Annotated in this window: 55 protein-coding genes (2 of these 55 cut by a window edge); 13 read left to right on the forward strand and 42 right to left on the reverse strand. The window is 37.2% G+C overall.

Features of this window, described 5'->3' with window-relative positions:
• On the reverse strand, window positions 1-1,057 hold the 5' portion of the coding sequence (gene dhaK, locus BN3326_RS10185) for a dihydroxyacetone kinase subunit DhaK (protein ID WP_069999082.1). It extends 707 nt beyond the left edge of the window; only the first 1,057 of its 1,764 coding nucleotides appear in the window; its start codon is at window positions 1,055-1,057; its stop codon lies beyond the left edge, outside the window.
• Between the two features lie 2 nt (window positions 1,058-1,059).
• Window positions 1,060-2,196 carry a glycerol dehydrogenase gene (locus tag BN3326_RS10190; RefSeq protein WP_069999083.1) on the reverse strand — a complete coding sequence of 379 codons (1,137 nt, stop codon included), beginning with the start codon at window positions 2,194-2,196 and terminating at the stop codon, window positions 1,060-1,062.
• Window positions 2,197-2,482: 286 nt separating this feature from the next.
• On the opposite strand from BN3326_RS10190, the gene BN3326_RS10195 reads away from it, so the two are divergent.
• Window positions 2,483-3,511: a PocR ligand-binding domain-containing protein gene (locus BN3326_RS10195; protein WP_069999084.1), complete on the forward strand. Its 1,029-nt coding sequence runs from the start codon at window positions 2,483-2,485 to the stop codon at window positions 3,509-3,511.
• 120 nt (window positions 3,512-3,631) lie between these two features.
• Here BN3326_RS10195 and BN3326_RS10200 read toward each other — a convergent pair whose 3' ends face one another.
• The 15 genes from BN3326_RS10200 to BN3326_RS10270 form a co-directional block, all read right to left on the reverse strand.
• Window positions 3,632-4,606 carry an SPFH domain-containing protein gene (locus BN3326_RS10200; RefSeq protein ID WP_069999085.1) on the reverse strand — a complete coding sequence of 325 codons (975 nt, stop codon included), beginning with the start codon at window positions 4,604-4,606 and terminating at the stop codon, window positions 3,632-3,634.
• Window positions 4,607-4,628: 22 nt separating this feature from the next.
• Window positions 4,629-5,423 carry a TPM domain-containing protein gene (locus BN3326_RS10205; protein WP_207646332.1) on the reverse strand — a complete coding sequence of 265 codons (795 nt, stop codon included), beginning with the start codon at window positions 5,421-5,423 and terminating at the stop codon, window positions 4,629-4,631.
• Window positions 5,423-6,448, reverse strand: a complete 1,026-nt coding sequence (locus BN3326_RS10210; RefSeq protein ID WP_069999086.1) for a TFIIB-type zinc ribbon-containing protein — start codon at window positions 6,446-6,448, stop codon at window positions 5,423-5,425. The genes BN3326_RS10205 and BN3326_RS10210 overlap by 1 nt, the downstream gene beginning before the upstream one ends.
• Before the next feature lie 73 nt (window positions 6,449-6,521).
• Entirely contained in the window at window positions 6,522-7,196 is a 675-nt protein-coding gene (locus tag BN3326_RS10215) for a PspA/IM30 family protein (RefSeq protein ID WP_069999087.1), read from the reverse strand.
• Window positions 7,197-7,280: 84 nt separating this feature from the next.
• The gene (locus tag BN3326_RS10220) at window positions 7,281-8,681 is read right to left on the reverse strand and encodes a L,D-transpeptidase family protein (RefSeq protein ID WP_069999088.1); all 1,401 of its coding nucleotides are present in this window, start codon (window positions 8,679-8,681) and stop codon (window positions 7,281-7,283) included.
• 240 nt (window positions 8,682-8,921) lie between these two features.
• Window positions 8,922-9,731, reverse strand: a complete 810-nt coding sequence (locus tag BN3326_RS10225; RefSeq protein ID WP_069999089.1) for an SDR family NAD(P)-dependent oxidoreductase — start codon at window positions 9,729-9,731, stop codon at window positions 8,922-8,924.
• A 40-nt stretch (window positions 9,732-9,771) separates the two neighbouring features.
• A complete protein-coding gene (garR, locus tag BN3326_RS10230) occupies window positions 9,772-10,656 on the reverse strand; it encodes a 2-hydroxy-3-oxopropionate reductase (protein WP_069999399.1) in 885 nt (294 codons plus the stop codon).
• A 23-nt stretch (window positions 10,657-10,679) separates the two neighbouring features.
• Window positions 10,680-11,609, reverse strand: coding sequence for a transketolase family protein (locus tag BN3326_RS10235; RefSeq protein ID WP_069999090.1), 930 nt, complete (start codon window positions 11,607-11,609; stop codon window positions 10,680-10,682).
• Between the two features lie 17 nt (window positions 11,610-11,626).
• Window positions 11,627-12,451: a transketolase gene (locus BN3326_RS10240; protein WP_069999091.1), complete on the reverse strand. Its 825-nt coding sequence runs from the start codon at window positions 12,449-12,451 to the stop codon at window positions 11,627-11,629.
• Between the two features lie 27 nt (window positions 12,452-12,478).
• Complete coding sequence (locus tag BN3326_RS10245; RefSeq protein ID WP_069999092.1) at window positions 12,479-14,062, reverse strand: glycoside hydrolase family 43 protein; 1,584 nt, start codon at window positions 14,060-14,062, stop codon at window positions 12,479-12,481.
• Window positions 14,063-14,101: 39 nt separating this feature from the next.
• Window positions 14,102-14,950 carry a carbohydrate ABC transporter permease gene (locus tag BN3326_RS10250; protein ID WP_069999093.1) on the reverse strand — a complete coding sequence of 283 codons (849 nt, stop codon included), beginning with the start codon at window positions 14,948-14,950 and terminating at the stop codon, window positions 14,102-14,104.
• A gap of 42 nt (window positions 14,951-14,992) precedes the next feature.
• Window positions 14,993-15,880, reverse strand: coding sequence for a carbohydrate ABC transporter permease (locus tag BN3326_RS10255; protein WP_069999094.1), 888 nt, complete (start codon window positions 15,878-15,880; stop codon window positions 14,993-14,995).
• Between the two features lie 78 nt (window positions 15,881-15,958).
• Window positions 15,959-17,299: an ABC transporter substrate-binding protein gene (locus BN3326_RS10260; RefSeq protein WP_069999095.1), complete on the reverse strand. Its 1,341-nt coding sequence runs from the start codon at window positions 17,297-17,299 to the stop codon at window positions 15,959-15,961.
• A gap of 142 nt (window positions 17,300-17,441) precedes the next feature.
• Entirely contained in the window at window positions 17,442-19,244 is a 1,803-nt protein-coding gene (locus BN3326_RS10265) for a sensor histidine kinase (RefSeq protein ID WP_069999096.1), read from the reverse strand.
• Between the two features lie 3 nt (window positions 19,245-19,247).
• Window positions 19,248-19,985, reverse strand: a complete 738-nt coding sequence (locus BN3326_RS10270) for a response regulator transcription factor (protein ID WP_069999097.1) — start codon at window positions 19,983-19,985, stop codon at window positions 19,248-19,250.
• A gap of 393 nt (window positions 19,986-20,378) precedes the next feature.
• Between BN3326_RS10270 and BN3326_RS10275 the strand changes: the two genes are divergently transcribed.
• Complete coding sequence (locus BN3326_RS10275; protein ID WP_069999098.1) at window positions 20,379-21,359, forward strand: ABC transporter substrate-binding protein; 981 nt, start codon at window positions 20,379-20,381, stop codon at window positions 21,357-21,359.
• A gap of 142 nt (window positions 21,360-21,501) precedes the next feature.
• Here the strand turns inward: BN3326_RS10275 and BN3326_RS10280 are convergent, their stop codons facing one another.
• The 5 genes from BN3326_RS10280 to BN3326_RS10300 form a co-directional block, all read right to left on the reverse strand.
• Window positions 21,502-21,834, reverse strand: coding sequence for a cupin domain-containing protein (locus tag BN3326_RS10280; protein WP_069999099.1), 333 nt, complete (start codon window positions 21,832-21,834; stop codon window positions 21,502-21,504).
• Between the two features lie 29 nt (window positions 21,835-21,863).
• Window positions 21,864-23,354: a tripartite tricarboxylate transporter permease gene (locus tag BN3326_RS10285; RefSeq protein ID WP_069999100.1), complete on the reverse strand. Its 1,491-nt coding sequence runs from the start codon at window positions 23,352-23,354 to the stop codon at window positions 21,864-21,866.
• A 10-nt stretch (window positions 23,355-23,364) separates the two neighbouring features.
• Window positions 23,365-23,817, reverse strand: a complete 453-nt coding sequence (locus BN3326_RS10290; protein ID WP_171903813.1) for a tripartite tricarboxylate transporter TctB family protein — start codon at window positions 23,815-23,817, stop codon at window positions 23,365-23,367.
• A 43-nt stretch (window positions 23,818-23,860) separates the two neighbouring features.
• Window positions 23,861-24,949: a tripartite tricarboxylate transporter substrate binding protein gene (locus tag BN3326_RS10295; RefSeq protein WP_069999102.1), complete on the reverse strand. Its 1,089-nt coding sequence runs from the start codon at window positions 24,947-24,949 to the stop codon at window positions 23,861-23,863.
• A 64-nt stretch (window positions 24,950-25,013) separates the two neighbouring features.
• Window positions 25,014-26,150 (reverse strand): enolase C-terminal domain-like protein, encoded by a 1,137-nt coding sequence (locus tag BN3326_RS10300; RefSeq protein WP_069999103.1) that lies wholly within the window; start codon window positions 26,148-26,150, stop codon window positions 25,014-25,016.
• A 257-nt stretch (window positions 26,151-26,407) separates the two neighbouring features.
• Between BN3326_RS10300 and BN3326_RS10305 the strand changes: the two genes are divergently transcribed.
• From BN3326_RS10305 to BN3326_RS10325, 5 genes are all read left to right on the forward strand, one after another.
• Window positions 26,408-28,333: a sigma 54-interacting transcriptional regulator gene (locus BN3326_RS10305; protein WP_069999104.1), complete on the forward strand. Its 1,926-nt coding sequence runs from the start codon at window positions 26,408-26,410 to the stop codon at window positions 28,331-28,333.
• A gap of 117 nt (window positions 28,334-28,450) precedes the next feature.
• Window positions 28,451-28,888: a LytTR family DNA-binding domain-containing protein gene (locus BN3326_RS10310; RefSeq protein WP_069999105.1), complete on the forward strand. Its 438-nt coding sequence runs from the start codon at window positions 28,451-28,453 to the stop codon at window positions 28,886-28,888.
• An 11-nt stretch (window positions 28,889-28,899) separates the two neighbouring features.
• A complete protein-coding gene (locus tag BN3326_RS10315; protein ID WP_069999106.1) occupies window positions 28,900-29,313 on the forward strand; it encodes a DUF3021 family protein in 414 nt (137 codons plus the stop codon).
• Window positions 29,314-29,568: 255 nt separating this feature from the next.
• Window positions 29,569-30,477, forward strand: a complete 909-nt coding sequence (locus BN3326_RS10320; protein WP_069999107.1) for an ABC transporter ATP-binding protein — start codon at window positions 29,569-29,571, stop codon at window positions 30,475-30,477.
• Window positions 30,477-31,331 carry an ABC transporter permease gene (locus BN3326_RS10325; RefSeq protein ID WP_069999108.1) on the forward strand — a complete coding sequence of 285 codons (855 nt, stop codon included), beginning with the start codon at window positions 30,477-30,479 and terminating at the stop codon, window positions 31,329-31,331. Before BN3326_RS10320 ends, BN3326_RS10325 begins: the two co-directional genes overlap by 1 nt.
• A 154-nt stretch (window positions 31,332-31,485) precedes the next feature.
• On the opposite strand, the gene BN3326_RS10330 is transcribed toward BN3326_RS10325, so the two are convergent.
• The 5 genes from BN3326_RS10330 to BN3326_RS10350 form a co-directional block, all read right to left on the reverse strand.
• On the reverse strand, window positions 31,486-31,836 hold the full coding sequence (locus BN3326_RS10330) for a DUF2200 domain-containing protein (protein ID WP_069999109.1): 351 nt from the start codon (window positions 31,834-31,836) through the stop codon (window positions 31,486-31,488).
• A 54-nt stretch (window positions 31,837-31,890) separates the two neighbouring features.
• Window positions 31,891-33,822, reverse strand: coding sequence for a sensor histidine kinase (locus BN3326_RS10335; RefSeq protein ID WP_069999110.1), 1,932 nt, complete (start codon window positions 33,820-33,822; stop codon window positions 31,891-31,893).
• On the reverse strand, window positions 33,819-34,499 hold the full coding sequence (locus BN3326_RS10340) for a response regulator transcription factor (protein WP_069999111.1): 681 nt from the start codon (window positions 34,497-34,499) through the stop codon (window positions 33,819-33,821). The genes BN3326_RS10335 and BN3326_RS10340 overlap by 4 nt, the downstream gene beginning before the upstream one ends.
• Before the next feature lie 81 nt (window positions 34,500-34,580).
• Window positions 34,581-35,297 carry a hypothetical protein gene (locus BN3326_RS10345; protein ID WP_069999112.1) on the reverse strand — a complete coding sequence of 239 codons (717 nt, stop codon included), beginning with the start codon at window positions 35,295-35,297 and terminating at the stop codon, window positions 34,581-34,583.
• Window positions 35,298-35,464: 167 nt separating this feature from the next.
• Window positions 35,465-36,010 (reverse strand): TetR/AcrR family transcriptional regulator, encoded by a 546-nt coding sequence (locus tag BN3326_RS10350; RefSeq protein WP_069999113.1) that lies wholly within the window; start codon window positions 36,008-36,010, stop codon window positions 35,465-35,467.
• Window positions 36,011-36,152: 142 nt separating this feature from the next.
• Here BN3326_RS10350 and BN3326_RS10355 point away from each other — a divergent pair, with 142 nt between their 5' ends.
• The 4 genes from BN3326_RS10355 to BN3326_RS10370 all read left to right on the forward strand — a co-directional run bounded on the left by BN3326_RS10355 (window position 36,153) and on the right by BN3326_RS10370 (window position 39,107).
• Window positions 36,153-36,788, forward strand: coding sequence for a GNAT family N-acetyltransferase (locus BN3326_RS10355; protein ID WP_069999114.1), 636 nt, complete (start codon window positions 36,153-36,155; stop codon window positions 36,786-36,788).
• 87 nt (window positions 36,789-36,875) lie between these two features.
• Complete coding sequence (gene vanR, locus BN3326_RS10360) at window positions 36,876-37,580, forward strand: VanR-ABDEGLN family response regulator transcription factor (RefSeq protein ID WP_069999115.1); 705 nt, start codon at window positions 36,876-36,878, stop codon at window positions 37,578-37,580.
• Window positions 37,573-38,667, forward strand: coding sequence for a sensor histidine kinase (locus BN3326_RS10365; RefSeq protein ID WP_069999116.1), 1,095 nt, complete (start codon window positions 37,573-37,575; stop codon window positions 38,665-38,667). The genes vanR and BN3326_RS10365 overlap by 8 nt, the downstream gene beginning before the upstream one ends.
• Window positions 38,668-38,870: 203 nt before the next feature.
• The gene (locus BN3326_RS10370; protein WP_074463605.1) at window positions 38,871-39,107 is read left to right on the forward strand and encodes an alanine racemase C-terminal domain-containing protein; all 237 of its coding nucleotides are present in this window, start codon (window positions 38,871-38,873) and stop codon (window positions 39,105-39,107) included.
• Between the two features lie 82 nt (window positions 39,108-39,189).
• On the opposite strand, the gene BN3326_RS10375 is transcribed toward BN3326_RS10370, so the two are convergent.
• A complete protein-coding gene (locus tag BN3326_RS10375; RefSeq protein ID WP_069999118.1) occupies window positions 39,190-39,525 on the reverse strand; it encodes a winged helix-turn-helix transcriptional regulator in 336 nt (111 codons plus the stop codon).
• Window positions 39,526-39,694: 169 nt separating this feature from the next.
• Between BN3326_RS10375 and BN3326_RS10380 the strand changes: the two genes are divergently transcribed.
• The gene (locus tag BN3326_RS10380; protein WP_069999119.1) at window positions 39,695-40,567 is read left to right on the forward strand and encodes an SDR family oxidoreductase; all 873 of its coding nucleotides are present in this window, start codon (window positions 39,695-39,697) and stop codon (window positions 40,565-40,567) included.
• 184 nt (window positions 40,568-40,751) lie between these two features.
• Here the strand turns inward: BN3326_RS10380 and BN3326_RS10385 are convergent, their stop codons facing one another.
• The 5 genes from BN3326_RS10385 to BN3326_RS10405 all read right to left on the reverse strand — a co-directional run bounded on the left by BN3326_RS10385 (window position 40,752) and on the right by BN3326_RS10405 (window position 44,918).
• Window positions 40,752-42,128, reverse strand: coding sequence for an FtsW/RodA/SpoVE family cell cycle protein (locus BN3326_RS10385; protein ID WP_069999120.1), 1,377 nt, complete (start codon window positions 42,126-42,128; stop codon window positions 40,752-40,754).
• Complete coding sequence (locus BN3326_RS10390) at window positions 42,112-42,462, reverse strand: PadR family transcriptional regulator (RefSeq protein ID WP_069999121.1); 351 nt, start codon at window positions 42,460-42,462, stop codon at window positions 42,112-42,114. The genes BN3326_RS10385 and BN3326_RS10390 overlap by 17 nt, the downstream gene beginning before the upstream one ends.
• Window positions 42,463-42,588: 126 nt before the next feature.
• Complete coding sequence (locus BN3326_RS10395) at window positions 42,589-43,623, reverse strand: hypothetical protein (protein ID WP_069999122.1); 1,035 nt, start codon at window positions 43,621-43,623, stop codon at window positions 42,589-42,591.
• Window positions 43,624-43,633: 10 nt separating this feature from the next.
• On the reverse strand, window positions 43,634-44,521 hold the full coding sequence (locus BN3326_RS10400; protein WP_242875983.1) for a M56 family metallopeptidase: 888 nt from the start codon (window positions 44,519-44,521) through the stop codon (window positions 43,634-43,636).
• A 37-nt stretch (window positions 44,522-44,558) separates the two neighbouring features.
• The gene (locus BN3326_RS10405) at window positions 44,559-44,918 is read right to left on the reverse strand and encodes a BlaI/MecI/CopY family transcriptional regulator (protein WP_069999124.1); all 360 of its coding nucleotides are present in this window, start codon (window positions 44,916-44,918) and stop codon (window positions 44,559-44,561) included.
• 300 nt (window positions 44,919-45,218) lie between these two features.
• Between BN3326_RS10405 and BN3326_RS10410 the strand changes: the two genes are divergently transcribed.
• Window positions 45,219-46,166, forward strand: a complete 948-nt coding sequence (locus BN3326_RS10410) for a C39 family peptidase (RefSeq protein WP_083258633.1) — start codon at window positions 45,219-45,221, stop codon at window positions 46,164-46,166.
• 46 nt (window positions 46,167-46,212) lie between these two features.
• On the opposite strand, the gene BN3326_RS22380 is transcribed toward BN3326_RS10410, so the two are convergent.
• From BN3326_RS22380 to BN3326_RS10455, 9 genes are all read right to left on the reverse strand, one after another.
• Window positions 46,213-46,545 (reverse strand): DUF6897 domain-containing protein, encoded by a 333-nt coding sequence (locus tag BN3326_RS22380; RefSeq protein ID WP_242875984.1) that lies wholly within the window; start codon window positions 46,543-46,545, stop codon window positions 46,213-46,215.
• 49 nt (window positions 46,546-46,594) lie between these two features.
• A complete protein-coding gene (locus BN3326_RS10420) occupies window positions 46,595-48,388 on the reverse strand; it encodes a DUF4153 domain-containing protein (RefSeq protein ID WP_069999125.1) in 1,794 nt (597 codons plus the stop codon).
• 201 nt (window positions 48,389-48,589) lie between these two features.
• Complete coding sequence (locus BN3326_RS10425; RefSeq protein WP_069999126.1) at window positions 48,590-49,336, reverse strand: nitroreductase family protein; 747 nt, start codon at window positions 49,334-49,336, stop codon at window positions 48,590-48,592.
• Window positions 49,337-49,563: 227 nt separating this feature from the next.
• A complete protein-coding gene (locus tag BN3326_RS10430; protein WP_069999127.1) occupies window positions 49,564-50,124 on the reverse strand; it encodes an NUDIX hydrolase in 561 nt (186 codons plus the stop codon).
• A 255-nt stretch (window positions 50,125-50,379) separates the two neighbouring features.
• A complete protein-coding gene (locus tag BN3326_RS10435; protein WP_069999128.1) occupies window positions 50,380-51,786 on the reverse strand; it encodes an ABC transporter substrate-binding protein in 1,407 nt (468 codons plus the stop codon).
• Between the two features lie 40 nt (window positions 51,787-51,826).
• Window positions 51,827-52,648, reverse strand: a complete 822-nt coding sequence (locus BN3326_RS10440; protein WP_069999402.1) for a carbohydrate ABC transporter permease — start codon at window positions 52,646-52,648, stop codon at window positions 51,827-51,829.
• On the reverse strand, window positions 52,648-53,589 hold the full coding sequence (locus BN3326_RS10445; protein WP_083258634.1) for a carbohydrate ABC transporter permease: 942 nt from the start codon (window positions 53,587-53,589) through the stop codon (window positions 52,648-52,650). The genes BN3326_RS10440 and BN3326_RS10445 overlap by 1 nt, the downstream gene beginning before the upstream one ends.
• Before the next feature lie 233 nt (window positions 53,590-53,822).
• On the reverse strand, window positions 53,823-55,184 hold the full coding sequence (locus tag BN3326_RS10450; RefSeq protein WP_069999129.1) for a DUF4830 domain-containing protein: 1,362 nt from the start codon (window positions 55,182-55,184) through the stop codon (window positions 53,823-53,825).
• Between the two features lie 226 nt (window positions 55,185-55,410).
• A protein-coding gene (locus BN3326_RS10455) for an FtsX-like permease family protein (protein WP_069999130.1) crosses the window boundary here: on the reverse strand, window positions 55,411-57,671 show its 3' portion. It continues 355 nt past the right edge of the window; 2,261 of the gene's 2,616 nt are visible here — the last part of the coding sequence; the start codon falls outside the window, past its right edge — the gene reads right to left on this strand; the stop codon is at window positions 55,411-55,413.

Below are 57,671 nucleotides of genomic sequence, written 5' to 3' on the forward strand. Positions count from 1 at the left end.
AAATGGCTTTATTTTGTTCAGATTCCTTTGCAATGATAGAAAAATCTACTTCTTGATTACCCGACATTTTGAGTGCCGGCGTCTCAACTTCATCGGCCAGAAGTTGTTCGAGTTCTTCATCAAGCTTCATAATTGAGACCGATGCACCTGCCATATCGATACTTGTCATGTAGTTACCGACCATAACCTTGCCGACCTTCATCTTAAGATTTGCTAAAACCTTCATAACTGCATGATTTAGCAGATATAATTCCTGCAATGGCGTACCACCGAACCCGTTGATAAGAAGCGCAATTCTTTCCTCTTGGCTACTTTCTATTTTTAAATCCTTCAAGATCGCTTTGACCATACGGTCTGCAAGCACATCTGCTGTAGATACATCTTCTCTTTGTATACCCGGTTCCCCATGGATCCCTACACCGTATTCCATTTCACCCTCTTCGATTGTAAATGTCGGGCTGCCTTTAGCTGGTACGGTACAAGATGTCAGAGCAAACCCAATACTTCTTACATGATCTGCAGCTTTTTGCGCCAATCGTTTAACCTCATTAAGAGAATACCCTCTTTCTGCTGCGGCACCTGCAACCTTATGGACGAATACCGTACCTGCTACACCTCTTCTTCCGACAGTATATAAACTATCCTGTACAGCAATATCATCTTCAACTTTGATATAATCCACCTGCATCATATCTTCTTGCGCCAGATAAGCTGCATTTTTGAAATTCATCACATCACCACTGTAATTTTTGATGATTAGGAGTGTCCCTTTATTACTTTTTGTCTCTTTAATAGCCTGATAAACTTGAATTTGAGACGGCGATGCAAATACATCTCCACAAACTGCCGCATCGAGCATGCCCCTGCCCACAAAACCAGCATGTGCTGGTTCATGGCCGCTTCCGCCACCACTGATCAATGTTACCTTATCCGGGTTAATATCTACCTTTTTAATAATTTTATACTTGGATAAAAATTCAAGTTCTGGATGCGCCAGAGCTATACCACTGCACATTTCCATCACAACTGACTCCGGTTTATTAATGATTTTTTTCATCCCTAGGCCTCCATCTTTTTCTTATAACTGCTGCCCAACTGATCTGCCACTTTAATAGCAGCAGCAACAGCACTTACCGTTACTGGGAAAGGCATAGCATGAATCGATTCTTCTGGGATGCATGCTTTCTGCGCAACTGCTTTTAATTCTTCATCAGTAATGGTCTCAACTCCAATGTCTTTTAAACAAACCGGGAGTCCAACTTTTAGACAGAACTCCATAACTTCATACAAGGTTTCATTCGGTGCGTTTTCTAGAACAAGCTGTGCGAGCGTACCAAATGCAACTTTCTCACCATGGTAGTAATGGTGTGTCGCTTCGAGTATTGTCAGACCATCATGAATCGCATGTGCACCACCCAAGCCGCCACTTTCAAAACCGAGACCTGAAAGCAGAATATTAGCTTCAATTATATTTTCAAGTGCTGAAGTAATTTGATTCTGTTCATTGGCAACCTTCGCCTTTTCGCCATCCTTTAGCAGTGTTTCATAACAAAGTTTTGCAAGTGCTAAGGCTGTATTAGTGCCTTTCGCTTCAGAACATTGTCCTTCTCTGTATCCACAAGGCAGTCCTGCATTGACATTAGAATATGACTGCGAAGTAGCACGTGCTTCAAAATAGGTAGAGAGGGCATCACCCATCCCTGAAACTAAGAAACGTACTGGTGCTTTTGCAATAACAGATGTATCTACCAAAACAACATGGGGGTTCTGTTTGAAGTAAGCGTAGTCTTCGAAGGCACCTTCCTCTGTATAGATAACTGCCGAATGGCTGGTTGGTGCATCCGTTGCTGCAATGGTCGGCACAATAATCAGTGCTTCTCCTTCTGCGACGCATTTAGCTGTATCGATAGCTTTTCCGCCGCCAAGTCCGATTATGCAGGCACACCCTTTTTCAGATGCTAACGATTGCAGCCTTTTGATTTCAATCGTTGAACACTCACCTCTGAATCCACTCTCAACGAATTGAATCCCAAAACGCCCTGCAGTTGCATCTAATTGAACCTTGATACGCTTAACATCATCTGGATGCGCAATTAACAATGCAGAATCTCCGAAAGATCTGACAAAGTAACCAAGATTATAAAGCTCATCCTCACCTTGTACATATTTACCCGGGCTAATAAATGCTTTTCTCATATTGATACTTCCTCCCATTTATTTTTATTAGACTCCGTTCGAAGTCATTATTTAACTTACCTATTAATATCTTAAAACACATTCAGTCTATTTACATCGGAGCCAGAGTGCAAAATATTGCAATCACGAATCGTAATTTCTTGCATTATATTTGATATAATAGTATAATTTCACACAACAGCATGCCTTATCACTCATTATTTATTCATTTTGACACCATACCTGTAACCCCATTTCCTACTTATAGCTAATATCAACAAAATCGTATTGAAACGGAGGCCAATTCATGAAAAATGTACATTCTGCACTTCATCATGTTATTGATCTAAAAAAATGGCAAAGTTTACAAGATTCTCTTGCATTAGTCACCAAAATGAGCTTAATTACAATTGATTATAAAGGTACGCCTGTAACAGATCACAGCAGCTGCTGTGACTTCTGCAAGTATGTGCGTCATGACCCTTCTCTATTATCACTCTGTAAAAAGTGCGATTCCAGAGGAGGGCTAGAAGCCGTCCGTGCTAATAAACCGTATATTTATTACTGTCACTTTAACATCATTGATGTGGCTATCCCCATCATCATCAATGATACCTATGTCGGTGCTGTTATGGCCGGACAGGTAAAGCTTCCACCCCATAAAGAAGACACTTTAGAAAAACTATTGCATACCTCCAAAAGTGGGATCATCGAGGATACACTAGAAACCCTAGAGGCTGAATACGAGAGGATCCCCATTCTATCCCTCGAACGGATCAAGACAATTTCCGAGATGCTCTATCATCTATGTAATTACATTGTAGAAGAAGCTATCGATAAACAATTGAGCTTAGAAAGTTATACAGCTAGGCTCTATTCTGGCCAGACGCGTATTAAATCCGAGGAAATCAGCGGATTTAGTGTTGAACATATTAAGAAAGTAAAGAAGGAAGTTTCTAATACGCTCATTAATGCCTATGTCTCCGAAACACAGACTCATCCCCAAACAAGCCTTTCACCTTTATTACAGCCAGCTCTTGACTACATTTATCAACATAAAAGTGAAAATATTTCTCTTAAGAAGGCTGCCGAACTATGTCATATCAGTCCAAGCTATTTTAGTCGTATTTTTTGCAAAGCGACTGGCGAAAATTTTTCAACTTATCTCTCAAAGCTCAAAATACAGTGGTCAAAAGAATTACTTGAGACCTCAGATATGACCGTCAATCAGATTAGTGATACGCTAGGCTTCAACGATGCAGGTTACCTCATAAAAAAATTCAAAGCTCACATCGGTATAACACCTGCTGTTTACCGAAACAATTTACCAAGATAATTTAGATATAATAAAAAACCTAGAACGCATGCTAAAATACGTTCTAGGTTTGGTTAATACATATTCTGTTTCTCTACCTAATCGGTGTATTTGGAGACAGCTATTATGGGCATGGGGCTGTTACAATAGTTTTTCTCCGCAGTTTGAACAAAACTTCCCCTCTCCTGTTTTTGTACCGCAGTTAGGGCAAAAGTTATGTTTTTTTTGCACAGTCTCTTGCTCCCCGTGGTTTTGGTTTTGCCCTTGTTCCTTATTCATCTGCTTCATCATTTCACCAGCTATATTCATTCCCATCATCATGCCAGCCATATCAGATGCGGCGCCTCCACCTTTAACCTTACCCGAGGCAATCCCGTCTATCATTTCGACTTGTTGATATTTGCCTAAATCTCCAACCATACTGTGAGAAGCCGTTTTATTGATCATTTTCTGTATTTCTTCAGGGTAATTAAAACTGATAATATTAAATCCTGTAATCGTAAGCCCATCACCTAAAATACTCATATCTAAGTCTTCTCTGATACCTCTTGCAATATCAAAGGCATTAGCTTGAAGGTTAAACATATCTTTACCTTCTTTGCTAATCCATTTCATAAGGAGTTGATCTAGCTGAGAGATCACCCTTAATTTCACATCCTCTATAAAATAGGCTTCTTTTACACCTGCAATTTTATCTATTAAGGCCACATAATCATGAACTTTTACATTAAGCGTCCCATTGGCTCTAATAGGCATGCCTCCTGGAAGCTGAGGGTGTGGCATATGAATAGCATTTTTAGTACCCCACTTAACTGTAAATTCCTTTGTGTTAACAAAGAGTACTTCTGCACGCATGCCGCTGTTAAATCCGAACTTAAAGCCTTTAAGGGTAGATAAAAACGGAATAATCTGCGACTCAATGTCATAATCACCCTCGTCCTTAAATATCCCTTCAATACGTCCTGAATTTAAAAATATAGCATCTTGCCCTGGTCTAATGATTAATCTACTGCCTTTTTTGATCTCACGATTTCGCCATTTCCAGAAAATCATATCATCTCTAAACTCTTCCCATTCTACTACATTTGCAAATTGATTTTTAAAGATCATAGTCATAATCCCTCCATTTCATTGTATATTAAAAACCGCCTCGGCTTCCGCTATGAGAATGTCCGCCTCCTGATGTGCCGCCTCCCATACCGCCTCCGCCGCCTCCACTATTACTGGATGGCTTTTTATGTTTAGTAACATGGGTTCTTATATAAACATCCCTTCTGTCAGTGACCCCTGAATGACTGCTATCTAAATAGGTTGCACCTCCGGTAGTCATCCGCCCACCAGAACGATAGGCCATAACCCCAACGCTGATACCAGCCACACCAAGGGCAGCAAGCACTTGAAACCACCATTTAAATAAGATGTTCTCCGGATTTACTCCAGGCCTTATACCCATATACTTATAGGATAAGGTGATAAAGCTATCAAACGCTTCATAATAATTTCCTGCAGATAACTCTGGTGTTATTTTTCTACGAATAAGGTCACACCTGCTATTATCTAAATACTGCTCACCTTTATAAAAACCTGCAACATATACTTCTCTATGCTGCAAATCAATCGTTAAAATTGCAGTATCACCATGAGGCTTATCATAACCCAAGCCTTTTTCATCATAAAAATCCTCCATATAGCCTACAACATCTTTGCCTTTTGTATCTCTGGTGGTCAATATAATAATGTCTACTTGTCTTTTTTCACTATAGGTATTAGATAATGCTTCTAGCTTAGCTGCTTCCTCAGCTGTTAAAAGTTCTGCAAAATCATATACTTTTTGATTCACCTTTTGTGTGGCCATTACTGGATAAACACTAAGTACCATCAGCAGCATGATAAGCATCACTGAAAATTGTTTTAAATATCTCTTAACCTTCACTAGAATACACCTCCAATGAGCCATGCGATCAGTTTGATGACTATCCATGTAATACTTGCAATGCCCCCAAACCAAGCAGCTATTTTTTGATAACTAAGGGGCGGCTTACCTACAATTTTGCCAGTTTGCCCATTCATTGCAAAAGTATGCTCCGACTTCTTATAGTCATAGCATACCATCCATACAGGAAACAATGTATAATAAGCTTGTTTTTGCTTGGTATCAATGCGCTTATTTTTATAAGATGTAGTACTATAACCCGTGATCGTAGAACTGATGTAGGAATCTATATAGCTGTCTATTCTGTGCTTAACCCGTGGTAAGAGCTGCTGGGCATCATAATTATACTTTTCCGCAATGTAACCTGCTAAATACGGCGTATTAAAATCTTTGAGTTCACTATACTCATAGGGCTCTAGTTTATCCATGAGTTCATCGTTCATTTTTTCTGAGGCATCTGCTGGCACCTTGATATAATTAAGGTCTACACTGCGGTGGACATCATAATAGCTGGTTTCAGTAAAGATATACTCCCCTCTGCTATATGTCCTAACCCTTGTGCACGTTGCATCTACATAAGCCTTAGCATTTAAGTCATATAACCAGAAAGGTACATAGATGCCCGTTATACTTTTTACTCTGTCTGCACTCATAAACCCTTTAGGTGTTAAAAGTCCATTTTTGCACCAAGCTTTGAAAGCATCCATGGCCTTTTCTTTACTGATCTTAAAAGGAATAACTTTAGCAGGTGCCATATTGCCTGACAATCTATCTGCGAGCACAACCCCTGCCCCGCAAAAGCTGCAGGTAGTTGCTGTTGTATCTGCATCCGTCAGGACTTCCGCTCCACAGTTTTTACAATGGTATTCTACAGTTTCTCCCTCTGCAAATACATGAGATATAAAATCTTTAGGAAAGTCTTCTACATTATCTTTTCTCCCGCAACTTCCACAAGAGAGCTTGCCTGTTTCACTATCAAAAACCATATCTGCACCGCAGCTTGGACATTTATAATGGATAACCATTATTCTCCCCTCCTACATTAAACAGTATGAAAGCTGTAGATCTTTAATAACTACAGCTTTACTGGTATGCCATTTAATTCTTATTTAAACGCGCTTTTAATGCTTCTAATTCATTGTCTATATTTGTATCTTTCTCATATTTAGCCATTAAGTCCTCAATATCATCCTTTGGTGCTGCATTTAAAGCTGCCATAGCATTGGCTTTATCAAGGGCCTCATTGGCTTTCTGTTCCATTCTATCAAAAGCAGATATGGAATTATTCGCACTGCTTACAGAAGAACCGATTTTATTGATTCTTTCCTGGGTCTTTGCAACTGACAATTTGCTCTTAATCATGTTTTTACGAGATTCTAGTTCTCCTATATCGGCAACCAGCTTATCATGCATTTCTCTCATTTTTACAGCATTAGATGCCGCAAGTTTATATGCTTCATTTAAGCCTGATTCTTTTGCTGCCAAAAGAGCCTTTCTCTCCAAAAACTTTTTCGCATCTGTTTCATTATCGGCCTCTAGGGCTTTGATAGCATAATTTTGCATCTTGCTCATTTCTTCTGTTAGTTCATCTAGCGCTCTTTTAGAGCGTTGCTCTTCTGCCATAACAGCAGCTGTTTCAGATTTAACCTTACCTAAATCACTCCTAAGATTTCTTAAACATTGCTCTATCATCTTTTCTGGGTCTTCCACTTTATCCAAAAGCGCATTAATGTTACTTGCCATAATATCCTTAAATCTTGTTAAGACAGCCATGTCTTACCTCCCTTATTCTGGTATATTTTCCAAACTACCTTTATGAAAACAATATATCATAATCTAACCTTTTTTACAATTGTACTACTCCACTTCTTCATAACAAATAATAGGCGTTCCCTCTTCTATATTCTCATATATTTTTTTAGCTAAATAGACTGGTACATTTATGCATCCATGACTTCCACGCCGTTTATAGATATCGCCTCCAAAAGAATATCTCCAACTTGCATCATGGATGCCAATATTTCCGTTAAAAGGCATCCAATAAGTTACTTCAGCTTCATAATTTGGGCCTCTTAGTGTCGATCCTTTCTCCTTATAATTAAGCATATAGATCCCGGTCTTAGTAGGATTTCCTCTATTCGGGTTACCTGTTACTATGGTCCCTGCAGTAACGAGCTTGCCTTCTTTATAAAACCATAAATACTGTTTTGTTATATTAATTTCTACATAAGTATCGCCTATGTCATCTTCACCTCTCGCCAAAGCCTTTTGAATATAAATTGGTTCTTTTTCCATTACCTCACCAAGCCTTATATTTTCGAGCAACGCCTTTGCCTCAGCAGTCCAATTCATTTTCCATCCATAAAAACCACCCTTAACTTCTACTTTTTTTCCTGTAGATGTTTTAATATTTCTTACTATACCAACTGTATCATATTTTTTAGCCAGTCCTTGTATATATTCCCTAACTGCTTTTTCATTGACGTGGACATCTAAATTTTCATCCACACTGAGCCAGCCACTTATTATATTGGCATCTACTATTTCGCTTTGACTTCCAAATACATAGGTGATTTTTGCTGATACATACTTATTGAGTAGCTTCTGAGTTTCAACTGTTTTATCAGAGCTTAAGGTATACTTTGGATTGTAGTAACACAGATTTTTATCTAAATCTAATTTTGTTTTGCCTTCTAATATACTCTTTTCTATAGCTTTACTGAGTAGATCTCTATGTATTTTATTACCATACACTTCCGGTATTGTTTCATAGGCACCTTCCCTGTACTTAAAACTTACATTTCGCGGCTCTATAATCTCTTTATTTAAACAATTTAATGTATTTATTTTTTTTTCAAAATTATCTTTATTATAAAAAAATAAATCAGCAACGTAATACTTTTGATCTTTTAATAAGGAAGTTATCCATTTAAATGAACGCTGGACTTGATAAATCTTAGAAATACTATTTTTTTCATTATATAGCATACCTATATCTTGTCCTAATATCTCTTCTATTTCAAAATTTCGCTCAACTAATTGCAGCTTATAATCTTTAACATAACTTCTGATAATTCCACTTACCTTATGATGTGCTTTTAGCGAGACATCAATGCCATTTATTTCTGTATTAAAAAAATAATGATTTGTAAAATAGAGCGCAATAAGTAAATAGATGAGTACAATTGAAGCTGCAAAAATAGCAATATTTTCTAAACTTTTACTTTTGAAAATTCTTTTTATATTAATATTCCTCATATCTATTTACACCTTTCATCAAAAATACACTTATTTAAATAGCTTAACTAATCTATCATATGCTTGTATTTTCGATTTTAAAACTGAATATAACTAGTACTTTTTTATCCGTAGGCTACAATCAAAATGTACGTCACATAACTAACAACATTTAAAATTGCAAAAAGGCTATAAAATCATTGATGTCCTTTAATAAGTCAACGATTTTATAACCTCTAGTTTTAACTCGATTAAGATCTTTTAATACTTTGTATCATATGGCCAAGGCTGCCCACCCGCAATACACCCACCGTCAACTCTGTATTCGCATCCTGTAATATAACTCGATGCATCCGATGCAAGAAGTACACAAACCCCCAGCATATCTTCAGGGTATCCTGGACGGTTCATAGCTATTCTGTCAAGAAGGTACTTGGAACGTTCTGGATGTTCCCATGTAACTGTAGTCAGAGGGGTTTGGATATGCCCTGGACTTATACAGTTGGATCTGATATTGTATTTAGCCCATTCAACGGCTTGCGATTTTGTGAAAGAATAAATGCCGCTTTTTGTAGCTGCATATACAGAGCATCCTCCAAGTACCCAGCCAGTATTATGGGAACCGATATTGATAATACTGCCGCTATTTTGCTTCATCATATAAGGTGCAACTTCCTGAGATACTAAAAATACACCTTTTAAATTAACAGCCATAATACGATCATAGGTAGCTTCTTCTACATCCATAAAACCTTCCCTTTTATTAATCCCAGCACAATTTACAAGAACATCAATATGTCCATAAGTCTTTCCTATTTCTTCTACACATGATTTAATAGTGTCATGATCCATCACATTTAGAATATGTACAGAGGCCCGGCCGCCTTGTGTTTCTATCTCTTCTTTGACTTCTTTTAATTTCTCTTCATCTATATCACAAAGAGCTACCGCTGCTCCTACCCCAGCTAAGCCTACTGCCAGCCCTCTTCCTATACCGCCTGCTGCTCCTGTAAATAATACGACTTTTCCTTCTAAAGAAAACAGTTTTTCTAAACTTAATCCAATTGACATTTCAAAGACCCCTTTTTATGATCTATTAATAAATAATTGTCTATTTGCGTATAGTAGTCCCTGTAATTTTTTCGTAATACTGCGCAATGCCACTATGGTCATTTTGGCCATAGCCGTCCGCATGTAATACCTGCAGCATTTCCATAACTGATGCGGTTAAAGGAAGATGGGCACCCACTTCGTGGCCTGTCTCCAGTGCATTATTTAAATCTTTAATGTGAAGATCTATTTTAAATCCAGGCTTAAAATTCCCCTCAGTAATCATAGGAACTTTTGCATTCATAACAGTAGAACCAGCCAGCCCGCCTTTTATAGCATCAAATACTTTTATAGGATCTACACCTGCTTTTGTACTTAACATAAAAGCTTCAGAAACTGCTGCTATATTTAAAGCCACAATAACTTGATTAGCAAGCTTTGTGGTATTGCCCGCACCACTCTCTCCGCAATAGACTGCACTTGCCCCCATAACCATAAGAATGTCATAGACTTCATCAAATACCTCTTTATCACCACCCACCATAATAGATAGGGTGCCGTCAATGGCCTTAGGCTCTCCTCCCGATACAGGGGCATCAATCATTTTGACGCCTTTTTCAGTACACGCCTTATATAGTTCCTGGGATGCAAGAGGTGCAATAGAACTCATATCTATAATAATAGTCCCTTCTTTGGCCCCTTCAAGAACGCCTTCTTCCCCCATAATAACCGTTTTTACATGAGGGCTATTAGGCAGCATGGTAATAATTATTTTACATTCCTCAGCAACAGCTTTGGAGGAAACTCCTGCTTTTGTACCTGCTTCAAGAAGCTTATCAACATTTTCCTTTATAACATCATATACCACAACTTCATAGCCTGCACTTAAAAGATTTTTAGCCATGGGATTTCCCATAATACCAAGCCCAATAAATCCAACTTTCATCTTCATTTCATCCTCCTTCTCTTTTATAACGCTGCCATTTCTTCAATAGCTTCAATAATATGTTCTTTTGTAAGCTTATAGTATTCTAAAACATCAACGTAACTATGTCCGCTGCCTCCAAAGGTATCATTGACACCAACATACTGAGTAGGTTTGCCTATTTTACGCAGCACCTCAGATATGGCACTTCCAAGTCCCCCTACAATACTGTGTTCTTCAGCAGTAACAACTGCTTGGCATCCTTGCACGAGTTCAATAATAGCCTCTTGATTTATAGGCTTAATGGTACTTACATTAACTACCTTTACTGAAATTTTATCTTTCACTTCTTCTGCTGCTTCCAGTGCTTTGCCTACCATAATACCTGTAGCAAATACAACAATATCCCTACCTTCCCTTAAAACACTTGGCACCCCAATTTCAAATGGCTTATTTTCTTGGGTTACATTTTCATAATCATTACGATTTAACCTTAAATAACAAGGGCCTTCCATATTAACCATAGCTTTTACTGCCTGCACTGTTTCATTAGCATCTGCCGGACTAATAACTGTCATATTTGGAATAGCTCGCATAATGGCTAGATCCTCTATCGCTTGGTGAGTCGCTCCATCACCAAAATCTGACATCCCTGATGAGGAACCACATATTTTTACATTTAATTTTCCTATAGCAATAGTCTGACGTATTTGGTCATAGGCACGACCGCTTGCAAAAACTGCAAAAGAATTGGTAAAGGGAATTTTACCAGACTGCGCCAGCCCTGCTGCAACAGAAGTCATATTGGCTTCTGCAATACCCATTTCAAAATGCCTCTCAGGATAGGCCTCTTCAAATAATTTGCCCATAGTTGAAGCCCCAAGATCTGCATCAAGAACGACTATTCTCTCATCATCTTTCCCTAGTTCCACTAATGTATTACCATATGCTATTCTCTGATTTGTATAGACCATCTTTTTCTCCTCCTACCTTAAGCCAATTCTTTTAATGCTTGCGCATATGTTTCTTCTGTCAGCATGCCATTATGAAATCCAACAACATTTTCAGCAAAGCTTACCCCTTTGCCTTTTACCGTATGGGCTATAATTACCGTAGGCCTTTCTTTTACTTGGTCTGCTTGATCTAAGGCTGTAAGAATCTCCTCCATAGAGTGTCCATCAATTTCAATCACGTGCCATCCGAAGCCTTCCCATTTAGGAATCAAAGGACTGGTATCAAACCTGTCAACTATTTTTCCATTGGCCTGTAGTTTGTTATGGTCAACAATAGCTACAAGGTTATCTGCTTTATAAGCACTGGCTGCCATTGCCGCTTCCCATATTTGCCCCTCTGCTATTTCACCATCTCCTACAAGCACATAGACCTTGCTGCCAATCTTATCCAGTCTCATACCAAGAGCCATACCAAGTCCTATAGATAACCCTTGCCCTAGTGATCCTGTCCCTGCCTCTATCCCTGGTGTTTTGATAACATCAGGGTGTCCCTGAAGATGAAAACCAATATCCTTCGTGGATTTTAAATCTTCAACTGGAAAATAGCCTGACTCAGCAAGTGCTGCATATTGTAAAATAGCCACATGTCCCTTGCTGAGCAAAAAGCGGTCTCTGTCAATCATCTTAGGATTTTGGGGGTCATGTTTCATTTTATGGAAATACAAAGCCGCAACGATATCCGCAGCAGAATTAGAACCTCCAATATGCCCGGCCACACCAACACCAATACTGATTACAACATCTTTTCTTAATTGATTTGCCTTTTGACTTAGCTTCTCTATCAACTCTTTACTATAACTCATTTTTTATCCTCCCTCACTTTTTAGAGATTACAATTCTTTGTATTCAAAATAGTCAAAATCAGCATATGTCCCTTGTCCAGATAGATCTTGGCAGCTTATGCCTATGAATGCTCCAGTAAACATAATATGTCCCGTCTGGGCATAATAATCATCCGAAAGTACAGTGGCATTCATAGCTTCTGCAACGCTTATATACACCTTATTATCTAAAGAATAAGAAAAATAAGCTTTTTCTTTTTCAGTGGTTAATCTTAAGTAAACCTCTCCTTCTTCTGGTAAAGATATCCCTACTCCAATTGGCTGAGTCCCTTTGCCTAGTACAGAAGCTATGATACTTAATACTCTTCCTGAGACTTCATCCTCTGTAATATATAAATAATAATAACTCAGCGAATCATAATAATAGACGAGTCCTGCCATCTGTTGAAAACTCTTAGGCTTGAAGTCTACCTTGGTCGTTACTTCACAATAAAAACTTTGCTGTCTATGGGCTAGAAGTGTCTGATGGTGACTAGATGTAAAGGACTCCTTACCATATAAACGTAAATACCCAGGTCTTTCTTTTAATGAAGCCCTCTCTCCTAGAGGTACACGTAATGTTTGAAAATGAATACTCCAAGTATCCTGATCAAACTCTTCCATTAAATATTTCTTTTCTACAGTAGAATCTGCTTCTACCCCTTCAATTTCTACTGTTTCAGAAGGCAAGTTCCCGCCATGAGCTAAACGCAGCCAGCCTTCTTGCCATGTGACTTCTAGAAGGGCAGTTTCTCTTCCTAAGATACACATACGCTCTTTTCCTACTGGTCTCCCGCATAGATGGGCCATATACCATTTGCCATTGTGTCCTTCTACCAGGCTTGCATGACCTGCTTTTTGAAGAGGATGTAGAGGTGCATGATAAGCCGTCAAAATAGGATTTTGAGGGTCTACCTCGTAAGGCCCACATATGTTTTGACTTCTTGCCATGGTTACAGCATGTTCATATCCGGTGCCGCCTTCTGCTGTCATGAGATAATAATAATGATTATATTTATAAATATGGGGGCCTTCAGTCAGTCCAAGAGGTGTTCCTTTAAAAATAATTTTCGGTTCTCCTATTAGACATTTCTTTTCATCAGAGTATTCCTGTAATACAATCCCACCAAATTTAGAATGCCAACGTCTATAGTCCATCAGCATATTAAGAAGATATTTTTTACCATTATCATCATGAAATAAAGAAGCATCAAATCCGCTGGAATTGAGATAAATAGGTTCTGACCAGGGGCCTCTTATATCTGTTGCTGTAACAAGATAATTGTGCGTATCCTTAAACATTCCTAAAAATGACTTTACATCCGTGTAAACAAGATAATACATACCTTTATCATAGGAAAGACAAGGTGCCCATATGCCGCAAGAGCTTGGATTGCCCAGCATATTAAGTTGCGACAGCCGGTCTAGAGGGTGGGTGATTAATTCCCAATGGATGAGATCCCTGGAATGATGAATTTGCACGCCTGGAAACCATTCAAATGTTGATGTTGCAATGTAGTAATCAGTATCTACCCTAATGATTGAAGGATCTGGATTAAATCCAGTTAAAATAGGATTAGTTGCATAGGCCATAAGTAACCTCCTTAAATGAATTGATAGATTCAAACACCTTTAGCCTTTTAGTCCAGAGGTTGATATCCCTTCAACGAAATATCTTTGGCATAAGAAGAATAAAATAACTACCGGAAGTACTGCCACACAAGCCATAGCCATTACTTTATTCCACTGTACTACCGTCTCTGCATCTAAAGAGAGACGCAGTGCTAAAGATACTGTATATTTGCTTACTGTATTGATATAAATGAGTGAATTAAAGTAGTCATTATAGGTCCACAAGAACTGAAACAGCCCAGCTGAAAATAATGACGGCTTCAAAAGCGGCAGTAAAATATGAATAAAGGTTTTTAAAGTACCGCATCCATCAATATAAGCCGATTCATCTAAATCCTTTGGCAGTCCTCGTAAAAACTGGATGAGCATATAGGTAAAAAAAGGATAGCATCCAAGTAAGGCTGGCAGATAAAAGGTCCAATAAGAATCCAATACGCTTAATGATCGATAAATGGTATATCTAGGAATAATAATAACTGCATTAGGCAGCATGAGCGTAGCAATAAGCAGCATAAAAAGTAATTTTTTACCCCCAAACTCAAATCTAGCAAAACCATATGCCACTAGGGCACTGGTTATCAGTGTAAATACGGTAGTAGGTATAACCAGAGCAAAAGTATTTAAGAAAAACTTCCCATAGGTCATGCCCCCTGTACTTCTCCATCCATCTACATAAGACTGCCAATTAAAACTAGAGGGCAATAATCTTAGGCTTCCAAATATTTCTTCATTTGACTTAAAACTTGCAAAAAACATCCAGATAAGCGGATAAATCATGACTATTCCTGCAAGTATTAAAATGGTATAGGATAAATTTCCGATGATTTTATTTTTTGTTTTTGTACCCATCCGTTTTCCCTTCTTTCAAAAATCTGATGTCTTAGCCATTATTTATTCATCTCCATAAAATACCCAGAACTTTGATGTCCCAAAAAGAAATACGGTAACACCTAATATAAGCATGAAAATAATCCACGAAGTAGCAGATGCATACCCCATCTTGTAGTATGAAAAACCATCATAATAAAGTTTTAGTCCCAGCATATAAGTGGATTTTACAGGGCCTCCCTGAGTAATAACGAAAGCTGAGGTAAAGTTCTGCAGTGCATTAATAGACTGCATAATAATAGCAAAAAATATAATAGGTGTGATTTGTGGAAATGTAATCTTAAAGAAAGTATTCATTCTGCTAGACCCATCAATTTCCGCTGCTTCATATAAAGATACAGGGACCTGTTTGAGTGCAGCAAGGAACATAACCATTGAAGAACCAAACTGCCATACTTCTAATGAACTTAAAGTATATAGAGCAATACCCGGATTACCCAGCCAAGAAACAGAATCAATACCCAAAGTATTCATAGCTGCATTAATAAATCCGTTATCCATAAACATCAATTTCCAGAGGATTGCTACAGCAATGCTTCCTCCAAAAAGAGAGGGTAAATAGAAAACTGTTCTTATAATGCCAATACCTCTTCTTGCCTTATTTAACATCACAGCTATAATTAATGACATAAGAATTTTTCCTGGAACAGTAAGTAAGGTATAACGTATGGTGATACGTAGTGAATTATAAAATTCCTTATCTTTTGTGAATAAATTGATGTAATTATTAATTCCTACAAAATTGATTTTGCCAAAAGCATTATAATCGGTAAAAGAATAATAGAGTGATGCCAAAAAGGGATAGATCTGCAACACAATAAGGCCGATTAACCATGGCAATAAATACAAATAGGCTTGATAGCTTCTTTTTTGTATAGCTGATTTCTTCATCTTTTCACCTCTTTCTAACAAAAATGAGATATCTGCTTAAGAGATATCTCATTCTCCGCTGTCTATAATACGTTTATTTTACTGAGCTGCTATGTAGTCTTTGAGTAAAGATACCACTTCCTTAGCTGCTTGTGATGGTGTTTTTACGCCATAGGCAACATTTTCATAAGCATCTTTAAGGATTGCTGTAACTTCAGCACTTGTTGTTTTGCCACTATCTGATACACCATTATATTGCTGACTTACATCCACCGCCATTTTAGTCAGAGGATTTAAAGAACCGGCTGCTTCTGTAATCTGTTGTGCCTTAGCTGTAGGCGGTACAGAACGAACTGTTCCTAAAGTTTTGATAGCTTCTTCATCATTGAAAAAGAAGTCTAAAAACATAGCTGCTTCTTTAGGATACTTGCTCTTTGCATAAATACCTATATACTGAGGGCAGTCATTAACCCAGCCGTCACTTAATGCATCCTTGAAAACAGGCATATTTCCTGCTATATAATTAGCACTTGGGTTTGCTGCCGCCATAACCTGTACAGATGATGTAAAGCCCACATTACACACATATTTTCCTGCTATCCAGTTTGGATCCTCTTGATTATTGGTGCCATAAGAAGCCATATAAGATAAAGGAACTGCTGTTTTACTATCATAGAGTTCTTTGATATAACTTAAAACTTTCTCAAATTGTTCCTCTGTCATAACCAGTTCTGAATTTGCATTAATAATAGGTTGATTATTCATCTGCCTTGACCACGTACGTATAACAAAAGCCATCATAAAGTCAAGATTTCCTGAAATAAGATATAAAGATGGGTCATATTCTTGAACTTTTTTCCCCCATTCAATAAGTTGCTCCCAGTCATAATCTATAGTAAAATCAATACCTATTTTTTCCGCCAAATCTTGATTAACAATAATGGCACTTCCAGCCTTGCCCATAGGAATAGCATACTGGCTGCCTGATCCAAACTGACCATTATTAATTAAAAAGTTTTCATCAAATTCAGAGAAATTGATATCTAGCTCTGATAGATTAACAATCTGTCCTTGCTCAAAATATTCAGGAGCTGCTCCTGTTTCCATTTGTATAATATCTGGTGCTGTACCTGAAGCCAATTGGGTCATAAGCTTATCATTATAGCCGTCTTGTGCACTGTACTCAGCTTCAATAGTAATCCAAGGATATTTCTTTTGAAATTGATCAATGACGGCTAAAGTTGCCTCATGTCTTGCATCTCCACCCCACCAAGAAAATCTTAGTTTAACGGGTTCATTTTCTTGCGTTTTTTCTGTATTTTCCGGAGAAACATTATTTGCTTTGGATGTGCTAGCCGCCTCATTACTTTGAGCGCCGCTACAACCTGCAGATGATACAGCTATTACCATCGCCAGCATCATAGTCATAATTTTTTTCATACTTAACGCCTCCTATGTGTTTTTTGTAATATTATTTTATCATTCTTTCCATATGCTCAAAAGATACCTAGCTTACTGTATATCTTCATTTTCAAAGGATTACAGGAACTACGGTATCATTTTTACTGGTTTTTATTCATTTCTACTCTTTATTATCTTTACTTTTATTTACTAAAGCCTGAATGGGAATTTTAAAGCTTATTTCTGTTCCCATTCCTTTTTTACTTCTTATATGAATTTTACTATATTCTCCATAGTGCAGTACTAATCTGCGATTTAGATTAGTAAGTCCTATATTTTTAGCTTTAATATCATTAATTCTTAAATAGAGTTTTTGTATCTCTTCTTTAGTCATGCCGCATCCGCTGTCAATGATAGAGACATACATATTATTTTTTCTGCCGAATATTTTTATTTTTATATAAAAGCGTTCATTTATAGATGTATAACCATGATTAACACTGTTTTCAACAATAGGCTGCAACATCAGACGAAAGACCTGATAATCTAATACGTTCTCCTCTATTTCAAAATAAGTCACAATTTTATTTTTAAATCTAATTTCTTGTATCTGCATATACGCTTTTAAATAATCAAGCTCTTCTTTTAAAGTGACAAGCTCTGTCGGATCATTCAGTGCATATTTGATAATCCTGGAGAGCTCTTGTATCATCGTATGCAACGTAGATAATCCTCCTAACTCTTTAAGCACCTCCAGATCCATGGTTTGAAGTGTATTAAATATGAAATGGGGGTTTATCTGCATTTGCAGTGCTTTTAGCTCAGAAATTTCATTTTGATGCTGCTTTTCTAATAAGTGGGTTTGCATCTGATTGTTTTTGATAAAAAGAAACAATATGTTATTCATAATCAGGTTATATTCATCTTTTACAATAGTCTGAGGTTTTTCTACTGTCTCCCCTCTTTCAGCTGCACCAAATAACTCCACTAAACTAGTAATATGTTTAAAGGCAATTTTTGTAATTATCCACGCCAGTAGCATAATCAATGACAGATTAACTATTAATATACTTACTGCAATCTGCAGATAATTAAGCATCTTATCTTTAAAGGTATCAAAAGTTATCAACGACACAAAGTAAGTATCAAAGTAATCTGCAGGTTTAATACAGAACAAATAGTATTTCCCATTAACTTTTACCCACTTTTGATTACTTTTAAATTCTCCATCTAATTGATAAGCTTTAATCATTTTTTGAAAAAAATCCTTTTCTTTCTCTACATCCATAGCAGACTGTTCATCACTTGAAAAAAGTACATCCCCTCTGTCATTGAGATAAAAGAAACTTTGTCCTGAGTGATACAGCATACTTCTAATCATCTCTCCAAAATTTTCCGAATTAATATTCACAACAATAACGCCATTCGCTGAAGTCATTTTTTGATAGATAGTAATAACCTTTTTAGCTTCCTCGTATTGATATCTTTTGATCCATCTCGTCTCAACAAATTGTTTTTCTTCTTCTGACATCTTGCTATATTTTTCAAACCATGCTTTGTCATAAAAGGTCTGCAGAGAAACTAACTGCTCTGATGAAGAAGTTAAATAATTATTTCTTCCATCAAGATAAAAGTAAATGGAGTTGATATAGGGATAAGCGCTCTCAAAACTTCTCAAAAAACTTTTTGCTGCATTCAAAAAAATGACATCTTGATACTCTAGCTCACTATGATTAAAGAGTTTTTGAATTGATAATTTATATTGAGCAATTCCCATCATCATATCCTGCTGATGTATAGTGCTATAAGCTACATAGACGATATTATCGTTGATGCTTTTAAGAGTATTAACACCTTGTTTTTCGAGTTCTCTTTGCTGAGTTTCTAAAATAAGATACCCCATAATAAGAAAAAGGACCAGCAAAGGAATAATCATAATAATTGCATAGGTCCGAAATCGTTTTATAAAAAATTTACGCAGCATACTTTATTTCTTCTCCTTCCCTTGACCATTTCTATATTCCATAGGACTTATATTAAAATACGTTTTAAAGGCTCTTGAGAAGTTTTTAGGATTATCATATCCCACATAGAAGGCTATTTCATAACTCTTATAGCTAGGATCCATCAAAAGTTCGCACGCTTTTTCCATTCTTATTTTATTGAGCTTTTCTAAAAACCCATACCCTGATTTTTCCTTATAGATCTTTGACAGATAGTTGGGGCTTAACCCAACTATCTCTGCCGCGCCTTCCAATGAGGCTTTTTGATAATTGTTTGAAAGGTATTTATTGACACGTTTAATAATCTCTTTATAATAAGTTTGAGGTTCATCATGTATAACTTGGTTTACCTCGTCTAATTTTATTTTTATTTTTTCAAAACAAGCTATAAGTTCATCATAGCGAATGGGTTTTAACAAATAGTCACTGATTCCAAAGTGAATAGCAGCCCGCATATATTCATAGTCCTTATAACTGCTGAATAAAACAACTTTAATTTTTGGAAATCTCATAAGCTCTTTAGTCAGGTCAATACCGTTCATGACGGGCATTGAAATGTCCGTCATGACTACATCTACTGCGTTCTTTTCCACATAAGCTAATGCGCCAATAGCATCTGTAAATCGTGCAACTACTTTAAACCCAATATTATTCCATGGAAATAATTCTGAGATTCCATCTAAAATTTTCTCTTCATCGTCTACAATAACTAATCGATACACACTTCCACTCCTTTTTGCATCCCCTATATTAAATATGCGAATTTAATGTTTTCTAAAGTAAGTATTTTTAGTTTATTACAAACTATTATATCATATATAAACTTTTTAAAATGAGGCAATACTCATTATGCGTAAAAATGAATAATTTTCATAAATATAATACCTTTTTAGATTAGAAAGCACTATTTAAAACAATAATTATATAATTACATTTTGGGATAGAAGCCCGATATCTAGAGATAATAAAGTTAAAAGACCTTGAGTAACTTTCAAGAAAGTGTGCCAAAAAGCCTACACTTGCACGATAGGAAAACTTGCCCCTTGCATGTAATATGATGTTTCCTATTTCATAAAATTTAGAATAGTACTTCTACCCACGAAAGGATAATAAGTATGCAGAAACGATTACTAGCACATATATGCGTATCATTCCTCCTGATCTTTTCTATAAATGCTGCACCCAAAATAACCTATGCAGGTGAATTAATAAATCCTATATCATCAAAATACATTCCCATCATTGTTCAAAGGGAGTCCCCTTACTGGGAAGCTATCAGAGCTGGCGCTGAGAAAGCTGCTAAGGATTATGATGTAAACATTCTCATAGAGGCTCCAAAGTCACCGCCCCCAACAGCACTTAATGAACAGCTGAATTTATTTAGAAACGCCTTAGCTACAATGCCTCCGGCAGTTATTTTATCAGCACTTGATACAGAAGCTTTTACGCCCTATTTAGAGCAGGCTCAAGAGCAAAACATCCCTGTTATTGCACTTGATTCAAATGTTGATAGTCCAATAATAAGGATATCTGTTGCAACAGATAACTATAAGGCTGGAGAACTAGCCGCCCACAGACTGGCAGAACTTGTAGGCGGAAAAGGCAAAGTAGGAATTCTTACCCATCGCACCGGAATAACAAGTGCTTTAAATAGGCGGAGTGGCTTTGTCATTACACTTGTAGAAAAATATCCTGACATAGAAATACTTCCCATTCAATATGGCATAGGAACTACCGAAAGCCTCATAGAAGGCGCAAAAACACTTTTAATGGAAAACCCAGATATTAAGGGTATATTTGGTACGAATAGAGATGCAACTGAGGTGATCATTAATACTGCTAAAGAACTCGGCAAAATAGATAGTCTCAAAATCATAGGTTTTGATGCAAGTAAAATGATTTCTGAGGCTATTAGAAAAGGCATTGTCTCTGGAGCTATCGCACAAGACCCCGTAAATATGGGATATAAAGCTGTTGAATCAGCTATTAAAGCGTCCGCAGGCGAAGATCTTCCGGTATTTATAAATACCGGCTTCTTTTGGTACGATAGTTCCAACATCGACGATCCCAGGATTAAAGTGCTTCTTTATGAATAAAGTCTCTTCGCCGAAGTATAAAATTCAGGGCCTTTATACTTTACTTCAACCATCTTGACTAAACAGTTTATGAAAAAACTATAAAAAAACCTAGGATGTATTGTTTTTAACATCCTAGGTTTAGTTTCAACTATTTTAAAATTTATATAAAATCCTCACGCATAGGGGTGAATATATCCAACAGCACACCTTTTTTCAGGCATTTGCAGCCATGCTCCACCTCATCCATTTTGAGCATTGTATCTCCTTGTTTTACAATCTTCTTTTCGCCTTCAATTTCAAACTCAAATTCACCGCTGACTACATAAGTAATCTGTGTGTGGGGGTGATGATGAAGACTTCCTACCGCCCCTTCTTCAAATGCATTCTTGACACACATCAAATCTTTATTGTATGCCAGAACTCTTCTTACAACGCCACTAGCTGCCTCACAAGGTGCTGTTTCATTGTGGAATACCCATCTTTTGTTTAACATTTTGTTACACTCCTTTCATCTCTTCTTTATTATACCGCACATTTTTTCTTAAAAGCATGTTTTTTAAACATCGGCCAAAAAATACTCATAACAGCGATTAGTAAAAAGATTAAAGATACGGGTCTTGTAAAAAATGTCATGTAGTTTCCATCTGCATAACTTACGCCTTTTCTAAAATAAGCTTCTAAGTTTTGGCTAAGGATGAATGCTAAAATGAAAGGACTAGTAGGCAGCTTGCCCAGCGCCATAATAACCCCCAGCACACTGCATCCAAGCATAACATAAATACTAAAAATACTATTAGCCGTACCATATGCACCAATGAACGCTACAATTAAAATAGCACTGTATAGAAAATGATAAGGTATCTTCAAAATGAGAGGAAACCATCTTTTTGTCAAAAGCTGCATGATAAGTACAATAATAGCACTTACCAAAACGCCTGAAAAGACCAAATAAGATATCTGCGGATTAGATGTGATCATAAGTGGCCCTGGCTGAAGGCCATGGATCATCAGTCCAGTAAGCAGCATGGCTGTAATACTGTCTCCCGGAATCCCAAGCGCCATCATCGGTATAATCGCGCCACCGATTGATGCATTGTTAGATGTCTCAGATGCCCATATACCTCCTGGATGCCCTTTACCAAATTCCTCTGGATGCTTACTGCTTGATTTTGCATGAGCATAGGCAATCATATTCGAAACCCCTGATCCCATTCCTGGCAAAAACCCTACCCATAAACCTATTAAAAAGGTGCGGATGATCGTTCCAATATTCTGTGTAATATCTGTAATGTTGATACCTAGCCCACGGATATTAGTTTCTTTAACTTCTGGGAGTTGTTGATTACCTTTTGCATAGTTTGTGGCAATTTGACGGCACGCAAATACCCCAAGTGTAATGGCAATAACACTGATCCCGTTATCCAAACTATGGTTTCCAAATGTAAAACGCAGCACGCCTGAAACTTTATCCATTCCGACTGTACCTAACATCAGCCCCATAGCCGTGGCTAAAAGACATTTGAACATGCTGCCTTCAGATAATGCCGCTACCAGTGTGATTGCAGCAAAACACAAACTCGCATATTCCCATGGACCCAGTTTTAAGGCAAAATCAGCAATGACAGGACTTAAAAAAGTTGCAATTAAAATGGATAAAAAAGTACCTATAAAAGAAGCCAAAATACCGATTGTAAGTGCCCTGGTCGCCTCCCCCCTCTTCGTCATAGGAAAGGCGTCGAAGGTTGTTGCAATAGAAGATGAACTTCCTGGGATACCGATTAATGTCGCGCCAATAAAAGACCCTGATACACCACTTACATACATAGCTATCAGCATAACAAAACTCGTGATTGTATCCATACCTATAGTGATAGGAAGCAGCAGTGAAATACCGATTGCCGCACTAAGCCCCGGAATGGCACCAAAGATAATGCCTACTACAGATGTTCCTATAATCAAAAGTAAATTAATAGGCTGAAGAATAAGTAATAAACTCGATAAGTAAACGTCCATGATACACCTCCTAAAATTTACCTTGTGGCAGCATAACCCCAAAACCTTTTGCAAACATCAAATAAAGCCCCGCTGTAATAACAATGGATAGTATGATATTTTCAGTTAAAGAGACCTTTTTCTCGCCACTAAGCATATTGATAAGAACAAAGGCCATAAACGGCGTCGCCCATAAGAACCCGATATAGGTGAGTGCAATAGCATAAGCAATGAGTACACCAAAAGCAATCCCCATCCTTTTCCATCCATCTTTGGTTAAGTACGCCTTTTCTTCTTTATTTTTTATTTCCGATTCTACTATCATGCCGATACCGCAGATGACCATCAGTGCTTCTGCCAAGTACGGCAGAAGGCGAGGTCCTGGATCTACAATATTATCTGGAACTTTAATGGATCCTGTATGATAGAAGAAAAATATAGCAGCTAAAATAGCACCTATTCCGACTAGCCTGTCCTTTTTCACTGTTATTCTCCTCATTAACTGTATTTTTGAATGTTATTTAACCTTATTCTGTAACGTTATAAATCTCAAGCGCTTTTGCTACATCTGTTAACGTGTTAAGTTCATCTTCAAGTATCGCTTTTGACTCTTCTAGCCCATACCATTCAGGAACTTGTCCCATTTCTATCATTCCCTTAACATAAGCGGATCCTTTATCTGTAATACCTTTTAAAGACTCACTGATTGCCTTAACCTGTTCTTCATCCATACCAGCTGGCCCTATTACATAATAGTTTGTCACGGCATAAACATTTTCATATCCCATTTCTTGAATTGTACGATAGTTTTCAGGTGCACTTGGGTCAAAGTCTGCAATCTTAGCCCCATTTGCGCCAACAGTAGCTATAACTTTCAGCTTACCTGCTTTTTCATACTCTAAACCGTTTGATAAAGAAATACTTCCAATATCTATAAAACCACCTGCAAGGTTAGTTAATCTGTCTGTTTCTGCTGATGCCTCAACATAGTTGAACTTAATACCTAATTTATTTTCAAGGGTTCCCATTAAAAATTGAGTGGTTCCATTAGGAGAGATTCCAGCTTTTACTTTTCCTGGGTTTGCCTTTATGTACTCTAAAAACTCTTCAAAAGTATCATAAGGTGCATCTGATGGAACTGCAAGCGCTCTAAGTCCATTGTTTCCAATATTAGCTATGAGTGTCACATCCTCAAGCGGGTGAATATCAGTGGCACCAGTAACATATTGTGTTACTAATGCGGAGTGAGCCATTGCAAGATTTAGACCATCTGCTTTCTTACCAATAAGACTCTTAAAGCTTGCAACTGTCGTATCATAATTTTCTGGTTGGAATTTAACGCCAGTTAGTTCATTCCAGCTTTGCGTTAAATATCTAGTTGTCAAATCAGAACCACCGCCTGGTGTACCAGGTATTAAAATGGCAACTGACTTATCTGTCCATTTTAAGCTGTCACTTGCTGTTGTTGTTTCCTGAGTTGTTGTATTTGTGTCCGTTGCTACACTTGCCCCCGCTTCAGATGGATTAGATGTACTGCTTTTAGCACAGCCACCAACCACTGCCCCTATCATACTAGCAACTAATAAACACCCTAATACCTTTGTCATCTTTTTCATTTTTTCATTCTCCTTCTCATTTTATTAGATCTTAAATTAAATCTCAGTATTTTGAAGCAATCTATTATTTATCTTCTACATAGAAAATCTGTTTACTTTCAAGTAACCCCTCCTTTTCCAGCTTTTCTATATTCATTCTCTGCGGATTGCCACTTATATCTGTCTGACAATAGAATCTGCCATTTCTCTCTTCTGGCTGATAAAGTGTATATTCTCCAACTGGTTTACTGATTGGCTCGTGATACTCAACAGGTTCATTTTCATTATATAAACAACCAAAAATAGCATTGAGATAAATTCTGCCGCCTGAAGAAAATCTCACATTATTTTCACGGGCTATATCCCTGATACGGACAAGATCATCCATTCTTGTCATTCTGCCTACAGAAGGCTGCAAATGATCTACGCCTTTCTCAATATAAGTTTCGTAGGCATAAAAAATCCTCATAGACTCACCAAATGCAATAGGAACTGAAATCCCCATATCTTTCAGGCGTCTAATGCCATTCATATCATGGGCATGAATAGGTTCTTCAAACCAAGCTAGATGATACGGCTTTACGAGTTCTGAGAATTTGAATGCAGTTTCTACATCCCATTTTTGGTTTGCATCCACGGCAATGTTGATAGTGTTTCCTACTGCCTTTCTGACTTTCTCCACTCGCCTTAGGTCTCGCTCCATATCATCGCTGCCTACTTTAAATTTGACCGTTGTATAGCCTTCTTCTACATATCTTGTCATGTCTTCTATCAGTTCATTATCTTCGAGTAGGATAGAACCTCCGCCTTTATAAGCAGATGCCCAATCCTTTGTTGCACCCATAAATCTATGTAAAGGCTGTCCCGCTCTCTGAGCCAGGATATCTAACATCATCAAATCCAGCATCCCTACCTGTACAGCTTGCCCACTCTGGAACCCGCTGTTTCTAGTTTTCCAATATAAAGTCTCTCGCCATTCATTGTAACTTTTCTTTTCTCCATTTAGAATTAAGGGAAGAATATCCTTTACAAATCCCCTCCCTACAGAAAGATGCGCACAAGCTCCCTCGTCATCATAGAGTTCAATACATCCTTGCTCCGGAGCGAACTTCCCCATGCCGCCAGTACCGTCCTTAAAAGGCCTTGGCAGTGGAATCGGTCTAAAGTTATAGTATACCGCCTTTGTAAAACGAATTTTTTCTTTATAATCAAATGAAAACATCTTTTGCCTCCTAAAAGCTTATCGTTAGCCCTATTATAGGTAATTCTCATTACAGCATCAATCTGTATAGTCCACAAAATATGCATTGCTTTTTATGCAAACCTCCCCTTTATTTCAATTTGAATTTTTTCTATTTCATTCAACTATTTTTCATTTCAAACTCATTTCATTTTGAAACACACTCATAGCAAGTATTCTTATATTATGCTATACTAATTAAAAATAATTTGTATAAGTTCGTTTTACAGGAGGAAAAAATGTCAGGTATTGCATTATTTGTCCCAGATCAAGATATGTATGCACAAGCTGAAAACCTTATTAAAAATCTCAAAAACAATCATATCTCATTACTTAAGTTAATACACACAGAAGATGCGACGACCGAGGCCCGAAACGCGATTGTCGATGGCATCAATATTATCATCGCAAGAGGCCGCCAGGCAGTTGAAATAAAAAATAATACCAATGTAACCGTAACAAATATTATCGTAACCGCCCAAGAACTGGGCCTTTTAATTATGAAAGCCAAAAGCCTTATTAATAAAGATCACATCACGATCGGCCTTTTTGGCTGGGGGGATATGTTCTGCGATACAACCTATTTTGAACAGTTATATAATATTACCTTAAAGCGTTATATCCTGAGCGACAATGAAGAATGGCGAAATATTATTTTAAAGTCCACAGGTGACCAACTCGACGTCATCATCGGTGGGAAATCAGTTCTTGAATGCGCGAGTCAAATCGGCATTCCTGGTATTTATCTTGCCGGTACTGGTGAATCTTTAGAAGTAGCTATCCGCAGCGCAGAATCTCTCTACCATATGGCTGAGATCGAAAAGCATAACTATGCTCAGTTTTCTACTGTATTAGACAGTTCCTCTAATGGCATTATTAAATTAAGTGCCAGTGGCAAGCTGCTTATTATGAATAGGATTATGGAAGGGATTATTGGTCAAGACGCCAAGCAATTGATTGGCATGTCTGTAGGTCAACTTTTTACCGAAATCAGTTATGATAAAATTGTTGATGTGCTAGACGGCACTTCGGATAACTTTTCAACGCTCCTAACCTACCACGGCCAAGAACTGGTACTCATCGTAGAGCCTATTGTTGTTGAAAAAAAAATCGAAGGGGCTATTATGTCCTTTAACCGTCTGCGAAGACTTAATGTGGCTGATAAAGAAACCATGTCAAAACAATTTTTAAATGGCTACGTCGCTCATGCAACTTTTGATGATATCAGCAAAAATATGAAAGGACTGCGCCATGTCATTGAACGTGCAAAGCTCTACGCCCTGTCTTCCAGCCCTATGCTCGTCGAAGCCCTTTCTGGCCCCGAACTTGATATCATCACCCAAGGCATTCATAATTATGGCATGCGAAAAAACGGCCCCTTTATTATGATTAACATGGCCGGAATGACGGAAGATCAGCAAATCAAAGCGCTATTTGGTAATACTGAGACAAAAGAAAGCGGTGCGCTCCTTAATGCCGACCATGGAACGCTGGTGATCCAAAGCATTGACAAACTCAGTCTGCCCATCCAATATAACTTCATTAAAGCCCTTCGCACCAGACGGCTTGCACCAGATAACAATCCCTCCAGCTTCAAAGTATTTGACACCCGCATTATTGCCTGTACTGCCAAAAATCTGATGGAGCTTCGTAAAAACTTCCTATTCCGCTCTGATTTGTACTTTACTTTAAACTCACTCCGCTTAAGAATCTCCAACTTAAAGGACCGCCCGGAAGATGTTGCCTATCTCTTAACCACTTACATCAAACAGTACATGCAGCAGTACGCAAGATACCACGTCTTATCTGCTAGGGCCAAGAAAATTCTTCTCGAATATCCTTGGGAAGGAAACAGCATCCAGCTGCAATCCTTTTGTGAACGGATGATCCTTACCGCACAAAGTAGGAATATTACAGAAGAATATGTTCACTCGCTGCTCACTGAACTTTACCATAGCAGTTCCAGCATTTATGAGGAGCCCACAGTTGCAAAAACAAAAGAGGAGGAGTTGGCAGAAAAACGTGTAGACCCTATGTATGAACTCATTTATAAAACGCTCAAAAAATACAACGGCAGTCGCAAACTGGTTGCCAAAGAACTCCAAATCAGCACTACTACCTTGTGGCGAAAGATGAAAAAATATGGATTGACTGATATTTATTAAATGAGTTGTTAAGTTTAGATCTTACTTACGATTTTAGTCACCTTATCATGAATAGCATTGAAAAAGCTATTGGTTATGTTAAAATAATATTATCTATTTTACTGGAAGGAGAACAGTATGAAACTACTTGTTGAACAGTCATTAGATTGCAAGGAAACCGAAATTAAAATCACTTGTGGTCTGATGGATGAACGTTTAAAACGTCTTATAGAGCAAATCCGTCTGTTCTCTTTTTCTGTTAGAGCTGAAAAGGACGGCATGACAATTCCAATCCCATTGGAGGATATTTACTATTTTGACACCGTTGATAATAAGACATTTCTGTATATTGAGAAAGACGTGTACCGCTGTGATAAAAAACTATACGAACTTGAAATGCAGCTAGCAGATACACCGTTCATACGCATTAGTAAAAGCTGTGTTTTAAATACCTCTGTAGTACTCTCAATAAGAGCACACTTAAGCGGACGCCTAGAAGCCACCTTAAAAAACGGTGAGAAAGTCATCATATCCAAACACTACATAAAAGGCTTTCGAGATAAATTTGAGGAGTAGGAGGAAATGCAATGAAAAAAATATTGGTAATAACCTGTACCAGCTTTACTGCAATCGTATTGCTTTTTGCTTTATTCTCAACCTTTGATATGGTCCCGGAGTTGTCAAAAAGCATTATACTACAGCTGTTCGCTATGGCATCGTCAATTTCTGTACTAATGTTTATCAGCGACAAAATCGCACATAAATTAGATATTAACTCAATTGTCATTGATGCACTGATACGCGTGTTGATTTGCTATTTTGTTGTTTTTACAGAAGGCAGCTTATTTGGAATGTTCCCATTTGAATGGAAAGCCTTTGCATACATTAGCCCAGTTCTTATTCCAACATTTATCGCAACCTATGCTATTTACTATTTCACCCTTGTTGACTATGCCAATGAAATCAACGAACGTATAAAAAAGAAAAAAAACTATTTTTAAGCCGACGACATCAATGTTCGCCGGCTTTTTATTTTGCATTTTTATCATCATACTCTTCTATAAAGTCATCTTACTTTTGCTCTTATTGCAATGATAACTCTAGCTGATATGATAATGATATAGAGAAACACTCTATAAACTTGAATTATTCATCATCATAGAGTTGTTTCTCGCAATGATTACACATCTCTACGATTATGAATAACTAAAACTTAGGGATATGAAATCTATAGATACAAGAAAGGAGCATTTGAGATGTCACATATTATTAAAATTGAAAAACTGAAAAAGGCATATGGGGAGATTGAAGCCGTCAAAGAAATAGACTTTTATGTTGAAACGGGAAAACTATTTGCATTTCTCGGCCCTAATGGTGCTGGTAAATCAACAACAATTGATATTCTTTGTACTTTGCTAAAGCCAAGTGGGGGGCAAGTCATAATCGATGGCCATATTCTCGGTAAGGAGGATGATGCTATCAGAAATAAAATTGGCGTTGTGTTTCAAAACAGTGTACTTGATCCGCTTCTTAGCGTCAGAGAAAATCTCATTACACGGGCACATTTTTATGGGATGAACAAACAAGAAATTAAGGATGCCGTGCGCAGCGCTGCACTTGCAGCAGATGTTATCAGCTTTATTGACCGTCCCTATGGAAAATTATCAGGTGGACAACGACGTCGGGCTGATATAGCCCGTGCACTTATAAATACGCCCAAGATTTTATTTTTGGATGAACCTACGACAGGACTTGACCCTAAAACCAAAGAAAGCGTATGGCAAACGATATTTGAACTGCAGAAGAAAACAGGTATGACTATCTTTCTCACTACTCATTATATGGAAGAAGCAGCCACAGCGGATTACATCATCATTATTGATCATGGAAAAATCGTTGCAAAAGGTACCCCCTATGATTTGCAGGAACAGTACAGTTCTGATAGTCTGCGCATCAAGCCTAACAATAGAGATGCCCTTATACAATTGCTAACAAGCGCGCAGATGCCGTATATCGAGAAAAACGGCCTTATCCAATCCAATATTTTGAGTACAGTTTCCACTATCCCTTTCTTGGCAAAAGCAGCGCAGTTTATAGACAGTTTTGAAGTGATTCATGGTTCAATGGAGGATGTGTTTCTCAACATTACAGGAGGTGAAAAGTGATGCTCAATCTTGCGCAGCGTAATTTGAAAATATTTTTTCGTCAGAAAAGCACTGTGTTTTTCTCACTCTTAGGTATATTCGTTATTATAGGTCTATATGTTCTATTCTTAGGAAATGTTTGGATAGATTATATCCCCGAGAGTCTTCCTGAGGCCAGAAACCTTATGAACAATTGGATTATTGCAGGTATTGTTTCGGTGGCTTCTATTACAACAGCAATGGGGGCATTTGGAACAATGATTGAGGATAAAGTTCAAAAAACAAGCAAAGACTTCTATTCATCTCCCATTAAACGATCTCAGATCGTTGGCGGCTACATCTTAAGCGCATTGATCATCGGTTTCATCATATGCCTCATCACCTTTATTCTCGGTGAAACCTATATTATGATTAGCGGTGGGACTCCGTTGTCTTTTATTTCACTCGTTACTCTTTTAGGCATAATGTTCCTATCCGTTTTATCATCAAGCTGCCTTGTGTTTTTTATCGTCAGCTTCTTTGAAAGCACAAGTGCATTTGCAACAGCAAGCACAATTTTAGGAACACTTGTAGGCTTTTTAACCGGTATCTATCTGCCAATAGGTACTCTGCCTCAATCCGTACAATGGGTAATCAAGCTTTTCCCTGTATCTCATGCTGGTGCATTAATGCGTCAAGTCATGTTAAAAGAACCTATTGCTACCAGTTTTTTAGGCGTACCCGAAAACTATATTACGGCATTTAAAGAAATGATGGGGGTTACCTATACCTATGGCGACTATACTGCTACAGCTCTAGTACATATCCTTGTACTGATTGGTACGGCAGCTATTTTTTTCACCCTTGCCTTATGGAATATTTCACGCAAAAATTAAAATCCTATTTTCCTTTAATTATGATAAAAGCCTATCTTATCTGGTAATTTTATTTTACCAACGACAGATAGGCTTTATTAGATGTTATGATTGATATTAGCATAAAAGTTGGAAATCGTATTATATTGAATCAGTGCTTTTTAATTATTAGTGCCTATTTTCGTAAAATCTTCTCCATTGCTTTTCCCTTTGCTAACTCATCAATAAGCTTATCCAAATAGCGAATTTCCTTCATCGTCGGTTCTTCGATGTCTTCCACCCGAACACCGCAGACTACACCTTTTATTAAAGTCCGGGAAGGATTTAGCTTTGGTGCCTTCGCAAAGAAAGTCTCAAAGTCTGTCTGGTTTTCCAGCTGTGCTTCTAGCTCTTCCTGACTATAGCCGCTCAGCCAACAGATGATTTCATCGACTTCTGTTTTCGTACGTCCTTTTTTCTCTGCCTTCGTGACATAATGGGGATAAACCTTGGCGATACTCATTGTATAGATATGATGTTTGCTCATAATATATCCTCTCTTGTGTAGTTTTCTTTATTATATCAAGTGTAATAGTCGGGTTCAAACAAAAGCTGAAACCGCCTCGTTAACTGATCTTAGGGTAAAATAAAACATAACACCATGGTCTGTATTCCTTGCACCATAATTACTATCATGCAACTCCAGAATGTTCTTTACAATAGATAACCCCAGGCCTGTTCCTCCTGAGCTTCGGTTTCTTGATTCCTCTACCCGGTAAAACCTATCCCATATGTGATGCAGCTTGTCTTCCTGTATCTTCTCCCCTTCATTTTCAATGGCTATACAGATTGCATCTTCACTTTCTTTTTTAATATCAATGTTAATGGCTCCTCCATTACCAACATGCCTTATAGCATTACTAATAATATTGGTAACTACCTGCTCTATTCTTTTCTTATCTGCCCTAACCATAAACTCTTCAGGACCATAAGTATGATTTACTTTAATGTCTTTTTCTTCTAGCTGTTGGATAAATCTACTCTCTATCACCTGTATCAACGAATCTATATGAAAGTTTTCTTCTATTAGCATATAGGCCTTGGACTCTAGCCTAGATAAATCTAACATATCTAATACAAGGGTATCCATTTTCTCTATCTCTTCCAATATGACATCTAAATAATGGTCTTTTTTTTCAACGGCTATTTCATCCTTAAGTCCCTCAGTAAAGCCTCGCATGATTCCCAATGGAGTCTTTAACTCATGGGAAACACTAGCGACAAATTCTCTTCTCATTTTTTCTAATATCCGCTCTTTTTCTATTTCCACCTTAAGTTTTTCATTTGTATTCTGTAGGTTTCTCATATTCTTATCAAGATTTGAAGCCAGCTTATTTATACTAGTCGCTAAGTTTCCAATTTCATCCTCAGATTGCACATCACATTCCACCGAGAAATCTAGTTCTGCCATTCTTATCGCAGCATTATTTATTTTTATCAAAGGATTTGCTATCAGCCTAGAGTAAATATAGGATAACCCCATTATAATTAAAATGGCAATTAAAAACCCATAAATATAATAATCCTTCATCACCCCAATTGCTTCTCCTACAGGCTGTAAAGAAGACATAGCAAAAACCATTTCCTGTAATCTTCCATTTTGAAAAATAGGCTTTATTATAACGATATTATCTATTCCGTTAATAGGACTTTTATATCTATACCTAATTATCTCTTCATTTTCTATCGAAAAATCATTTCCTTTTGAAGTCCAAAACCAGTCGTCCATTGCAGACCAAAACATATCCTGTCTATATTGCATCATAAAATCCTTAAGAACAGGAAAGTTTAATTCCACTACTTTCCCTTTAATTTCTTTCATATCAATTCGAACTAGGTCTTGTCCTTGTTGGCTTATACCAATCTCAAGATTAGTCGGTACTTCTTTTATTAACCTGACAGAGCTATTACTTGGAAGGGCTACTCTTTTGGCCGTATCTGTGCCTGAAGGCGTTGTGAGTCCTGCATTTTCCAGCCTTACTGCCTGTCTAAATGCTTGCCATGTAATTCCCTTTCCTTCTATACTAAAAGGATATATTGTATTGTTCACATCATTTAAATACACCCCTTCAATTACAATTGGAGTACCTATTGAAAGATTCAGCTCTTGCATCGCTTCAACTAACGCCATATTATTTAAAGGAACTGTCACCTTTTTATTGTCTTCTGTTTCTATAGTCAAATCAAAGGAATAAAGATATTTAGCCGCTGCATTTTCATTTAATATGGCAACTTGTGCATTGTTTTTATTTATGAAATCATTTATGTTTTTTGTTATTGTTTTTTGATCCCAATCTTCATTGTTATACTTTCTAGTAAATTCTTCTATATTTTTCTCTAGCTTATTTATCTTGCGATTGATATAAAATTTCTCAAAAAATAGGGATTGGCTAATGCCTACAATCAGTAAAAACAATATAAAAAATGCACTTGTTATTATAAAAAGCTTAAAGGTAATACCTTTCTTTCTCATTTATTCACCTCAAATTTATAGCCTACTCTATTTACAGTACTAATATGCTTAGCCTTATCCTTTAGCTTATATCTGAGTTTCTTAATGTGCGTATCAATAGTACGTAAATCCCCAAAGTAATCATAGCCCCAAACATGATTTAGAATATTTTCCCTAGTCAGCACCATTTCCTTATTTTCTAACATGTACACCAGTAGTTCAAACTCCTTTGGAGCAAGTTCCACCAGCTGATTTTCTAATTTTACAGTACGGGATAATTTATTGACTTCGATATCAGCACATAGAATTATTCCATTATCCTTTATCACATTTCCTTCAGCCCTTTTAAGAAGCATTTTAGATTTTGCAATTAACACCTTTGGACTAAAGGGCTTTGTCACATAATCGTCAGCTCCTAGCTCATAACCCATAAGTTTGTCATCTTCATCAGAACGCGCAGTAAGCATAATAATAGGAACCCCCGACGCCTTGCGAATCCTTTTACATACTGCCCATCCATCTATTTCTGGTATCATGATATCTAAAATGACCAAATGAATGTTATTAGACTCAAATAAATCTAAAGCCTCTCTTCCACTACTTGCTTCTAAGATTGTAAAGTCTTCACGTTTAAAATAATCCACTAATATTTCTCTCATTCTTTTTTCATCTTCTACCAATAGTAGATTTCTGTACACAAAACTACCTCCAAGCTATTAAAAAAATACCTACTTATTATTATATCATCTAAGTAGGTATTTAACTAAGTTTATGGTTTACTATTTTATGGCTTTAATTGCTGTTTTCGCCTCTATCATCGCAGATAATTGTATTGTGGTCCCATTAATTGTAATTTCATGGGGTAAGAACGTATCTTCGTTAACTGACATTGCTTGGGTTAACTGTCCCTGCCTTTCGCCAATTATTAGATCATCTCTTAGTAATACTTTTGTGCTTCTTAATTCTTCAAACTTACTTTCATCAAGGATTTCCGTATAGTCTATAGGTGCCGCTTCTCTAACCATTGTTTTTCCACCTTCTACCATTTCCTTGTCTATCGATAGCGCTTCATCTCCAGATATTTTTCTTATGTCTAAGCTAGGTGCCATACCATAATCCGCTTCCCCCATCTTAATAATAAGTGACTCACCTTCACTATCACTTCTCTGCAATTTGATAGCATTTCCTTTAGAAAGGTTCCTTCCTTTTATGGTAATTTTCTCTCCTGCTTGTACATTGAGTTTTTGATACTCTTCAAGATCTTGAAAGCCAAATAGTGGCACTGTATACTCTTTACTCTCAAGATCCTCTACCACTAATTCAAAATCCCTAACCTCTTTAATTCTCCCTTCTAAAACATTCAATTCAACCTCTTGTTTTGCTGCTATAAATTTAGCTGCCCCCGCCTGACGTACGGCTTCATTTGCAAAGATAGGTGTTGCTAAAACTACTGCCGATAAACTTAAAATCGTCGCTGTTGATAAAAATCTTCTCATATCGCTTCCTCCTCATATTTGTTTTGTTTACATTTTCAAGTTTAATCTATTGTTGTGTCCGTTCTGTGTACTTACATGGAACTTTTAATGAAAGGTTGCAAAGTTCATTCTGCTACTTGATACCGATAGTATTCATCCCCTTCATTGTACAAATGATTAAGTGAAAGTTAGCATGTTTCTAATTTTATCAGTACATGATGAAGCATTTCAGACACTGATTGATAAGGGGTTGTCATATCATCTTTCAACCATGCCTCCAAAACGCCAAAGACACCAGCTACACTAAATAAAACTTCAGCTACATCTAATTCAGTAATAACATTTGAATTATCTGATAGTAATTTTTGATGAAAAAAATGTTTTATTTTTTCCATTGTTCTTCCCCCATTATCTGTGCGGGCAAGAACAAGAAAAACTTTGCGATTGGATTCCATATATTGGGTGAGTGTTTCTGTGAACTTTAATATATTCATCGTATGATCACAGTGGAAAGAAGCACAGTATAACTCTCCAAGATTATCAATTAATTCGTTTTCAAGATGTTCCATTAATTCATAAACATCTTTATAATGCAGATAAAATGTTCCTCGTCCTAAATCAGCAAGTTTTGATATTTCAACGACACTGATTCGGTTAATGTTTTTTTGCTCTAGTAATTCTAAAAATGCTTTGCGGATGGCTCTTTTCGTTTTTACAGCTCTTCTATCTTCCATAGTGGCAACCTTTCCTAAACAATTTAACACTGAGTGTTCATCTATGAACATTCCTGTGCTAATTGCCGATTGAGACAATTATTATGACGAATTATAATATACACATGTTCAATAGTCAACATCTATATATGGAGGTAGAAAAATGATAACATACAGACCAGTAAGAGCGGAAGAATTAGAAGAAGTTACAGCATTGCTAACAGAATCCTTTTGTAATTACTCTTTTTTTGAAATGTACATGGATAATAAGGAAAAGCAATATAAATTTCTGCGTGCGATTCTAGAGGTAGGAATCAAAGCGACTTATACAAAATACATTATCATGGTAGGTGTTCAAAATAATAAAATCGTTTCTGTGGCTCAATTGAAAGCCCCTGATACCTCAAAGATCAGCTTAATGGATTACGTTTTAGCTGGTGGTATTAAAATACTATTAGCTGGGGGATTATCGAATACCTTTGGATTTCTAAAAATGCTAAAGGAAACCAGTTCTATATGTCATCATTTATCCGGTCGTGTATGGTATTTGGAGTTTTTTGCCGTTTCCGCCTCCTGCCAGGGGCAAGGTGTAGGGAGTAATATGCTTGAAAATTGTATTATACCTTATATACAAAAAAGTGGTGGAGGACTACTTACACTTATCACTAATTCAGAGCAAAATCGTGCATTTTACACAAAGAATGGGTTTGAAGAATTTCATGAAATGTTTATCCGTAGAAACGGCAAAGAAATTGGCAACTGGAGTTATCGTATGAAAATAGAGAAAATAACAACCTAATCCTTTAGCCCCACAAAAAACTTTACCTTACTATTTTCTTCGTATGTTGGTTAGAATATAGTCATACCAAAATAAAGGAAGGTTTTTATGTGTATTAATATTTTAGTAGTAGATGATGAACAGCCTATTGCAGACTTAGTTGAAGTCTACTTAAAAAACGATAATTATAATGTGTATAAATTTTATACGGGCAAGGAGGCCTTGGCGTGCTTGCCCCAGGTAACATTTGATCTTGCCATATTAGATGTGATGCTGCCAGATATAGATGGCTTTAAAATCTGTCAAAAGATTAGAGAAAAGTACTACTTTCCTATTATAATGCTGACGGCCAAAGTTGAGGATATAGATAAAATCATGGGATTAACCCTTGGTGCAGATGACTATATCACAAAACCATTTAACCCCCTAGAACTCTCAGCCCGGGTAAAAACCCAGCTTAGAAGGTACAAAAAGTATAACCCTGGTGAACACTTAGACGAAGTTGAAATATCCAAAAACGTATTTGATTTTAGGGGACTTGTCATTAACAAAGACAGTCACAAATGTACACTCTACGGCAACCCCATTACGCTGACGCCAATAGAATTTTCGATTCTCTGGCATTTATGCGAAAACAAAGGCAAGGTCGTTTCTTCTGAAGATCTCTTTGAAGCAGTCTGGGGCGAAAAATACTTAGATAACAATAATACTGTCATGGCTCATGTGGCACGGCTCCGTGAAAAAATGAATGAGCCTTCCAGAAAACCGAAGTTCATTAAAACTGTATGGGGGGTTGGCTATACCATTGAGTAATAAAAACCGTCCCGTTCGTCATAAATTATCCAGAATAATCTTTATGAAGTTTTTTACTGCACTCATTCTTTATAGTATTGGGTTAGTTTTATCACTTTTTTGGGCAAGGATGTTTTTTGGTTTATTTATTTGGCATAGAACATCAAACCTCTACTGGTTTTTAAAAGATCTCGATAATAACCGCATTCTTATTATTCTATTTTTATGGGTAATAGGTGCCGTCATTATTTTCCTCGTTTACTGGCAAAAAACACTGGGCTATATCGATGTGATGCTGGAAGCTGGCAAGCAGCTTGTAGCCGAAGATGATACACTCATTCATTTGCCAGGCGAGCTTAGGGAGGTCGAAAATCAGATGAATCAGGTCAAACAAGAAGCACTGCGCAATGCGCGCTTAATCAAAGAATCAGAAAGACGAAAAAATGATCTTATTGTTTATCTTGCCCACGATCTGAAGACGCCTCTTACCTCAGTTATTGGCTATCTCACACTGCTTCGCGATGAGCAGCACATTTCTGACGAACTCAAAGCCCGTTACCTGGCAATAGCACTTAGCCGTTCGGAACGACTGGAAGACCTGATTAATGAGTTTTTTGAAATTACCCGCTTTAACTTAAGCAACTTAAGCCTAGAACTAAGCCGAGTCAATATGACAAGGATGCTAGAACAAATCGTTTATGAATTTAAACCTCTATTGGATGAAAAAAATCTAAGGTGTAATTTAGATATTGATCAGAATTTAGACATCCGCTGCGACGTGCCTAAAATAGAAAGAGTACTTGATAATCTTATCCGTAATGCCATTAATTATAGTTTTGAAGATAGTACCCTCTTTATTAGTGCAAAAAAGAAATCGAGTAGCACACAGCTAAAGTTTAAAAACTCCGGAAATACGATACCCACTGAAAAGTTAAATCGTATCTTTGAACAGTTTTTTCGCTTAGACGCTGCCCGTACATCTAAGACAGGCGGCGCCGGTCTTGGGCTTGCTATTGCCAAGGAGATTGTTGAGCTGCATCAAGGAACAATCATTGCACACAGTCAGAATGAGTCGATAGAATTTATCATCGATCTGCCATTTTTATAATCTTTTTTCTGATTTTAAGAAATTTGTAAGATTCCTATTAGAATAACTTAAGTTTTTCATAGTGAAAAATGCATAAACCAAACGCCTTGTTTTGTTACTATTTAAGTAGCACAGCACGGCGTTTTTTATTGCTGTCGTTACTTACTGAATATAAAGGAGATCAGATAAATGGAAAAGAAAAAGATTGCAGTTATTTTTAGCGGATGCTCTTCGGAATACGAAGTGTCCCCATCATCGGAAAGATATGTATGGATCAGCTGATGATAGATGTGACACAGGTTGAAGGGGTTCAAATGAATGACACTGTTACCCTCATCGGCAAAGATCAGTCAGAAGAAATATATTGTGAGGAAATAGCAGAAAAATGCGGCACGATTACCAATGAAATTCTAACTGGCTTAGGAAGCCGTCTAGCCTATCTAACAGCCAATGAATACTAAAGGAATGACCCTTTATGATAGTAGAACGAAAAATAAATCCTATCTCTTTAGTAGGCTTAAAGATCCCATCCCTTTGTGTGACTTATTTTGTATTGTAAAACGTAATATACTTATCTCCCCAGATTTTAAGACTGTTTAATACTTCCGTGAAGTCCTTCCCAATATCACTAAGCTCATATTCTACCTTTGGGGGAACCTGGGCATAAACAGTTCTAGTCACCATACCGTATTCCTCCAAGGTACGCAATTGTTTTGTAAGTGTTGCCTGTGTCATGTCCGGCAACAGTCTTTGCAACTCGTTAAACCTGAGTTTGTTCTCGCTTAAATGCTGTAGAATCATCAACGCCCATTTTCCAGATAATATTTTTTGCGCCGTTGCATAGGGGCACTTTCCAAATAGTTCTTCTAATGTTAACATATGGCCTCCTTATTAGTATCTTTTGAGATACATAGTATCTCAAAAGATACTATGTATTAAAAATGATCGTACTTGTTTATATTAATGTAACCAAATATAATTAACGTATAATTAATTATATCACTAAAAATTGTGATACGCAAATAACGCATATAGGGAGGTAGAAACTATGAAAATGTTAGTAACAGGCGCAACAGGAAAACTAGGATCAAAGATTGTAGAAACTTTATTAAAAAGTGTGTCAGCAAGTGAGCTTGCTGTCAGTGTCCGTAATCCTGAGAAAGCAGAAGGATTAAAAAGCCGTGGCGTAGAGGTTAGACAAGGTGATTTTGATCATCCTGAAACATTGGTGTCCGCCTTTTCAGGTATTGATAGGTTATTGATTATTTCAGCAGATGGTGATAATGCAACAAGAATCAGACAACATACCAATGCGGTAGCTGCTGCTAAGCAGGCCGGTGTTAAGTTCATTGCTTATACCAGTTTGGGCAATGCAGAGGAGAGCTCCTTATTCCTCGCTCCAGTACATCGCACAACAGAAGATGCCATTTTAAAAACCGGCATTCCTTATTCTTTTCTCAGAAACAACTGGTACTTAGAAAATGAGATTGGAAGTATCCAAGGCGTACTGTCAGGATCCCCTTGGATAACATCTGCCAGTACTGGCAAGGTAGGCTGGGCACTGCAAAAGGATTATGCAGAAGCAGCTGCTGCCGTACTGTCTGGCAGCGGAGGACACGACAATACAATCTATGAACTTTCTGGAACTCCCATGACTCAAGAAGCATTAGCCTCTGCTCTTGGAAAGGTATTAGGCAAAGAAGTTCCAGTTCAACAGGTAGATGATGCTGCTTATGCCGATATCATGAAAGGTGCAGGCGTACCAGATTTTGTAGTGCCTATGCTGGTCGACATCCAAAAAGCCATTCGAGAGGGTACACTGGAGATAGAGAGTAATGATTTCGAAAAACTGCTTGGGCGCAAACCAACACCCCTTAGTGAGGGGCTAGAACAAATAATCAGCTCTCTCTCCAATAAATAGGACTAATCTTTGCAAAAGCGCATTATCCAGTGATTTGGATAATGCGCTTTATTAATGCTCCTTATGATCTATACAGAAAAAACATAGACTTCCCGTTATTCATGATGTTAATGTTGTTTCTCACAATCCTTTTCATATCCCACATTATGTTGAACAACTAAAAGTTAAAGATGTGGCATCTATACTACTTAGTATTCAAATGAATAATTATCTTTCCATCCATTATTTCAAATAAAGTATTTCTTGCCCCTGTAGATATAATTGTCTGTTCACGAGCCAAGTCACCTGATTTAAATACCGAAAGCATTATCCCTATTAGAATCATATTTATTATTGTAGCTGTTCTCCCATAAGAAATAAGGGGTAGTGTCAGTGGCGAAAACAATGGGAACCCTAAGTTATTTGCAACATAAAGAATAACTTGTACTGTAAAAGCAATTAAGACAGAAGCAGCTATCAATCTTCCTAAGACATTCTTTTGCCTTAAAAAAAGCATAATAGCTCGGGTAATAAATAATGATATTACGATCATTATTATAATAAATGATATCCAGCCAAACCTATGTATTAAATAAGTTAGCAAATAATCATCTATACCTATGTATGCAGTAGGCAACATAATACTTCCGTTTACTTCCAAGGTTCCTGCCCCAAACAATTTAGCATTTGCTATTATCTTTCTTGTTATATTTACCATATAACCTGCCCCCATTGGGTCAAGGGATGGATTGATGGTAATTAACAGTCTATTTAACCGATAAGGACTATTACTTATCATAATAAAAGCACTCATCACCGCTGTCATAATCGTTGGAATATAAGCAAGCAGTAATCCATTTAACTTTTTAACATTAAAATTACCTTTACAAATAGAAAAGGTGAGTAGGATAAGATAACTCAATGAATATAAAATCACACTGGAAAGACTCGGAATAGCCATGCCAATAAATAGGGTTATCCCCCAAAACAAACCACTTACAATAATCCCCAAATATCCTTTACTTCTCATACTATAAATTATTCCTGCAAAAGTTGTTGGAAAAAACAACAGCATAAACTGCGCATAAAAGTATTGTCCATTGACAAGAGGTGTTATCATCATTATTCCGATTGTTGCACTTATAAGTCCAAAAAAGATTGTTTTAGGATACCTTCCTATAATTGTAAAATCTATAAAGTAGGCACCCACCATTCCCCCAATACCAAGTATGGTGCTGATAATACTCTTAGTCAGCATCTCCGGCCTATTAGAATCATACATGACAAATGCACGAATAATAAGTCCTATTAAAAGTATAATACCAGTCAGTATTATTATACTCCATTCAGTTTTAGGTCTATGGGTTCTATCAAGTTCCATTCCAACAAAAATAGGATCTCCCATTTCTGCTATTGCTCTATCCGTGGCCATTTCTTCATCTAACCCATTAGACATAAAAGCACTTTTTTGGTCAATAATATGATCTTCTATCTCTTTCGAAATGATATCATGAGCTTTTTTCCATCTTATTTGTTCACAAACAGTTTTTAGGTATTCATTGATCTTAGTGGACTGTTGCAACACTTGCACCTCCTTGTAAAACCTGATTAACAGCAGAAGTGTAAGTCTTCCATTCATCCTTTTTCTCAGCAAGCATTTCCTTACCTTTTTTTGTAATACTATAGTATTTTCTCACTCTCCCAGTATCTGCATTTTTATCATATGAATTTATCATGCGCTGCTCTTCAAGAGTATGTAATAAAGGATAAAGCGTCCCCGCTTTTAGTGCAAATGTATCATCAGATTTTTTTGCAAGTTCCTCTATCATTTGATAACCATACATATCTTTATCTTCAAGTAACTTTAGTATGAGCATTGTTGTACTTCCGGTTAGCAAACTTTTATTAATAGCCATATCACTTAAACCTCCTCTATATAGATCATCTATATATCTGCATTATATATAGATGATCTATATATGTCAAGACCGTTAAAACTATCTCTGTTTGTGCTAACCTTGCACCTGACTTGGTTTTTTCATTTACCTTGCTTTCAACACTCCACCTTCATAAACAATATCCGCCAAATACTTCCTGGCTGTGAGATTAAAATCAATTAAGGGTTCTTCTCCCCATTCAACTTTCGCCTCATATAAAGAGAACTCGCCTTCAGGATTTTCTGCCAGCATCATATCTTCATTCAGATGAACATAGTCCAGTTGGGTCTGCTCCCCACTTTTCAAATCCATATGGCTTACATGTGAACGGTGTAAACCTGAACCCCATGAATGGGTATATAATAGTTCGTATTGTCCATCTTTATTAAAATCACATACTTTGATATCCACAACGCCGAGGCCGCCAAAGTAGTCTCCAAGCCTATAAATTTTTTCTCTATAAAGCAAAAATGAGGCGCAGTCTTCACTGGATTTAAAAATTTGGGCTTCGGTTTTTTCTAATACTTCTTGTGGCGTAATATTAAACCAATTGTCATATAAAACATCTTTTTTAATACCTTCGCCCAGCTCTTGCTGCAGTAGGTTTAAAAAAGTTTCTACGCCATCCTTCGTCCCCTTAATCCTTAAAGTTTTAGGAGAACTTTCGACTGAATCAGTTGCTATTGTAACCTTTTTAAAAACAGCTGAGGGTTTTATAACTCCCGGGAATCCCTGCAAAAATATCAATGAGGAGCTATCTTCAATTTTAAGAGCTATATTTTCAGGCGCCTGATCAGAAAATTGGGCTGTATTTTCCCTAATTGTAAGTAAAATTTGATTCTCTTCTTTTATCCAGCTGCCCTTCAGATACCTATCAATGCCTAAGGCTAGTGTAAATTCCCCATCTTTAGTAAGTTCTAGCTCTGGTAGAAAAGAGGAATATAGATTGATGTGGAAAGTTATATATTTACCTTCATATCCAACAAAATCTATTGCCCCTTCAGTCTCTTTATCATAGGTTTCCAGCTTTCCCTCTAGCTTTTTAACAGTTTCACTGTCTTTAGAAACTGGGCTTATGACATAATATATAAGTCCTAAAACTGCTCCAAGTATCCCAAATAATAAAACTATTTTTTTCATGATTTCCTCCCTATCCCACCGCATTGGTAAGCAAAATAAATGCAAGTACTAAAATGAATGCCCCAAAGAAAACCGAAGAGGCTATTGTTAATTGTTTATAGAGTAACATTTTTTCTATTCTCGTTTTTAATTTTGCCCCTCCAAACGCTGATGCAAATAGCATCTTTGTATGCATGGTACTTAATAGGGCCTTGGTATAAGCTTTTTTCTTAGCAGTATTACAGTTTTTTAGTACCTTAGCATCACAGGCGAATTCCATATCTTCAAAAAAACATTTAAGAAAAATCCATATAAAAGGGTTAAACCAATGCAGGCAAGCCGTCACAATAATAATGATCCTGATTAAATTGTCCCATCGCCTGATATGTACCTGCTCATGCATGATAATATAGGGCATGTCTTCTTTTGTAATGCTATATGGCAAAACAATTTTAGGCCTAAAAATGCCATACACTGCCGGAGCAGCTATTTTATCTGACTGATAAATATTCCCTTTTAAGTGAATTGCCTCTTTTATTTCCACTTTTGACAAATAATAAAAAAACCCACATAAAATAAGTGCTGCTGCAAAAAGGAGCAGCCATATTCCTGCAAAAACTTCGAAGGTTTTTTCTAGCCAATGATACTTATAGGTAATGGGAAAGTAGCTGTCTGCTACCATAATAGTATTCATCATTGTCATTTTGGGAAGTTTATGAAACCCCTGCCCTATCATCAAAGTTCGCATTGTAAATTGTGCTATCAGCTGCATTAAACTATAAGGACTGGCAATACCAACAGGTATCCAAAAACGCAGTACAGGAACTGTCCATAGTATATATATCACCGTGGCGGGAAGCTTCGTTATTTTGCGAAGTAATAAAACAATAAAGCCTGTCATCGTTCCTAAAATACTCATATTAATTACCCAATAAAAAACCTCACTCACCATCCTATCACCGCTTTTCTATCATTTCTTTTAACTGTGCAAGTTCCTCTTCTGTTAGTGTCTCATCTTTTAGAAATGCTGCAAAAAAAGCTTTTTTTGAGCCATTATAAAGTTTTTCAATAAGCATACGGGTTTCACCTTTTTGAACCTCATTTTTATTAATCTGCGTGGTACAGACAAAATCTGGCTCTGTACGCCGAATAGCTTTTTTATCAATGAGTTTTTTTAGAATTGTATAGGTGGTGTTTTTATTCCATCCTATGGTGTCAGCTGCAATAAGGCTCACCTCCTTAGCCGTTACTGGTTCTTTTTCCCAAATTATCTCCATGATCTTAAGTTCACTGTCAAATAGTTTTATGTGTGACATGCTTTCTCCTCCAGACTACTGCAATAGTTTATTTAAGACTACTACAATAGTCCACCTTCCGTCAATAGCTATTTATTGGAAAAACTTATTTTCAGCTTGAACACTCTTAAGAAATTCGTAAGATTTTTATTAGAATAAATTAAGTTTTTCATAGTGAAAAATGTATAAACAAAATGATCTGTTTTGTTACTATTTAAGTATCACAGCAAGTCATTTTTCTCTTATGAATACTGCTGTATAACTTAGAAAGCCGCTCGGCTTATCTACCAACGAATGAATACTATTAAGGAGTGACCTCTTATGACAGAACAACTAAGCATAAATAGATCAAAACAGATGAGTAAGCAAAAGCGCCTCTACCGCAAAAGGCTAGGGCTAATAAAAGCAGTCCTTGCTTGGATCATCGTTTTAATTGCGGGCAAAATGCTTATAGAAGAAACATCAAGAGTATTTAACCGAAACCAGCAATTTTTCAAAGAGGCCGATAAAGGTGCAGATAACTTACAAGATGCCTCCCCCATAGAAATCGCCTCCTCTTCCAATTTCCCTGACCTTATCAAGGAGCTCATTACTCTTAAAGAGTCTCATAGCGCACTTTCACAAAAGGTCGACCGCATAATAGCTAATGAAGAAACTTATCCCGAAAAAATACTGCAGCTTCTTATAAGAAATCCTGAGACCATTGATTTCGTCCTTGATTATCCATCTCGGGTGGGCAGTGAGGTACTAGAAGACGTTTATTTAGCTGAGGACATTACACCAGGTGAAATCCCCTTATTTCTTCAATGGGATAAACGCTGGGGTTATGCCTCATACGGAGATGGCATTATAGGATTAGATGCCTGTGGCCCCACCAGCTTAGCTATGGTGGCTGTTGGCTTAACAGGCAATACTTCCTATTCTCCTATGTATGTTGCAAAATTTAGTGAGGAGGCAGGCTACTTTATAACTGGCAGCGGTACATCTTGGGCACTTATGAAGCAAGGAGCTTCTCACTTTGGCTTAAGTTCCCAGGAAATCACTTTAAACAAAAGTATGATGATTAAGCATCTTGACCAAGGTCGTCCCATTATAGCCAGCATGTCCCCCGGAGACTTTACCAGCTCAGGCCATTTTATCGTAATACATGATTATAATGAAGAAGGTTTTTACGTACATGACTCAAACAGCATCGCGCGTAGTCATACAATCTGGTCTTATGCTGTACTTTCTGGTCAGATAAAAAATATGTGGGCCTTCTCTGTTTAAGGAGAATCAGCCCACATTCTATTCGTGCTTCTATTTTATTTGGCTTTTAAACAATCTTGATACTTTGTACAAAATCGGCATTGACAAGTTCGTTACCTTTCTTCGTTTCAACTTCAATCCAGTTTTCATTGACGTCTCTGATCTTTCCAGCTACAGCTGTTCCCATAGAGCCTGTTGTTATCTTGCAGTATTTTCCCATATATTTTTTAATGATTTCGTTTGTCATTATCCCTACACCCTTTCTTCTCTTTATTTTTTGAAGTATTAACCGTTTTGCTTCCTGCTGCTGTGGCCAAATGATAAAAAACAATACAAACAGCGGCATATACACCCCTATCCATGTTGATGTATCCAATAGCATTTCACCATCTTTCTTCATATAAGTATACTATCATTATCTATTGTATTAAATATATATTATTTTCAGTCTATTGTCTAGCCTCTGCAAATAAAACATAGAGGACATAATCCATACCTGAATTCTCATCACTGCCAGATGTATAATGAACATTTTGAAATATAATTCTCATCTTATAATCATTTTTAGTCACATCAAAGCTCATCTCTTCCGGTGAGAATACTGCCCTTGTCATCGTGTGCTCACCAATAAGTCCCGCAGCAAAGTCCTTAAGCCCTGTTCCTATCAGTTCATTCCCCTGTGCATCTAAGACAGCAACATATACTTCATCACGAGAGGTCTTATTAAACTTCAGCTGGTAGGCATTTCCATCCAGTTCAAACGCACTGTCTTGTGGTCCTTTTTCATCCATATATCTTCCTGCAAATGCACTCAGAAGCACATCATATCCTTCAACCATCAGCGGCAGCTGGGTATCCAGTGAAGCATTAAAGTATTGCCTTTCTCCTTGGTAAGAAGGATAACTAGGCTCAAATCCAAAGACTGGCTCTAGATCATGATAAACGTCAAAATCCTCTGGCAGCCAGTTGATATACTTAAGTGAACTGTTTCTTTCAAGATATTGCAAGATACTGGTAGTCTCAATTTTTGTATGTTCTGATGCATCTTCTTTAGCTGTAATTTGACCATTAACCAACATCCCTTCATTTTTAAGAATGGATTCTATTCTGCTGATTTGACTGTAGCGTGAAACCGTAAAAGCATCCACAGGCGGAAGGATAGAAAGGATTGCAAAGGCCGCCGCAAGTAATGCAAGACGTTCATTTTTTGAAACTTTACTAAAACTTAGAATGAGCCCTGCTAGGATTGAAAAAATGCCAAACAGAATAATATAGTATCTTGATTCAGTCAGCCCATAAGCATTCAAACGGATACCCGCAGAGATAAGCTGCATGATAACAATCGGAATGAGCATTTTAGGAAATACCTTACGGTAAAATAAAACCCACTTATTTTCTAAGAGACTTGACAGTATAAAAATCACAAGACCGGCTGCCGAGTAAATAAGCACCATTGGCCCAACCTGCCCCGAAGGCCACGCAAGCGTAAAGAGTATCTTGATAAAATAGGCAATAAGTACCAGCGTGTAGGTGCTTATGAGCGGAATAGCGATATTTGAAACAAGAATATCAAGGAATTTCGGATAAAGGCCAGCGCGCCTGTTCATCTCTTCTTCCGCTTCAGATTCCAAGCTGAATTTAGGTAGAAGTGACAAATAATAAACAGGCGCAAATACCACCCATATTACTGTCATGGTATAGGCATAAGTATCACTATTCACCTTAAAAAGCAAAATATGAATGGTTGCAATAATGGCGGCAATACCCGCTGACAAAACCCCTGAATACAACAGGGAAGTAAAAAAAGACTTAAAGTGAATAAGGGCAGTCAAGTTGAAATTAGCTGTTGATTTATAGGAGGGTATCCATAATCCCATGCAAACCAGCGCAAAAACTGCCACTAAGCTCCTCACTGTAATCTCCGCACTTATCTCAGGTGCAGGCAGCAAAATGAGAAAATACCCTAAAAGAAGCCCTCCTGCTGCTCCATAGGATAAGATCCGCTTCTTCAAAAGCGTCTTAAACCTTTCAACTGCAAATTGTGAAGCCACCCCAAGCACTGCACCTACGACAAACGTGAACATCAGTTTTTGAAGCATCAACGATGGTGGCTCACTTGTCGCAATCAGCTTAAAAATAACTGCTGTAGCTGCCAGTAAGCTCATCACTGTCATTGGAAAACGCAACCCTGCGCGGGAAATACCTTGAATACTGCTAATTATTATTTCTCTTAAACGTCTCATAAATTTCTACCTCTTCATCTATTTCTAAAATTTTTAATATGAAATTGTTATTTAAATTTTAGACGAAATACTCCATATTTTGTTCCATATGCATTGTTAAAATTAAATGCTTAGTACCAAAAACGTCTTTGGATCTAAAACCCAGGATCTATTATAACCTGCGTACTTCCAATATGTTACTCTATATCCTTGATTTTCCCCCTAAAGTAAATTGTATATGGCAACAGGTATTAGTTCAGCTTTATCCTCTTCTTCGCAAAGAAATCGTTGAAAAGAAATATGATTATACAACAGCGCTAAGTCTAAAAAATATAGAAAAATCCCCATATCAATTGTGTTATAAAACGGTACTTTATCTTTAGGCATAATAGATTTAACTTTTGTTGTCCTATATACTTTCAATTGATTTTTCTCACAAATAACCCGCCATGGCTGAGTATTACAGGCACTTGGAGCATATTTTACAACTTCAGCTACTCTTTCTAATCTTGAGCCCCCCTTCCAGATTTCCTGTGTTTCTTTTCTCTTGCATTTTGTATAATCTTTTCTAAACTCATGAGGATAGCCTTTACCTAGTGCCATCATAATCACAAATTTTAAGTTGTCATGCTCCGGCACTTGTGTTTTTCCCATTCCATACCAACATACCCCAATATCTTTACTTGCCAAATATAAATCCAATTGCTCAAACATATAACCAATATTTAATAAAAAATTCTCTTCTTCTTCACTGTAAATAAGTAGACAATACTCCCCTCGTTTACAGGTAGTTTCTTCCCTTGGCACAATACGGTACTTAACATCTATAGTGTCCACAAGTACTATTAACTCTTTAACTTTTTCATCAATATCATAGATTTCATCACGCGAGAGCTTAAGGGTATCATTAAATCTTCTGAATGACTTTCTTTTAAAAATCATTTGATAATATGCCTTATCTATCACCATTCATTATTCTCCTATTATTTAGTACACCGATGTCTAAAATAATCATATAATGCTTTAAAATCAAAAACAATCTACTTTTTAAAATTTTCTGATTGCAGTTTATCTTGTTATTTATAATACGGTAAAATCTATTGTTCCCTTTGAAGTATAAAAACCCCTGCAAAAATGAGCCGTTATATGACATACGGCTCACCTACTTCTATCTCAAAAATACTTAATAGCTTTAATTAAATCTCCCTAGCCCTTTCTATAATTTTCTTATAGATTTCAATCAAATAGGGTTCATTTGAGTATTGTTCCAGTTTGTTAACCTCAACCCAGCTGACACCGCTGGTTTCTTCTTTGTTAATTACAAGTCTTTCGTTTTCATCTGCTATTAAGACATATGATGTATTCAAATGCAAATGTGATGATACGTATACGCCTCTTTTTCTATGTCCGTATACGGGTATAATATCAACAGAAGCTAAATCATCTGACAGAGGCAGTATGTTAGAAACCCCGGTCTCTTCTCTCGCCTCTTTTAGTGCTACTTCCAGCATATTACTATCACCATCTGCATGCCCGCCAGTCCAAGCCCAAGTGTTATAAATGTTATGATAAATCATAAGTATTTTATCTAAGGATTTGTTTAAGATTAATCCTGAACTTGTCATATGGGCTATTTGATTTTCTCTCGTCAAGATATTGTGGTAAAAGTGCTCAATGTACTGTAAGATAATCTTTTTATCGCTTTTTTCTTGTTCATTAACAGGTTCATACTTGAGTATTTCTTCTCTAAAATACATCCGCTTCTCACCTCTTTTTTAATATTGCATTAAGACTAAAAGTTTCTATAGATTGAACTTTCAATTAGTAACCACTATATCTTATTTCAGTTGAAAGTTCAACCTAGCCTCAGTGGTGGTTTTATATTGTTAGTGACCGTTATAAAATATAAAACCCTTCAACCTAGAATACTCTAAGTTAAAGGGTTCGTTCTATTACTAACTATACGCTGCACCTAAGCAGATATTCTTTATCCAAATTGTCCATAATGCTATTTATTTTGTCTTATTATACTTCTCAATCGCTTTATTTATTGTTTCTGCTGACTTTGCTACAGCTGCTTCGGCGCTTATTTCATTATTGAGAAGCTTCTCAAGATTTTCTTCTATAGTACTTCTGGCTTCTGGAAATACCGCCAGCAGCGCCCCTTTGCTGCCTGTGCTGTCATGTAGCTGATTAATCGCTGTTTTAAATTGTGGCTGCGCTTCTAAATGCGCCGTCATATCAGCAAGCTTATACGCTTCTGTTGTAATAGGGAAATAGCCTGTTGCTTTGGCCCATTCAACCTGCACCTGGGGTGATACCATGTATTTCACATATTCCCAAGCAGCTTTAGCCTTTGCATCATCTTTCTTGTCCATAATCCAAAGAGAACCTCCGCCAATAGATACCCCGCCTTTATCTTCTTGTCTAATACTTGGAAGATATGCCGTTCCTAACTCAAACTTGCCGTTGATTTTATTTTTAATTCCTGCAAGAGAAGCTGTTGAAGCTAATGTCATACAAGAGTTGCCTGCTATAAAAGCTTCTTGGTTCACATCTGAGTCTCTGCCTAAATTAATAAGTGCACCACTTTCTACAGCCTCTTTCCACTTATTCATAATACTTAAAGCCCCACCGTTTGTATCAAAACTAACTGCTGTGGCACCATCTTCTCTGCCATTGCCATTATTGGCATACTCAAGTTCAGATTTAACTAAAAACTGTTCAAAAAACCAACCGTATATTTGAATATTTGCCCCATATCTCGTTACTTTATCTCCTTCTTTTTTAACCAGTTTTTTAGAGGTTTCAATTAACTCGTCAAAATTAACTGGCGCTTTTTCTGGATCTAAACCAGCTTCTTTAAAAGCATCTTTATTATAGTAAAGAAGAGGTGTTGAACTGTTAAAAGGCATGGAATAAAGCTGATCATCAATCGTATAATAAGCGAGTATATTTTGCTCTAACTGTGAGGCATCATAACCTTCCCCATCTATAAAATCTTGCATTCTATAAGCATAACCACTGTCTATCATCCATCTTGTGCCAATGTCATAAAGCTGCATCACATCTGGTCCTGCATCCCCAAGAGCAGAATTTTTAAGTTTATTAATGGCCTCATCATAAGTTCCCTGATATTGTACTTCTACTGCAACGTTATTCTGAGAAGCGTTAAATGCATCTGTAAGTTTTTGAATGGACTCACCCCCGGCACCTCCCATAGAATGCCAAAAAGTGATATGTACAGGCTCATCATTTTTGTCTGCTACTGGCTTATTGGTTTCTTGGGCACTGACACTTACTTTACCCTCAGTCTGAGACGCAGCACTGGTTGGGCTGCTAGCTGCACAACCAGCCAAGGCTCCCGCTGCTAGTGTCCCCACTGCTATAAAACTTACTGCTTTACCTACGATTTTCATTTTCTTACCTCCACAAATTAATTTTTAATAGTTTTTAAACCTATCCCTTAATAGCTCCTGCTATCATGCCGTCTACTAATTTTTTCTGTCCGATAATAAAAATAATGACAGAAGGAATAATAATCATCAGCGCACCGGCTAAAATAACTTCATAATTTTTGCCTTCTGAAAACTGCAGCATACTAATACCAATCTGCACTGTTCTCTTCGCCGGATTATTAATAGTAAGCAGCGGCCACATATATTGATTCCAAGTATTAATAAAAGCATATATTCCTAAAGACGCCATAACTGGTTTAGAAATGGGCATCAGTATTTTTATAAGAAAAAGAAACTTGCTGCAGCCGTCAATCGCAGCTGCTTGCTCTAAATCTCTCGGTACCGTCAGGTAATATTGTCTGATCATGAAAATACCTAAGGCAGAGGTTAAAAAAGGAATCACAAGTACTTTTAAGCTGTCATTCCACCCAAAACTGCTTACTGTAAGATAGTTCGATACAATAGTAGCCTCTCCAGGAATCATCATTGTTGCAAGTACTGCTATAAATAATAGCTTTTTTCCCTTAAATTCAAAAAAAGCAAAGGCATAAGCGGCTAAGCTGCATGTTATGATTTGACCAAAGGTCACAAGTATGCATACAATGCTGCTATTTATTAAAAATTGGCCAAAAGGCACCATGCTTAGAGCCTTTTTGTAATTTTCAAAAGTAGGTTGATTGGAAATAAGCTGCGGAGGATACTGTGACATTTCTGCCGAGCTCATAAGACTTAGTGAAAAAGCATATAAAATAGGTGCTGCTATAATAGCTGAAGCTATTATATTAAAGAGTATAAGTAAGTATTTATTGCGACAAGATGGCATCACTGGTAATGTACTCCTTTCTTCTCAAAGGCAAACTGTACCATGGTAATAGTAAATACGATAACAAATAAAATAATAGACTGGGTACTTGCCATATCAAACCTGCCATTTACAAAAGCCTCTTTGTAAATGCCGTACACCAATACATTGGTTGCATCTCCTGGTCCCCCTTGCGTCAGAAGCTTGATCTGTCCAAAAGCTTGAAAAGCATTGACGATGTTCATAAAGATGACAAAGAACATCTGTGGCGTTAAAAGAGGGAGTAAAATACACCTGAGCTTTTGAGTATATCTGGCGCCGTCTATCTCTGCACTTTCTATAAGTTCTGCTGGAATAGACTTAAGGCCTGTTAATAAAAAAATAAAGTTGATCCCCACACCCAGCCATATGGTAACCAGTGCTATAGCCCAAAGCGCTGTTTTAGGATCTGCAAGCCACCTTATATCTGTCTTAAGAAGTGCATTGGCAATGCCATTCGTTGGATGAAAGATCATCGTCCATATAATAGCTGCCGGCGCCGAAGCAATAGCCATAGGCATAGAAAACATAACTTCATAAATCCGTTTTCCCTTGATGTTATGATTCACTAGGAGTGCAAGCAGTAGGCCAATGCCAATACAAGGAATAATAATCATCAGCACAAATCTAAAAGTTACAAACAAACTATTGTAGAAAGCCTCCGAAGCAAAAATTTCTTTATAATTTCCGAGTCCTACAAACTCTACGGCTTTTCCCCTCCTATTGGTAAGTGCTAAACTTAAATAGATTGTTTTAACAAAAGGAAAATACACAAAAGTTCCAAATAAAATAAGGCAGGGTAATAAATACCCATACGGCTCCAATACGTTTTTCTTAGGCTTATTACTAATACGTTTTTCCTTTACTTTCACTTGCTCTATAGAATGATTTAACAAAGATTTTTTTAAGACAACTTCACTCATCGCCTGCTCCTTTCAATCTATACTGAGAAAAAACCTTACCTGGTATTTCTCTATAATATAGACAAAATTTACCATGTTTTCATTAAATTCAAATTATTTAATATTTAAAGCGCGTTAAATTATTGTTAAGTTTTTAGACCAAAAATAAAAAAGCACCCCCTTCTGCAAGAAGTAGTGCCCTTTTTCATCTGATTATTATCACATTTTTTCTTCAATTTCTCTTAGCCTTATCCTTAATGTCCAAAACTTTCTATTTTCCATCCTGTCTGAGGAGATTCATAAACCATCCTGCAATCCCAAAACTGCTCCCCATTCCCTATGGTCCACTCCTTATTATACTGAAGGTTTACGGTTACCCTAAAGATTTTAACACTTTTATCAGTTTCGTCAATTAACTCAACTTTTATCAACTCCGAGGACTTTAGGTTATCAAAACTTGATTTGGCGCCACTATTACCATCAGTTAACGGCAATCCGATACCTTCGTTAAACAATTCCTCATTTGGCATATTTGATGTCAAATGTCCCAGTAGAGTTTTTTTTGAGATACAGTATGCCGCGGTCTTAGCATCTTTATTATTTAGTGCTTTGAAATATTCCTTGATAACCTGTTCCGGCTCTAATTTGGATAGTCTTTCCTCCGTGTTGTCCGCTTGAACTCTATCCGTGAACCACTCGTTAAGCATTTGACCTGTCACCTTTTCAAAGTTGTTTCCTTTTAGACTACAAGCGGTAAAGGCACTGTGCCGCCCGGCGCTGATAAACGCTCCGATTATTTTGCCACCGTTTTTTACAATAATGCCTCTGCCATTTTGTATCGGATAAAACGCCTCAGGCATACTCTCATGGATTCTATAAATTTCAACGTCAATGTCCACGGTATTGGCATATCCGCTCATGTCCAATCCAATATCCTTTGAAAGCTCATTGTTATATGCGAAATAATAGGCGTTTGGATTAAAAGCAGACAAGCTCTTGATATCGCCAAGCTTATTTTTCATCGTGCTAATCTGATAATCCAGCGTCCATCCATAGTCCTTAAACAGTGCTGCGGCATCAGTTCCATCTATATTAAAGGTGCTCTTTGTGTTCTCCAGAAACGAATCAATATAACGCGCAAAATCTGTCCCTGTTTCGTAAATCCCTCCATCTTTTACGATATAGGCTTTGTCGTACAACGTATCGTAGTAAAATCCACAACTATATCCACCCAAGTTGTTAGACAATTTTATTATATACTGATTTGTATGGTTGTTGTTCAGCTCATCCACCGATGCAGGCGTCAGGCTGCTTCTGAGCACTGAATCAATGTAGGACACTATTTGGGCTTCGGTTGTTTCAAACTCATTTGCCGACTTAAAACCCATCATATCGGAGAGAAATGTAATTTTTACGCTGTTATACTCCGTAGCATACGCTGCCACAGGCGTACCTAAAGGGCTTTCTAATAGTGTGTTTATCTCCACACCTTGATGAGACAAGTTTTCAGTCGTAGTTTCTATTTGCTTACTGACTACAAGATACAGGCCGACCATTGCAACAACCACAACCGACACAATCTTGACCCAAAACATAGTCTTTTTATTCTTCAACACCTGCTTCACCCTTCCCCTTATTACCGTTTCTTGTTCTTACTACTCTCAACTGCTCCTTGGATAATCTCATAATAATCACCTTTCTAGCAGATGCTTAGAAGTATTTCTGTTCATCTAATAATTGTATAAATAATCTGTATCTTTATAGCATATCACATCCTTTCAGAAAACAAAATAAAAGCGGCATAAGATAATTAATTAAGTAATTATCCTATGCCACCTAAGATTATATAATTTCTTGTTTTAGCGCATCTATAATATTTTCTTTTTTGACTTTGGCACTGGCGTAAAGCATAGCTGCTCCAACTATGATAAATACTGCGCCTATTGTGATGCCCATACTCATCCAAGGAATAGCAAATTCAAAGCTAAACTTAGCCATAAGCGTTCGGTGCATAAGATAAATCACCAGTAGACTTATTGGAAGGCCATAGATTAGGGCTTTGATCCCATAAAAAATGCTTTCATAACTTATCATCCTATTAAAGCTTTTGGGCGTCATGCCAACAGACTTCAGCATCGCAAACTCTCTTTTTCTAAGAGCAATACTTGTTGAGATGGTATTAAAAATATTGGCTGCGCAAATGGAAGTAATGAGCAGAATAAATGCATAGGTAAAAATGGACATTAAGAAAATCATCTGCTCTTCTCTTTGTCTAGCCACAAACACATTGTATAGATAAATATTAGTTCCTATGGCCGTACTTTGAAGTGCTTCAATCTCCTCCTGTAGGCGTAGGGGGTTATCACTTTTTATATAGAGTCTTTGGCTTATTCCTTTTTGCGCCATATCATTGCCTGCTGCCACTCTATTAAAAACATCCTGCGAGATAATGATATGAAAGCTTGAATTCGCTCCCAAGCCCCTCACCCCATCAGGCATTTTATGGGTAAGTGCCGCTATTTCTACCGACCCTAAAGGCATTTTTTCTTCGCGTTCACTGTCATAATAGCTTAAATCCAGTTTTTCCCCCAGGCTGGTCTTAACAGCTTTTGTCTCAATATACTTATCCAGTGTTATATCCTTATATTTGATTGTATCAACGACTACTGCGGGCAGCTTTTTGGTATCCTTAAGCAAATTAAAGTTAATCCCTGCCTCCTGGGCATAACGCCTCAGGTCTTCATCATTTAATACATTGATCACCACATGATAAGGATACTTACTATCTTGTAGTGCTTCTTCACTCGTTCCCTTTAGATACTCTGCGATAGCTTCTTCTGGGATCCAAGTATATGCATCAAGAGAATCTACCTGCGCGAGTTGGGTGATGTGACTAAGTAATCCTATCTGCCTGATCACAGCTTCTCTGGCTTCTTTATCTTCACTTTCTACCGTGACTTCTAGATCAAAGTTAATACCGTCCTGGGAAAGGACAAGTGCTTTTTTGAGCCCAGCTGTAAAAGATGATACCACGAGAAAAAGTACCATACTGATAATAAGAGAAAATACAGTTGCTTTATATCGCTTTTTATTTCTCTTAAGATTTTTAAGTGCTAAATCGCCTTCAATACCAAACAGGCTGCGTGTTAACTTGTATGTTTTTACCGATTGATCTGTAAATTTTACATCAGCTGTCTGTCTGATTGCATCAATGGCTGAGATCCTGGAAGCTTTTCTTGCAGGTCTATAGGTAGAAATTAGAATTGTAACCGCAGAGATAGCCGCTGCCACAATAAGAGAAGAGGGCAATATAACTACCCTAAATGTTTCCGTTATCGGCAGTGTCTCTTTCACCACAGGATTGATGCATAAAAAGGTAACCCCTATCCCAATAAATCCAGCTATAATACCTATGGGAATACTAATAGCGCCAATAACAGCTCCTTCAAAAAACACAGAATTTCTCTTTTGTACCTTAGTTGCCCCTACACTTGCTAACATCCCCAAATGTCTTGAGCGTTCAGATACTGAAATCGCAAAAGCGTTATAAATGAGTGCAACAGATCCAATCATGATAATACCTATAATAATAGCTGATAGATTAAAAAGCATCCCACGGAGTAAATCATCTTTAACAACACCATAATATCTAAGAAGTGAATGATTAAAACCCACCTCTTTTATATCATTTTGAGCTGCAAGTCTAGCGCCGTTTTCAAATATTGCAGCCTCGATGCGGCCTACAATCACCCTCGCACTTACCGTTTCTTCCAGGTCCATATGTCCCTCATCAATATAAGATAATACTGTATAGCCTGGCGCCCAAGTCGGTTCCCAGAGCGGCCTCTCGATAATACCTACAATACTATAAGTCTTTGTACTTTCTTTTGTGAGTGCTTCTTGAATACCCTCTTCATCTTTTCGCAAAGATACAGTTTGTGTCAAGGCAGGTTGATCTTCCTCAGTGTTTTGTACATATCTCTCACCTATATCCAGATTAAGGGTATCGCCTATTTTGTAAGCAATTTTAGCATTTGTCAGTATCGCCTCAGAAATGACAAGCTCATCTGGCGTCTGGGGGAGTCTCCCTTCACTAAGCACAA

The organism is Cellulosilyticum sp. I15G10I2, from assembly GCF_900095725.1.
Taxonomy (GTDB): Bacteria; Bacillota; Clostridia; order Lachnospirales; family Cellulosilyticaceae; genus FMMP01.

Coding starts and splice junctions, on each gene's coding strand:
- BN3326_RS10190 (WP_069999083.1), bottom strand. CDS start 2,196: ATGAGAAAAGCATTTATTAGCCCGGGTAAATATGTACAAGGTGAGGAT.
- BN3326_RS10195 (WP_069999084.1), top strand. CDS start 2,483: ATGAAAAATGTACATTCTGCACTTCATCATGTTATTGATCTAAAAAAA.
- BN3326_RS10200 (WP_069999085.1), bottom strand. CDS start 4,606: ATGACTATGATCTTTAAAAATCAATTTGCAAATGTAGTAGAATGGGAA.
- BN3326_RS10210 (WP_069999086.1), bottom strand. CDS start 6,448: ATGGTTATCCATTATAAATGTCCAAGCTGCGGTGCAGATATGGTTTTT.
- BN3326_RS10215 (WP_069999087.1), bottom strand. CDS start 7,196: ATGGCTGTCTTAACAAGATTTAAGGATATTATGGCAAGTAACATTAAT.
- BN3326_RS10220 (WP_069999088.1), bottom strand. CDS start 8,681: ATGAGGAATATTAATATAAAAAGAATTTTCAAAAGTAAAAGTTTAGAA.
- BN3326_RS10225 (WP_069999089.1), bottom strand. CDS start 9,731: ATGTCAATTGGATTAAGTTTAGAAAAACTGTTTTCTTTAGAAGGAAAA.
- garR (WP_069999399.1), bottom strand. CDS start 10,656: ATGAAAGTTGGATTTATTGGGCTTGGTATTATGGGAAATCCCATGGCT.
- BN3326_RS10235 (WP_069999090.1), bottom strand. CDS start 11,609: ATGGTCTATACAAATCAGAGAATAGCATATGGTAATACATTAGTGGAA.
- BN3326_RS10240 (WP_069999091.1), bottom strand. CDS start 12,451: ATGAGTTATAGTAAAGAGTTGATAGAGAAGCTAAGTCAAAAGGCAAAT.
- BN3326_RS10245 (WP_069999092.1), bottom strand. CDS start 14,062: ATGGCCTATGCAACTAATCCTATTTTAACTGGATTTAATCCAGATCCT.
- BN3326_RS10250 (WP_069999093.1), bottom strand. CDS start 14,950: ATGGGTACAAAAACAAAAAATAAAATCATCGGAAATTTATCCTATACC.
- BN3326_RS10255 (WP_069999094.1), bottom strand. CDS start 15,880: ATGAAGAAATCAGCTATACAAAAAAGAAGCTATCAAGCCTATTTGTAT.
- BN3326_RS10260 (WP_069999095.1), bottom strand. CDS start 17,299: ATGAAAAAAATTATGACTATGATGCTGGCGATGGTAATAGCTGTATCA.
- BN3326_RS10265 (WP_069999096.1), bottom strand. CDS start 19,244: ATGCTGCGTAAATTTTTTATAAAACGATTTCGGACCTATGCAATTATT.
- BN3326_RS10275 (WP_069999098.1), top strand. CDS start 20,379: ATGCAGAAACGATTACTAGCACATATATGCGTATCATTCCTCCTGATC.
- BN3326_RS10280 (WP_069999099.1), bottom strand. CDS start 21,834: ATGTTAAACAAAAGATGGGTATTCCACAATGAAACAGCACCTTGTGAG.
- BN3326_RS10285 (WP_069999100.1), bottom strand. CDS start 23,354: ATGGACGTTTACTTATCGAGTTTATTACTTATTCTTCAGCCTATTAAT.
- BN3326_RS10295 (WP_069999102.1), bottom strand. CDS start 24,949: ATGAAAAAGATGACAAAGGTATTAGGGTGTTTATTAGTTGCTAGTATG.
- BN3326_RS10300 (WP_069999103.1), bottom strand. CDS start 26,150: ATGTTTTCATTTGATTATAAAGAAAAAATTCGTTTTACAAAGGCGGTA.
- BN3326_RS10305 (WP_069999104.1), top strand. CDS start 26,408: ATGTCAGGTATTGCATTATTTGTCCCAGATCAAGATATGTATGCACAA.
- BN3326_RS10310 (WP_069999105.1), top strand. CDS start 28,451: ATGAAACTACTTGTTGAACAGTCATTAGATTGCAAGGAAACCGAAATT.
- BN3326_RS10315 (WP_069999106.1), top strand. CDS start 28,900: ATGAAAAAAATATTGGTAATAACCTGTACCAGCTTTACTGCAATCGTA.
- BN3326_RS10320 (WP_069999107.1), top strand. CDS start 29,569: ATGTCACATATTATTAAAATTGAAAAACTGAAAAAGGCATATGGGGAG.
- BN3326_RS10325 (WP_069999108.1), top strand. CDS start 30,477: ATGCTCAATCTTGCGCAGCGTAATTTGAAAATATTTTTTCGTCAGAAA.
- BN3326_RS10330 (WP_069999109.1), bottom strand. CDS start 31,836: ATGAGCAAACATCATATCTATACAATGAGTATCGCCAAGGTTTATCCC.
- BN3326_RS10335 (WP_069999110.1), bottom strand. CDS start 33,822: ATGAGAAAGAAAGGTATTACCTTTAAGCTTTTTATAATAACAAGTGCA.
- BN3326_RS10345 (WP_069999112.1), bottom strand. CDS start 35,297: ATGAGAAGATTTTTATCAACAGCGACGATTTTAAGTTTATCGGCAGTA.
- BN3326_RS10350 (WP_069999113.1), bottom strand. CDS start 36,010: ATGGAAGATAGAAGAGCTGTAAAAACGAAAAGAGCCATCCGCAAAGCA.
- BN3326_RS10355 (WP_069999114.1), top strand. CDS start 36,153: ATGATAACATACAGACCAGTAAGAGCGGAAGAATTAGAAGAAGTTACA.
- vanR (WP_069999115.1), top strand. CDS start 36,876: ATGTGTATTAATATTTTAGTAGTAGATGATGAACAGCCTATTGCAGAC.
- BN3326_RS10370 (WP_074463605.1), top strand. CDS start 38,871: ATGCTCTTCGGAATACGAAGTGTCCCCATCATCGGAAAGATATGTATG.
- BN3326_RS10375 (WP_069999118.1), bottom strand. CDS start 39,525: ATGTTAACATTAGAAGAACTATTTGGAAAGTGCCCCTATGCAACGGCG.
- BN3326_RS10380 (WP_069999119.1), top strand. CDS start 39,695: ATGAAAATGTTAGTAACAGGCGCAACAGGAAAACTAGGATCAAAGATT.
- BN3326_RS10390 (WP_069999121.1), bottom strand. CDS start 42,462: ATGGCTATTAATAAAAGTTTGCTAACCGGAAGTACAACAATGCTCATA.
- BN3326_RS10395 (WP_069999122.1), bottom strand. CDS start 43,623: ATGAAAAAAATAGTTTTATTATTTGGGATACTTGGAGCAGTTTTAGGA.
- BN3326_RS10400 (WP_242875983.1), bottom strand. CDS start 44,521: ATGAGTATTTTAGGAACGATGACAGGCTTTATTGTTTTATTACTTCGC.
- BN3326_RS10405 (WP_069999124.1), bottom strand. CDS start 44,918: ATGTCACACATAAAACTATTTGACAGTGAACTTAAGATCATGGAGATA.
- BN3326_RS10410 (WP_083258633.1), top strand. CDS start 45,219: ATGACAGAACAACTAAGCATAAATAGATCAAAACAGATGAGTAAGCAA.
- BN3326_RS22380 (WP_242875984.1), bottom strand. CDS start 46,545: ATGAAGAAAGATGGTGAAATGCTATTGGATACATCAACATGGATAGGG.
- BN3326_RS10420 (WP_069999125.1), bottom strand. CDS start 48,388: ATGAGACGTTTAAGAGAAATAATAATTAGCAGTATTCAAGGTATTTCC.
- BN3326_RS10425 (WP_069999126.1), bottom strand. CDS start 49,336: ATGGTGATAGATAAGGCATATTATCAAATGATTTTTAAAAGAAAGTCA.
- BN3326_RS10430 (WP_069999127.1), bottom strand. CDS start 50,124: ATGTATTTTAGAGAAGAAATACTCAAGTATGAACCTGTTAATGAACAA.
- BN3326_RS10435 (WP_069999128.1), bottom strand. CDS start 51,786: ATGAAAATCGTAGGTAAAGCAGTAAGTTTTATAGCAGTGGGGACACTA.
- BN3326_RS10440 (WP_069999402.1), bottom strand. CDS start 52,648: ATGCCATCTTGTCGCAATAAATACTTACTTATACTCTTTAATATAATA.
- BN3326_RS10445 (WP_083258634.1), bottom strand. CDS start 53,589: ATGAGTGAAGTTGTCTTAAAAAAATCTTTGTTAAATCATTCTATAGAG.